We start from the raw sequence: 43,256 nt of genomic DNA on the forward strand, positions 1-43,256 counted from the left end.
CCCGGCCGACCGCATCCGGTCCGTGAGCGTCCTGGGCGAGGAGTCCCGGCGCCGGATGTTCGCCTTCATCCGGCGTGCGGGCAGGGCGCGTCCGCGTCCAGGACCAGCCTTCCCGCCTTCCGGTACTCGCGCCGCGCCCCGGCCCGTACGTCCTCGCCGGTCACGGCCGAGCCGCGGGCCGCCGCCAGATAGCCGGCCGTCACCGCCGCCGAGCGGATCGCGCCGCCGGCGAGCTCGAACTCCGCGGCGCACCGCGCGATCTCCTCGTCCACGTCCTCCGCCTTCGGCGTGCCCGCCAGGCAGGAGTGCCAGAGCGAGACGCGCTGCCCGGGGTCGGGGAACGGGAAGTCCACGACCAGGTCGAGCCGGCGGGTGAACGCCTCGTCGATGTTGGCCCTGAGGTTGGTCGTGAGCACCGCGATCCCGTCGAAGGCCTCCAGGCGCTGGAGCAGATAGGCGCTCTCCAGGTTGGCGTACCGGTCGTGCGAGCTCTTCACCTCCGACCGCTTGCCGAAGACCGCGTCGGCCTCGTCGAAGAGGAGGACGCAGTCCGTGCGGTCCACCTCGGCGAAGATCCGCTCCAGGTTCTTCTCGGTCTCCCCGACGTACTTGTCGACCACCGAGGAGAGGTCCACCACATAGAGGTCGAGGCCCAGTTCGCCCGCGACGACCTCGGCGCCGAGCGTCTTCCCGGTGCCCGACTCCCCGGCGAACAGCGCGACGACACCCCGCCCGCGCCCGCCCCCCGTGCGCAGCCGCCACTCGCCGAGTACCCGGTCCCGGTTCCGGGCCCGGCCGGTCAGCTCGCGCAGCAGCTCCAGCGGCTCCTCGGGAAGCACGAGATCGGCGAACCCGACGGCCGGCCGGATCCGCCGCGCATGGCTGTCGAGGAGCGGCGCCGACACCAGCCGGGCGCCGCGTCGCAACTGCGCGAGCGTCAGCGCCGTGCCCTCGAACGCGGCGAGCGCCCGGGCGGAACGCGCCGCCCGGCGGACCTGATCGCCGCGGAGGCGGTACGGGGCGGTGGCCGCGTCCAGGTCGAAGTCGACGGCCACGGCAGCGAGTTCGCGGTGCCACAGGCCGTCGGGGCCCGCTGTGTCCTCCGGCGCGTCGAGCGCGATCAGCTCCGCGTCCGGCGCCCACCGGAGATCGGGCGCCCCGGTGCCGGCGAGGACCACCGTCACGCCGGACGAGGCGAGGGCGCGCACCAGCGGCCCGGTCCGCGGGGGCAACGGGTCGACGACCACGGCGGCGCCGCGCAGCCGGGCCTCACGCAGCAGCAGCCGCGCCGCCCCCTCGTCCACGCCCTCCGGCCGGTACCGCAGCACGGGTCGTCCGGCGGCGCGCAGCGCGGCCACCACCCCGTCCGTGGCGGCCCCGGGGACGCGTTGACGCAGATGGACGGTGACGGGCCCGGCGGCGACGACCCGGGCCCCGAGCGGCGTGGTCGCGGCGGCCGCGTCCGCCGCCCCCGCCGGCAGCAACTCCACTTCGGAGGCCGGGAGTCCCGCGTCGAGCCGCCCGTCGTCGCCGAGGAGGTGCGCCACCACCCGCTCCGGTACGCGCAGGGCCCGCCCGGGCAGCGGCCGGTCCTCGTCCTCGACCTCCAGGAGGCCGCCGGACCGCAGCGGGGCGGCCGGATGGAAACGGTCCCGGGCGGCCGGGTCGAAGGGGCCGGTGCCCGCCAGGTCCAGGGCCAGGGCCACGGTGGCGCGCCGTCGGCCCACGTCGTCGTTGAGGTATCCGTACAGCGCCTCGAAACCCCGGTCCACGTCGGGCGCGAGCGCCGCGAGGAGGACGTGGGCGTCGAGCGCGGTGAGCCCGAAGCCCCGTGCCAGTCGGGCCAGTCGGCCCGTTCCGCCGATGTCCGGAAGGGAGAGGCCGCCGTCCGGAAGAGGGGCGCCGCCGCCCGGAAGGAGGGCGTCGTCGTCCTGCGCCGTCGGTCCGTGCACCGCCGTCGGTCCCTGCGCTGCCGTCGGTTCCTGCACCGTCGTCGCCCGCGCCGCCGTCGGTCCCGGCTTCGCTGCGATTCGGCGGGCCGTCTCCCCGGTGACGTACAGGCCGCGCAGCGGATCGCCCGCCGTGGGGTCCCCGGCGCTCCGGGCGTCCACGAGCGCGGCGACCCGGTTCCGCAGCGCGGAGAGCAGGTCGAGGACGCCGTCGGTGCCCCGGAGGTCGTCCTCGCTCATGCGCCGCCCTCCCGCCGCGGGTCCGCCCTGACGCCGATGCGCCGCCGCATCCGGGGGGCGGAGTCGTCCGGTACGCCGTCGATCCCGCGCACGAGGATCTCCGCGCCCTCGGTGACCGGCGGCGCCGCCGCGTACACCGGAGCGACCGGGAACGGTGTGGTGACCACGACGTCGAGCGAGGGCTTGAGCTCCCCGCCGAGCGCGGACCAGATGTCCGCCAGCGAGCGCGACTCGGCGGGCGGCACCGCGACGGAGAGCGGCAGGGAGGTGGCGATCGGCCGCACGGACTCCGGCACCGCGTCTCCGGAGAGCACCTCGTGCGGCAGGAGCAGCGCCAGCGCGCCCGACAGGAGCCGGTGCTCGTCCTCGGGACGTGAGGTCCAGGCGGTCACCAGGTACGAGAGCCGGAACCAGCGCGGCGGCAGGCGCCTTCGCGTCACGATCCCGTCGGCGTCCCGCTCGGCCCGCGCGCCGCGCTCGCGCCGGGCCACGTCCTCCCGGATGTCGTACAGGTAGGCGTTGAGCGTGGGAGCGTTGCGGCGCGCCGCCCAGTCGCGGGTGGGGGCGTCGAAGGCGATGTCGCCCGTGACGGCGGGGGAGAGCAGCCGGCGCAGGGCCTCGTCTATCTCGTGGATCATCAGATGTAGCCTTCGCGGAGCGCGTACGCGACGGCATGCGCCCGGTTGGTGAGCTGGAGACGGGTCATGAGCGAGTGCAGGACGTTCTTCACGGTGCGCTCGGAGTAGGCGAGCCTCTCGCTGATCTGCCGGGTGTCCAGACCCTCGGCGAGCAGCCGCAGCACGTCCACCTCGCGGGGCGCCATTCCGAAGAGCGGCACCGACCCGCCGGTGCCCGTTCCCGCCGCCGTCGCCCGCTGGAGCCGGCCCACCTGGTTCAGGAGGCGGCTGACCAGGTCGGGCGGTAGTTCGCCCTCACCCCGTGCCGCGCTGTGCACGGCGCTCAACAGCCTTTGCTCGGTGGCCTGGTGGCGCCAGATGATGGCTCGTACCCCGTGCTCGACCACCGTCAGGAGATCGGGTTCGCGCAGCTCGCGGGCGACCAGCACGACGCGCTGGTCGCGGCCGCGCAGCAGGCGCCGGAGTTCCGCGGTGGTGGGTTCGTCGATCCGGTCCGCGAGCATCACCGCCACCGCGGGGGCGTCCCGGTTCCCGTCGTCGTGCTCGGGCACGAAGTCGATGGTCGGTTGGTGCCGTAAGTGGCTGATGAGTCCGGCCCTGCTGAGTGGGTCGGATGCGTGGACGGTCACCGTCACCCGTGTGGTGAGCACTTCCGCTGCCTGCTCCTTCTCACGCGCCTCGACCGTCCGGGCGTGGTCGGGCGCCCGGGACCGGCCGGCGGGGCGACGGCGGCCTCACGGCCGTCGGTCGCCACGCACGGTGAGGCTCCCCGTGGTCTGCTGGTCCGTGACCGGCGCACCGGTCACGATGGTCACGTCCAGCTTCCCGTGCGGTACTCACGTCTCGCTAACGCTCCGCTGCCGCGCTCCGGAACCTCGCACCGGGGCCGTCCACAACGCTCTTCCCCTGTGGCGCCCGCCACTTGGGGCGTCCGCGCGGCGGCGGGAGGGCGGTTCTCAGACCATGTCGACGTCAGGTCATGTTGAAGTACGGGAGGGGGCCGGCGGGCTGGTCGGCGGTGACCCGGCGGACGACCGCGATCGCGAGGATCGCGCACAGGATGCTGAGACTCTGGTCGACCGGGTTGCGGTAGTCCGTCTGGCCGAGGATCAGGAGGTGGACGGCGACCGAGAGGGGACCGTCGCAGAGCCAGACGAACCACCAGGCGTTGATCAGCCAGGCGTCACGGGGCGGACCGCCGGCCCGGCGGATGTCGAGGGTGATGTGGCGCGGCAGCCACCACATGGCGAGCGGGACGATCCAGGCGCCGAGGGCGAAGGCCGGGCTGTACTTGTGGGTGCCCGGGGCGAGCACCTCGGCATTGCAGCGGACGCGATGGAACCAGACCAGGAACGCGATCCAGCACGACACCTGGAGCACTGCCGGGAACGGGACCATCTCCTCGGAGAGCCAGGGTGAGTCCTGGCCGCCGGTGGCGATGACGTAGATGTCGGCGAGTGCGGAGGTCGCGATCAGCGACTGGGCGACGAGGGCCGGTCCGTTCGGGTTGCGGAATCTGTAGCGGGGCCCCCGCACGGCCGCCGGCCCGACGGGCACGTTGTACTGGTCCATGCTTCATCCCCCCGAATGCGGCCGAGTGGTACGGCGGCCTTGATCACCGGCATCGTAGAGGCGCGCCGGCCGGCCGGCCAAGGGCCGGGAGCCGGGGAAGCACCGGGGTCAGCGGCGGTCGTCCGTCGTGTCGTACGGGGCGCCCGGCTCCGGCGGTTCCGGGACCGGTCCGATCGGCTGGTCGGGGTCGAGCTTGATGCCCAGGCGCGGGGTGGCGCCCGCGAGCAGGCCCCAGAGGGCGTCGCTCAGGAAGTGGGTCAGGTCGTCGAGGGAGCTCCGCGACTCGGGGTGGGCGGCCCACTGGTTCACCACGCCGTCCACCAGGCCGACCATGCCGAACGCCAGGTTGAGGTTGAACCCCGTGGGCGCCGCCTCGCCGTCGAGGAACCGCTCGGCGTACGAGTCCAGGAGCCGGGCGAGGTGGAGGGCGACGGCGGTGCGGGTGCCCGCGACCGCGCGTGAGCCGGCGGCGGGCTGCCCGGGCGAACCGGTGCCGAGGAAGCGGTGGAGGTGGGGGTGGAGCGCCACCCAGCCCACGTAGGTGGCCGCGGCGAGCTCGATCGCCTCCCGGATCGTGCCCTTGGGGTCGAGGGCGGGGGACAGGGCGGTCATCAGGTCGTCGGTGATGCGCGCGCGGATCTGCTCGTCGAGGTCCTCGCGGCTGCGGAAGATCCGGTAGACGACGGAGCGGGGCATGCCGGCCTCGGCGCCGATCGCCGCCACGCTGACCGTGGTTCCCTCGCGGCCGATGACGGTGAGGGCCGCGGTGAGGACCTGGTCCCGACGTTCGGCGCGGTGGCCGCTCCAGCGGGTGTCACGGCCGTCGGGGCGCCCGTCGTTGCGTGTGTGTCTGTCCTCGGCCACGGCGTGGATCGTACCCGGCGGCGGGGACGAGGCCGGGCGACAGGGGTGGCGCAGGTCACGTTACCGCCGGTATCCTGGACGCTGTGACACAGGTAAATTCCGGGGCCTGAGGAAGAATGCCCGCCGGTACGACCGGCAGTGGAGGGGACGGACATGGAGAACCAGCACGTCGACGTGCTGATCATCGGGGCGGGGCTGTCCGGCATCAGTGCCGCCTGCCACCTGCTCGCCGGGAACCCCGGAGCCACGTACGCGATCATCGAGCGGCGCGCCGGGATCGGCGGCACCTGGGACCTGTTCCGCTACCCCGGCATCCGCTCGGACTCGGACATGTACACCTTCGGCTACGGCTTCCGCGCCTGGCACGGCACCAAGGTCCTCGCCGCAGGACCGGACATCCGCCGCTACATCCGGGCCACCGCCGAGGAGCACGGCGTCGCCGACCGCATCCGCTTCGGCCACCGGGCCCTCCGGGCGGACTGGTCGAGCGCCGAAGGCCGCTGGACCGTCGAGGCCCTCGACGAGGCCACCGGCGAGACCCGCCTCCTCACCGCCCGCTTCCTCGTCGGCGCCACCGGCTACTACGACTACGACGCGGGCCACCGCCCCGAGTTCCCCGGCGAGGAGCGCTTCCGCGGCACCCTCGTGCACCCCCAGCACTGGCCCGAGGACCTCGACCACACGGGCAAGCGCGTCGTGGTCATCGGCAGCGGCGCCACCGCCATCACCCTCGTCCCCGCGATGGCCGCCGAAGCCGCCCACGTCACCATGGTCCAGCGCTCGCCCACGTACGTCCTGGCGCTCCCCGCGGACGATCCCCTCTCCGTCCTCCTGCGCCGGCTGCGCGTCCCCGCCCCGCTCGTCCACCGGGTCGGGCGCACCCGCAACATCGCGATGCAGCGCGCCCTGTACGCCCTGTGCCGCAAGGCCCCCCGCCTCATGCGCAAGGTGCTCCTCGGCGCCGTGCGGGCGCGGCTCGGCAAGAGCGTCGACATGCGCCACTTCACCCCGGCGTACAAGCCCTGGGACCAGCGGCTGTGCGTCGTGCCCGGCGGAGACCTCTTCACGACGCTCAGGAGCGGCCGGGCGTCCGTCGTCACCGACCACATCGAGACGTTCACCGAGACCGGGATCAAGGTCGGGTCCGGCGAGGAGATCCCCGCCGACATCGTCGTCACGGCCACCGGCCTGCGCATGCAGCTCGCCGGCGGCATGGAACTCGCGGTCGACGGAAAGCCCGTCGTCACCCGCGACCACCTCCTCTACAAGGGCGTGATGCTGGACGGCGTCCCCAACCTGGCGATGATCATCGGCTACACCAACGCCTCCTGGACGCTCAAGGCCGACCTCGCCTCCGCCTACATCAGCCGGCTCGTCGCCCACATGGACCGCCACGGCCTCACCGCCGTCACCCCCGTCGCCACCGAGGCCGACCGCTCCTCCGTCTCCGTCATGGGCGAGTCGCTGACCTCCGGCTACATCGCCCGCGGCGACGCGATCATGCCCCGCCAGGGCACCCGCGACCCGTGGCGGATCCGGAACGACTACTACCGGGACCGCCGCGCGCTGTGGCGGTCCCCGATCGAGGACCCCGCGCTCCGCTTCGACCGCGCGGTCCCCGACGGGCGCCCCGCCGAGCGGGAGGACCGGACCCCCGCGGTCTGACACCCCTCCGGAAAACCCTCGGAAAAGCCCTTCGAAAGCCCTCGAAAAGCCCCTCAGAAAAGCGCCTCCGGACAGCCGACCGCGAGAGAACGAGGACGACGATGACCAGCGTGCAGAGCTACCACGAGAGGCTCCGGATCCTGTCCGAGGCCTCGGTGCACATCCACTTCGACGCGTTCACCGACATCGACTGGGACCACCCCGACTTCGCCATCGACCCGACGGACCCCCGCTGGGTGCTCCCCGCGGCCGACCCCCTGGGCGGCCACCCCTGGTACCAGGAGCAGCCCCTCGAGGTCCGCACACGCATCGGACTGTGGCGGTACGCCAACATCGTCAAGGTCGGCATGCAGTTCGAGAACGTCCTCATCCGCGGGGTGATGGACTACCTCTTCGCCCTGCGCAACCAGAACCCGGAGTTCCGCTACCTCACCCACGAGGTCACGGAGGAGTGCCACCACACCCAGATGTTCCAGGAGTTCGTGAACCGCGCGGGCGCCGACGTGCCCGGCGGGCGCCGCTCCTTCCGCGTGCTCAGCCGCTTCCTGCCCCTGGCCGGCTCGCTGATCCCCGAGTCCTTCTTCACCGGCGTCCTCGCCGGGGAGGAACCCATCGACCACCTCCAGAAGGCGATCCTGCGCGGCGGCGAGGACATCCACCCGCTGATGCGCCGGCTCATGCAGATCCACGTCGCCGAGGAGGCCCGGCACATCTCCTTCGCCCACGAGTTCCTGCGCGTCAAGGTCCCCGGCTACGGCCGGGCGCGCCGGGGCGCGCTCTCGGTGGCCTTCCCCGTGATCATGCGGGTGCTCGGCGACGTCATCATGGTCCCCGACCGGAAGACCGCCGAGACGATAGGCGTGCCCCACTGGGTGATCAAGGACATCTTCTGGAAGTCGTCCGACGGCGAGAAGATGCTCCGCGACCTCTTCTCCGACGTGCGGATGCTCGCCGAGGACATCGGCCTGATGAACAGGGCCTCCCGGCGCGTCTGGAAGGCGCTGCGCATCGACGGCCGCCCGTCCCGCCACCGCGGCGAACCCGCCCCGCACGCCGCCTGACCCGCGAACGGAGAGCCACTCCCCATGCCGTACGTCGTCACCCGGTCGTGCTGCGCGGACGCCTCCTGCGTCCTGGCCTGCCCGGTCAACTGCATCCACCCCGCCCCCGGCGAACCGGGCTTCGGGCAGACCGAGATGCTGTACGTCGACCCCCGCACCTGCGTCGACTGCGGCGCCTGCACGACGGCCTGCCCGGTGGACGCGCTCAAGCCGCACACCGGGCTCACCGAGGCGGAGCTGCCGTTCCTCGAACTCAACCGGGCCTACTACGACGCTCATCCGCACGAGGACCGGGCGCCCATGGCCCTCGTGCCCGCCCAACGCCGCCTCTCCGCCGCCGAGTTGCGGGTCGCGGTCGTCGGCGCAGGGCCGGCCGGGCTGTTCGCCGCCGACGAGCTGCTCCGGTACCCGGGCGTCACCGTCACCGTCCACGACCGGCTGCCCACCCCGTACGGACTCGCCCGCGCGGGAGTGGCCCCCGACCACCAGGACACCAAGCAGGTCGCCCGGCTGTTCCGCACCGTCGAGAGCCAGCCCGGCTTCTCGTACCGGCTCAACACCGAGATCGGCCGCGACCTGCACCACGAGGACCTGGTCCGCGACCACCACGCCGTGATCTACGCCGTCGGCGCGGCCACCGACCGGCGGCTCGGCATCGACGGAGAGGAACTGCCCGGCAGCGCCTCCGCCACCGACTTCGTGGCCTGGTACAACGGCCACCCCGACCACAGCGCCACCCCCTACGCCCTGGACGGCGAGCGGGCCGTCGTCATCGGCAACGGAAACGTGGCCCTGGACGTGGCCCGCGTCCTCACCGCCGACCCCGACGCCCTGGCCCGCACCGACATCTCCGACCGGGCGCTCGCCGCGCTGCGGACGAGCCGCGTCCGCGAGGTCGTCGTGCTCGGGCGCCGCGGACCGGCCGAGGCCGCGTTCACCCTGCCGGAACTGCTCGCCCTCGCCGCGCTCGACGGCGTCGACGTCCTCGTCCAGGGTTGGCCGACCGACCTGCCCCCGGACGCCACGCCCAAGACCAGGGTGCTCGCCGAGCTGGCCGCCCGGACCCCCGTGCCGGGACGCCGCCGCATCGTCCTGCGCTTCCGGACCCGCCCGACCCGGATCCTCGGCGACGACCGGGTGACCGGTCTGACCGTCGAGACGGCCGGGGCCGTGGAGAGCATCGAGGCCTCGCTCGTCCTGCGCGCGATCGGCTACCGCGCCCGGCCCGTCCCCGGCCTCCCGTTCGACGAGCCGACCGGCACGGTGCCCCACCAGAGGGGCAGGGTCCGGCCCGGCGTGTACGTGGCCGGCTGGATCAAACGCGGCCCCAACGGGTTCATCGGCACCAACAAGTCCTGCGCCCAGGAGACCGTCTCCGCGCTCCTCGACGATCTCGAAGCCGGTCTGCTCCCCGCTCCCACCGGCGGGGGCCCGGCGTCCGGCGGGCCCCCGGAGGCCGTCGGCCTCGACGGCTGGCGGGCGATCGACGAGAGCGAGCGTGCGGCGGGCCGGCGCCAGGGACGCCCCCGTGTGAAGCTCGTCGACAGGGACCAGCTGCTCGCCACCGCCCGCTCCACGTCAGGCCGCCCGCCCGCCCGCTTCCTCCTGACCTAGGGCCTGTCTTTCGGATCAGGCCCGGACAGGCCCTGGCGTCTGGTCGACCCCCTCGGACGGAAACGGGCCCGGGTGAGGCGGGGGGCGTCGGCGGGGCGGCCGGCGATGAGGGACTGGAGGATGTCGAGGAGGGCCGCCGAGCTGTCGACCGGGTTCAGTTCGAGCGCGGAGATGGCGGGGCGGCTGTTGCGGGCGTGCTCGGAGTCGGAGCCGGTGACCACCATGGTCCGCTCCGGGACCCGTACGCCGCGTGCCATGAGGCCCCGCTGCACGCCGGCCGCGTGCCGCCCGGTGAGGCAGAAGACGGCGTCCGGCAGCCCGTCGTCGACGAGCCGGCCGGCGAGGGCCGCGCCGCCCTCGACGCCCGCGCGCTCGGGAAGCTCGTACAGGCGTGGCGTGCTGCCGCGCTCCTCGCACCAGCCGAGGTAGGTGTCCTGGTGTTCCAGGTTCCAGGCGTTCGGGTCGGTGCCCCGGACCAGGGCGACGGAGCGGGCGCCCGCGCCCTCCAGGTGGGTCAGGACCAGGCGGGCGGAGGCACGGTCGTCCTCCGAGGCCCAGTGCGTGAACTCCGGGCGCCCCGGCGGGCGTCCGTAGGTCACGTACGGGATGCCGCGCTCCTCCAAGCGTGCGATGACCGGGTCGTCCACGTGCGGGTTGGTGACGATGTAGCCGTCCAGGGAGAAGGCGAGCGGCGGGACCGGAGCCCGTGTCAGGTCCGGCACCAGCATGAGGCTGAGGCCACGGGCCAGGGCCTGTGAGGCGGCCGCGCCCACGAACCGCTCGAAGACGTCCACGCCCGCCGGCGCGTAGTCGCCGAGGGCGTCGAGGGAGCGCAGCACCAGACCGACGGCGCCCATCGGGGAGCGGCGCAGCCCGCGGGCCAGGGCATCGGCCTCGTACCCCATCTGCTCGGCGACGGCACGGATGTGCTCGCGGGTGGCCGTGCTGAGGGTGCCCTTGTCGTTGAGGGCGTGCGAGACGGCGGTGATGGAGACCCCCGCCTTGCGCGCCACGTCCTTGATCGTGATGCCCCGCGTCCGTGCCACCACGCGCCGCCTGTCCTGGAACGTCCCGGAAGGACGGGAGGGAAGAGTTCCCCCAAGCATTGCATAAAACGTTTTACGTTCCTAGCTTGATGCCCGCCGCCCCTCTCGGCCCGCGGCCCCGTCAGCCTCGAAGGAACCCCGTGGAACTGCACACCCTCACCACCGAGACGACCGACCCCCGCGAGCGCGGAACCCTCCTCGGCACCCGGTTCGGCGCCCAGGTCCGGCGCGTCGCGGAGCTCTACCGGGAGCACTTCGCCGTCCTCGGCCTGCCCGCCGACCAGGTCCGCGACCTCGCCACCCGCAGCCACGAGGCACTCCGGGCCTGGGCGCCGTCCCTCGCCGAGGAGTCGGACGCCTGCGCCGACGCGGCCGGCGTCGAGCGCTGGACGGTGGCCGCCGTCGGCGCCCGCACCGAGATCCTCGCCGGCTGCCCGACGCCCGGGAAGGGCGAGTGCTCCACCGCGGTGTTCGCACCCGCAGGGGCCGCGCCGCAGACCGTGCAGACCTGGGACTGGCACGACCTGCTCGTCCCGGAGGCGCTGCTGCACGAGCTGACGCCGAGCACGGGCCGCACGGTGAAGCTCTTCACCGAGTTCGGCGCCCCCGGCAAGATCGGCGTGAACAGCGCCGGCCTCGGCGTGCACTTCAACATCCTGTTCCACGCGTCCGACTCCGCGAGTGGCGGCGTGCCCGTCCATGCCGTCGCCCGCCGCATCCTCGACGAGGCCGACACCCTCGACCAGGCCGTCGAGATCGCCTCGACGGCACGCGTCAGCGCCTCCACCTCGCTGACCGTGGTCACCGCCGACTCCTCCGCAGCGAGTCTGGAGCTCTCACCCGCCGGCCTCGCGGTGGTCCCGGCCGCCGAGGACGGCTGGCTGCTGCACACCAACCACTTCCTCGACGCCGGCCTCGCGGCGGCGGACACCGGACCGGCCGACTCGATGACGACGGAGCGCCTCGCCCACCTGCGCGAGGTGCGGGCCGCGATGCCGGGACTCCCGCCCGCCGAACGGGCGCGGGCCTTCTGCGGCGACGACGGGGCCGACGCCGTCGTCTGCATGCGGCCCGACGCGCACAAGGCGCCGCACGAGCAGTGGGGCACCCTGCTCACCGTCGGACTCGACGTCACCCACTGCGCGATCGACTACCTGGCCGGCGCGCCGCACGAGGCCCCGACGGCCGGCCTCGCCCGCTTCTGACCCGCACTTCCCCCTGTTCGTTTCCGCTCCCTCCCCACCCCCGAAGGACCCGCCATGACGGAGACCGTCCGGCCCGGCCTCAAGGCCCGCGCGGCCAGAGGCACTCGCACCTTCCTCATCTCCGGATTCGGAACGGCGCTGGAGTTCTACGACTTCATCATCTACGGCCTCGCCGCCGCGATCGTCTTCCCCACGGTCTTCTTCCCCGGCTTCGACCGCACGGTGGGCACCCTGGTGGCCTTCGCGGCGTTCGGCAGCGGCTTCGTCGCCCGCCCGCTCGGCGGCATCGTGATCGGTCACTTCGGCGACCGGATCGGCCGCAGGTCGATGCTGATTCTTACGCTGCTGATCATGGGCGGCAGCACCTTCCTCATCGGCTGCCTGCCCTCGTACGGGACCCTGGGCATCGCCGCTCCGGTCATGCTCGTCGCCCTGCGCCTCGTCCAGGGCTTCGCGGCCGGCGGGGAGTGGGGCGGCGCCTCCCTCTTCGGCATCGAGAACGCCCCCGAGAACCGGCGCGGCCTGTGGGGCAGCTTCACCAGCGCCGGCATCGGCATCGGCAGCCTCTTCGGCACGGGCGCCTTCACCCTGATCACCCTGCTGCCGGAGGGTCAGCTCGAAGCCTGGGCCTGGCGCGTGCCGTTCTGGCTGGGCGGCGTCCTCGTCCTCGTCGGAGTCGTCGCCCGCGGCCGCATGCCCCAGGAGGAGCGCCGCACGGACGGCGCGCCCCGCGTCCCCATCCTGGACTCGATCAGGCGGCACCCGCGCCAGATGCTGCTGGCCATCGGCGTGGCCTTCGGCTACAACACCCTCGCGTACATCGGCACGATCTTCACGGTGACGTACGCCGAGGAACGCGGCTACAGCCCCACCGAGTCCCTGCTGCTCCAGGTGGCGGGCTCCGTCGCCTTCACGATCGCCGTGCCGCTCATGGCCCTCATCTCCGACCGGAAGGGCCGCAAGCCGGTCGTCATCCTCGGCACCCTCGCGTACGCGGCCTTCTTCTTCCTGTACTTCCCGCTGGTGGACGGCCACGTCCTCGTCCTGGCCACGCTCGCCTACGTCCTGGTGAACGTGCTGATGGCCGCCCCGCAGGGCTGCATCCCGGCCTTCCTCGGCGAGCAGTTCGCGGCGGCCACCCGCTACTCGTCCCTCTCCGCCACCTACCAGACCGGTGCCGCGCTGGGCGGCGGCACGGCGGCCACCGCCGCGACCGCGCTGTTCCTCGCGTACGACGGCGACCCGATCGGTGTCGGGCTCTACTCCGGCGCGGCGGCGCTGGTCCTGGTGCTGTGCGCCTGGGGCCTGCGGGAGACGTTCCGGGTCCCGACGGCCCGGCTCGGCGAGCGGGTCACGGAGCCCGCCGCCGAACGGGTCGCGGTCTGAAAGACGAAGGACACCCCCCTACGGCGGTCTGAAAGACACCCCCTACGAGCGGAGAAACGCGCGGACTCCCCGGGAGACCGCGTCGTCTCCCAGGAGCGCGTTGTGGTCGAGGCAGCCGGCGCCGTTGTTGGCGGCGCCGGCCAGCGGCACGCTGCTGTCGGGGTTGATGACCTCGTCGCAGTTCGACCACCAGGTGGCGTAGCGCACGGCCCCGGGCGTCTCGTCGCCCTCCGCGAGCTTCTTCTGGACGTAGGAGCCCGGGGTCATGTCGCGGCAGGCCTGGTCCCACAGTGCGCACGCCCAGGCAGTGGAGGTGCCGTGGTTGGGGCCGGCGAGGGAGACCCAGTGGGCGACGGATGACTGTCCGGCGGCGTCGAACTTCACGTACCAGCGGGTGACGAGGCTGCCGAAGGAGTGGGCGACGAGATCGACCCGGGCGGCCCCGGTCTGCCGCTTGACGTCCTCGACGTACGCGGCGAGTTCGCCGGACAGGACCTCGTTGACGGACCGGTGCGTGTCGTAGCCGAAGGAGAACAGCTCGGCGTCGGTGTACCCGTCGGCCTTGAAGTCCGCGCGCAGCCCGCCCCAGACGCCCGGGTCGGCGTTGTAGCCGTGGACGAAGACGACGGGGGTACGGGCGGAGGAGCCGAGCGCGGGCGTCTCGGCGCGGACGGACGCCGCCGGCAGGAGCAGCGACGCGACGACGGCGAGCAGCGGAATGGCGATCCGGCCACGGAGTCTCAACACGCTTTCCCCTAAAATGAGTTACGCACGAGTAGTCACGAGCATGGTGGGGGCCGAGGGGGCGGATGACCAGCCCCCTGCGCGGCTTCGCCGGCCCCGGGCTTCCGTCAGGTGATCGCGAAGGGGGACGCGCGTGCGGGGAATGCGGGGACGTCGGGGGAGTGGCGGGGACTCCGGTCGTGGCGAGGACGTGGCGCGTCTTCGCGTGGCCGCCGAGGCGGGGGACGTCACGGCGATGTTCCGGTACGGCGTGCGTCTCGGGACGGGCGACGACCGGGACGGCGGCGAGCTGTGGCTGCGCCGGGCGGCCGCGGCGGGCCATCCCGAGGCCGGCGTGACCCTCGGCGTACTGCTCCACCAGTGGCAACGGCCCGCGGAGGCCGAGCCGTTGCTGAGGGCGGCCGCCGGGTCCGGACACGTACGGGCGATGGAGATCGTCGGGTATCTGATGCGGCAGCGGGGCGACCACGCCGAAGGCGTCCTCTGGTACCGGCGATCGGCCGAGGGCGGCAACCCGTACGCGATGGCCGTCCTGGGGGGCCTGGACAAGGAGCGGGGAGACCTCGCCGGGGCCGAGGGCTGGTACCGGCGGGCCGCCGAGGCCGGCCTCGCCGACGCCGCGTACGTGGTCGGGACGCTGCTGCACGAGCGGGGCGAGAGCGCCGAGGCGGAGCGATGGGCCCGCCGGGCAGCGGCCGGGGGCAGCACCGCCGCGATGAAGACGCTCGGGGCCCTCGCCCTCAAGCAGGGGGACCGGGAGGCGGCGAAGGCCTGGTACCGCAAGTCGGTGGCGGCCGGGGACGACGAGGGCCGCCGCCTGCTCTTCGCGATGCTCAACCGCGCGGAGATGCTCGGCGAGCTGGAGAAGTGGCTGACCGAGCGCGCCCGGAAGGGTGACGTCGACGCGTACTTCGCGCTGGGGCGGGCCAGGGAGCTGGACGGGGATCTGTACGCGGCGCAGGGGTGGTACGAGAAGGCCGCGAAGGCGGGGCACGTCGGGGCGATGATCCAGCTGGCCCGGCTCTCCGAAGCGCAGGGCCACCTCCGTCAGGCACGGGCGTGGCGCCGGAAGGCCGCCGAATCCTGAGGCCCGTGTGACGGATTGACCCCATTTCGCGGTGGCCTGCCGGCCCCACCGGGGAACTGGTGCCGCCACAAGGGTTGTCAGTGCAATTTCACATTACTATGTTACAGCGCACACGGCCCGATGATTGACCGTCATCCGCCGTGCGAACCCGACCAGTTCGCGAACGCATCCCCGCAACCCCCCTCACCAGCAGGAGTTCCGTTGTCCCTCAACAGACGTGTGCGCTCGTCCCTGCTCGCCTCCGCCGTCACGGTCACCCTCCTCGCCTCCGCCGGCCAGGCCGGCGCCTCCGCCACGGGCACGGACGACCGGCCCGCCCCGGCCCCCGCGCTCGGCGCACCGGGCCCGCAGGAGCGGCCGGCGGCCAACCCCTTCGACGAGGTCGAGCACCGGGCCTCCGCCCCGCGCACCACCTTCGGGCCCGCCCCCGCCCCCGGCGGCCACGCCACGGGCCGCGTCCCCGGCCGGGCACCGGCCGCCGCCACCGCGCGGCCGCTCGCAGCCCCCGGCACCACCGCCGCCGGCGTCCCCTGCACCCTCGACGGGATCACCGGCCTCGCCCCGGAGCGGTTCGCCGACTTCCTCGCCGACCCGGCGGTCACCGCCGACGGCTGTCTCCGCGGCCTCATATGGACCTGGGACGCCCGGCTCGCACCCGTGATGTCCGACGCCCACGTCCAGGCCGTCGCCCGCCGCATATCGAGCCTCTCCGCCTCCCACGACGGACGGAACGCCTCCCACCTGGAGGAGATGTTCACGTACCTGCACGCCGTCGCCTACCACGACCACTCGCGCGACGAGATCGACACCACCGACGCGCCCACGGTCGACGCGATCCGCCGGGCCGTCGCCGACTTCGCCGCCGCCGCGCACACCTTCGACGTCACGAAGAGCAACGCGAACACCCTCCGCGAAGCGCTCTACGCGGCCAGCGCGCCCGGCCTCCGCCAGCACCAACTCGGCCTCGTCAAGCGGGTCCTGGCCACCATGGACCCCGCGCACCCCGCCACGAACCTCGACCCGGCCTGGGCGGGTGCCGCGCTCGCCGGCCTCTCCGTCAACTACCTCGGCGTCTACCCCGGCAACCAGGACAGCGCCTTCCACGCGGCCGCCGCCGCCGACCCGGCCTACCGCGCGACCTTCAAGGCCTTCGCGGGCTACGGCCACCTGAAGGGGACCGCCAACGCCTGGGTCGCCCGTGACGCCCTCGGCGAATACGGCCGCTTCGGCCAGATCGACGGCCTCAGGGACGGCGTCGTCGCCGACCTCGGCGCCACCCTCACCACCGTCGTCGGCACCTTCGGCCGCGGCAGCGAGCCGTGGGCGAAGGTCGTCTCCTGGCTCAACACCTACGAGGCCTGCAAGCCGTACGGCGTGTGCAAGGAGGACATCGAGAAGCAGCTCTTCCCGTACACGTACACCTACGACAACGGCGCCATCAAGGTCCGCACCGCCCTCGACCGGGCCACCGTCGACCAGCTCTACTACGCGAGCAAGCAGGTCAAGGCGCAGTACCACCGCGTCCTCGGCACCGAGCAGCCGCTCGCCGGCGACACCAACACCACCCTGAACATCGTCCTCTACGCCTCCCGCGCCGACTACGAGAACTACCACCCCATCCTCACCGGCATGGGCACCAACAACGGCGGCATCTACATCGAGCGCGGCGCCACCTTCTACACGTACCAGCGGCGCGTCCCCCAGGACTCCTCGCTCACGCTGGAGGAGCTCTTCCGCCACGAGTACACCCACTACCTCAACGGCCGCTGGGCCGTCCCCGGCTCCTTCGGCGAGGGCCCCTGGTACCAGGGCGACCGCACCACCGCCATGGACGAGGGCACGGCCGAGTTCTTCGACGGAGCCACCCGCGACAACGGCATCGCCGTCCGCAAGTCCCTCGTCCGCGGCGTCATCAACGACACCGCCGGCGGCGGCCCCCGGATGAACCTGCGCCAGATCCTCCACGCCACCTACGACGGCGACGGCTTCCGCTTCTACAACTACGCGGGCACGTTCTTCGAGTTCCTCTGGACCGAGAAGCCGTCCCTGCTCCGCGAGATGTACGGGCGGCTGCGCGCGAACGACGTCGCCGGCTACGACGCCTGGCGCGAGCGCCTCAGCGCCGACCCCGGCCTCCAGAGCGCCTACGACCGCTTCCTCGACGCGCAGATCGCCAAGGTCGACGACCTGTACGTCCCGAACACCACCTTCACGCCCAACGAGCGGCTCACCTACTCCACCGTCGTGGGAGTGAAGACCGCCTTCGCCAATGCCACGTACAACACCCCGGACTGCGTCGAGAACGGAGACCCGGGCAAGCGCCGCTTCCTGTGCACCGGCCGGATCACCGCGAACCTGTCGAACTGGGCGAGCGAGGACCAGAACTTCAAGGACATGTCCGAGACCGTCGACTACTTCCTCCTCGACCGTGCGGGTGAGTCCCTGAACAACCTGGCCGACATGAACTGCAGCTTCGGACCCGTCGAGATCTGGTCCACCAAGGTCGCGGGCACGTCGAGCTACAGCTGCGAGGGCCCCCTCCGCAGCTGACCGCACCCCACCGCCCGGGCCGGTCCTCCCACGGGGGAGGGCCGGCCCGGCACCACGACTCCCCTCTGGAGGCCGTACTCCGTGAGCACCACCCCCGCCCGGTCCGCACCGCCGAGAACCCCATGACCGACCTGCTCCTGATCGACGCCCCGGCCATGCCCCGCCTCCTGACCCCGGCGGCGGCCGCCGACGTCCTCGCCGAGGTCCTGCGCGCCGGGTTCGACCCCGAGACCGCCCCGCCCCGCACCGCCGTCCCCGTCCCGGCCGGTGAGCTCCTGCTCATGCCCGCCGCCTCCGGCGCGTACGCCGGCGTGAAGATCGCGGGTGTGGCCCCCGGCAACCCGGCCCTCGGCCTGCCCCGCATCACCGGCTCCTATCTGCTCCTCGACGGCGCGGACCTCCGGCCCCTCGCCCTCCTCGACGGGGCGGCCCTCACCGAGCTGCGCACCCCGGCCGTCTCCGCGCTCGCCGTACGCCGTCTGACGCCGGACGACCGGCCGCTGCGCCTCGTCCTCTTCGGCACCGGTCCCCAGGCGTACGGCCACCTGGAGGCCGTGCTCGCGGCGCGCGAGCTCGCCGAGGCGGTCGTCGTCGGGCGCGATCCGATCGGCGCGCGGGCCCTTGCCGGATACGCGCGGACGTTCGGCGTGCCCGCCCGCGCCGGCACGCCCGGCGACGTGGAGGGGGCCGACCTCGTCGTCTGCTGCACCACGGCCCGGGAGCCCCTCTTCGACGGCGCCCGGGTGGCCGCGGGCGCCACCGTCGTCGCCGTCGGTTCGCACGAGCCGACGGCCCGGGAGACGGACACCGCACTCGTGACCCGCGCCGAGGTGTACGTCGAGGCGCGCTCGGCGGCGCTCCGCGAGGCGGGGGACCTGCTCGTCCCGATGGCCCGGGGAGCGATCGGCGAGGACCACGTCGCGGGCACCCTCGCCGATCTGGTGAACGGCCACGACGTGGTGAACGACCGTGCTCTCTCCGGGCGTCCACGGCTCTTCAAGAGCGTGGGCATGGCCTGGGAGGACCTCGCCGTCGCCGGCGCCCTGTACCGCGCGGCCCGCGGGGGCTCATGACCCCGTGTGCGACAGGGGCGCGGTTCGACCGGCCGCGCCCCGGTGCCGGATGTTGACGGCCGCCGCCCTGGCCACGGCCACGGGGTTCAGGAAACGCGGCGGGCCGATCAGGCGGGACGCGAACAGATGCATGTGCCGTGCCAGGGAGGCGTCGCGCGCCGCCGCCGAGAACATCAGCCGCTCCACGGGGTTGAACGGGCGGCCCTTGGCGAAGTCGGCGGCCAGGTACTGGTGGCCGCCCAGGCGGCGCCGGTGCCTGGCCGCGTACACCGCGAGGGACCGGTCGAGGCCGCCCCGGCCGGTCAGGGCCGGGCCGACCGCCTCCGCCAGCCACTGCGCGGACTGCAGGGCCCATCCGCATCCCACCCCCCACAGGGGATCGCCGGTCAGGGCGGCGTCGCCGACGAGAGCGAGCCCCGGCGCCGTCGGCCTGCGGGTGTGCAGCGGGTAGTCGACCGTGCCGGTGATCTTCGTGACGCGCTCGGCGGCGTCGATGGGCGGCGCGTCGGGCAGGGCGCGGACGAACTCCAGGAAGCTGCCCTCCAGGTCCCTCCGGAAGTCCGGGAGCCGCTTCTTGTCCGGGAGCACCGCGACGACCGTCACCCCGTCGTCGTTCGGGAACGCGTAGGCCATGTCGGGCACCAGGAACCAGGCGTGGCTGATCCCGTCGCGCAGCGGAAGACCGCGGAAGTGCGCGAAATAGCCGAAGCGCGCGTTCTCGTGCCGCCGGGTGGGCACCCCGGCGAACCTGGCCACGGCCGAGTCCTTGCCGTCGGCGCCCACGACCAGGCGGGCCCGGATCTCGCGTTCTCCTTCGGGCGTCGAAGCGCGCACCCCGACGGCGCACCCGGCTTCCTGGAGCAGGCCGGTCACCTGGTGGCCGAGGAGCACGTCGACGCCGGGGGTCTCGGCCGCGCGGGACCTGATCATCGGGTCGAGGGTGCTGCGGCGGACGTTGTAGCCGTACGGCAGCTCGGGGCCCGGCGCGGCCCCCGGCTCGATCCAGCCCCAGCGGGTGTACCAGCGGGCCTCGTTGCGGACGGCGCCCGCCTTCTCCAGGGCGGGGAGAAGGCCGAGTTCCTTCAGGACCGGAGTGGCGTTGGCCGTGAGGGAGTGGGTGCACAGCGTCTTGTACGCCGTGGGGCGCGAGCGGCGTTCCAGGAGTGCGACGCGGGCGCCGCGCCGGGCGAGCAGGATCGCCGCGGCGCTGCCGGCGAGGCTCGCGCCGCTGATGACGACGTCGTAGTCGGGTCCCGCGCTCTCAGACTTGGTCATGCGCTGTTCGTCCCCCTCGTGGTGGTCCCACTTCTGTCAGGAACATGAGGACGAGGAACGCGAGCGGTTGTCAAGGGACCAGGCTCTCCGCGGGTCTTGGCAACCCGAGTGCCATGTGAAATATTACTGCCGTGCCCACGAGAAACACCTCGGATGTCATCGTCGTCGGCGCCGGCGTCGTCGGCGCGGCCTGCGCCCACTACGCCGCCCGGGCCGGCCTCTCCGTCACCGTCGTCGACCGCGGTCCCGTCGCCGGCGGCACGACGGGAGCCGGTGAGGGAAACCTCCTGGTCTCCGACAAGGAGCCGGGACCCGAGCTCGAACTCGCCCTGATCTCCACCGCGTTGTGGCGGGAGCTGGCCGAACTGCTCCCGCCCCAGGTCGAGTACGAGGCGAAGGGCGGCCTCGTCGTCGCCTCGGACGAGCCCGGGATGCGCGCCCTGCGCGCTTTCGCGGCCCGCCAGGAGAAGGCGGGCGTCACCAGCCGGGAGGTCCCCGAGGGCCGGCTCCACGACCTGGAGCCCCACCTCGCACCCACCCTGGCGGGCGGCTTCCACTACCCCCAGGACGCCCAGGTGATGCCCGCCCACGCGGCGGCCCGGCTGCTGCGCACGGGGGGCGGACGGATCCGGCCGCGCCTGGGGGAGGAGGTCACCGCTCTCCTCACCGGCCCCGCCGGGGAGATCCGCGGCGTACGGACCACCGCCGGCGAGATCCACGCCCCGCAGGTGGTCAACGCCGCCGGAACCTGGGGCGGCGCCCTCGCCGGACTCGCGGGCGTCCACCTGCCCGTGCTGCCCCGCAGGGGCTTCGTCCTCGTCACCGAACCGCTCCCGCGCGTGGTGCGCCACAAGGTGTACGCCGCCGACTACGTCGCCGACGTCGCCAGCGGCTCCGCCGCGCTCCAGACCTCTGCGGTCGTCGAGGGCACCCCGGCGGGCCCGGTCCTGATCGGCGCCAGCAGGGAACGCGTCGGCTTCGACCGGACGCTCTCCACCGAGGTCCTGCGCCGGCTCGCCGCCGGAGCCACCGCGCTGTTCCCCGTCCTCGGCACCGTACGGGCCGTCCGCACCTACCTCGGCTTCCGCCCCTACCTGCCGGACCACCTGCCCGCCATCGGACCCGACCCGCGCGTCCCCGGCCTGCTCCACGCCTGCGGCCACGAAGGAGCGGGCATCGGACTCGCCCCCGTGACGGGGCGGATCGTCACCGCCTGCCTGACCGGCGACGAACCACCCCTCGACATCCACCCGTTCCGGCCCGAACGCTTCGTCGACACCGCACCCGTCGCACGCCCCGCACCCCTCGCGCCCTGAGGCGCACGCACCCACCGTCACGAGAGGAGGGCCCGTGGCCCGCACCCCCGCCGACCTCGTCGGCGCACGCCCCGATCCGCCGTTCGAGATCACCTTCGACGGCCGTCGCGTCACCGCCCTGCCGGGCCAGACCGTCGCCGCCGCCCTCTGGGGCGCCGGCATCCTGGCCTGGCGCACCACCCGGGACGGCGGCCGGCCGCGCGGCGCCTTCTGCGGCATCGGCCAGTGCTACGACTGCCTCGCCACCGTCAACGGCGAACCCAACCGGCGCGCCTGCCTGGTCCCGGCCCGCCCCGGCGACGCGATCACCACCCAGGAGGGACACGGCCATGACCGCCTCGCCGTCTGAGCGGGAACCGTCCGAGCGGTCCCAGCCGGAACCGTCCGTGCCGGAGGCGCGTCACGAGCCGTACGACCTCGCGGTCGTGGGAGCGGGCTCCGCGGGCCTCGCCGGCGCCGTCACGGCCGCCGAACTCGGGCTGTCCGTAGCGCTCCTCGACGCCTCCGCCCAGACCGGCGGGCAGTTCCACCGACACCCGGCGCCCACCCTCGGAGCCCGGCGCCCCGAGGCCCTGCACCACGACTGGTCCGCCTTCACCGACCTCCGCCGACGCCTCGCCGGAAGCCGTGTCACCCACCTCGCCGGGCACCACGTGTGGTCCACGGTGCGGGAGGACGACGGGACCTGGACCGTGCACGCCGTCACCGGAGCCGACGCGGCCGCCGAGCGACCCGCACGGATCCGGGCCCGGACGCTGCTGCTCGCCACCGGGGCGTACGAACGTCAACTCCCCTTCCCCGGCTGGACCCTGCCCGGCGTCGTGGGCGCGGGCGGAGCGCAGGCCATGCTCAAGTCCGGCCTCGTGCTGCCGGGCCGCCGCGTCGTCGTGGCCGGCAGCGGCCCCCTGCTGCTCGCCGTCGCCTCCTCCCTCGCCGCCGCCGGCGCACGGGTGCCGGCGGTGGTCGAGGCCGCCGGCTACCTCCGGTACGCCCGCAGCCCCCTGCCCCTCCTCGCCAACCCGGCGAAGGCGGCCGAAGCGCTGTCGCACGGCGCCGCACTGCTCCGGCACCGCGTCCGCGTCCGGCTGCGCAGCGCCGTCACCGACGTGCACGGCACCGACCGGGTGGAGGCCGTCACCGTCACCCGCCTCGACGCCGACTGGCGCCCCGTGCCGGGGACGGGCCGCCGGATCACCTGCGACGCCCTGGCCGTCGGCCACGGCCTCGTCCCGCAGATCGAACTGGCCACGACCCTCGGCTGCGCCACCCGACGGCTCCCCGACGGAACCCTGGGCCTCGCCCTGGACGACCTCCAGGAGACCTCGGAGCCCGGCCTGTGGGCGGCGGGCGAGACCGGGGGAGTCGGCGGCGCCGAACTCGCCCGTACGGAAGGCGAGCTGGCCGCTCGCGCCGTCGCCGCGCGACTCCTCGGCCGCCGCACCGACGAGGACCGGATCGCCGGACTGCGGCGCCGCAGGAACCGGCTGCGCGCCTTCGCCGACGTGATGTCCGCCGCCCACGCCCCGGGCCCCGGCTGGCAGGGCTGGCTCACCGACGACACGGACGTGTGCCGCTGCGAGGAGGTCACCGCCGGACGGATCCGCGAAGCGGTGGCCGAGCTCGGCGCGCGGGACGCGAGAACCGTCAAGCTGCTCACCCGGGCCAGCATGGGCTGGTGCCAGGGGCGGATGTGCGGGACGGCCGTCTCCTGCCTCGCCGCGCGCGGCGGCGCCCCCGAACCGCCCGCCGAGCGCCGCCCGTTCGCCGTACCGGTCCGGCTCTCGACGCTCGCCGCGCTCGACGAGGAACCGGCCGATCCGCACCCCCGGGCTTCCTGAGGGGGAGAGGCCCGCGCGGGCCTCTCTTCTTCACGCATCTGTAAAATGTCACACGCTACAGAAAGGTCATCGACATGACCACCACCTGGAACACCGACCGCCCCTGGCGCGGGATCATGGTCGCCACCACCCTCCCCTTCCGCGCGGACCTCTCCGTCGACCACGACGCCTACGCCGAGCACGTCGCCCGGCTGATCGCCGAGGGCTGCGACGGCGTCGTCCCGAACGGCTCCCTCGGCGAGTACCAGACCCTCACCGACACGGAGCGCGCCCGGGTCGTCCGTACCGCCGTCGAAGCGGCCGGCGACGGGGCCAGGGTCATGCCCGGCGTCTCCGCGTACGGCAGCGCCGAGGCCCGCCGCTGGGCCGAACAGGCCGCCGAGGCCGGCTGCGGCTCGGTCCTCCTCCTGCCGCCCAACGCCTACCGCGCCGACGAACGGTCCGTACGCGCCCACTACGCCGAGGTGGCCGGCGCCGGACTGCCGGTCGTCGCCTACAACAACCCCTACGACACCAAGGTCGACCTCACCCCCGACCTGCTCGCGCGGCTGCACGCCGACGGCAGCATCGTCGCGGTCAAGGAGTTCAGCGGCGACGTCCGCCGCGCCTACGAGCTCGCCGAACTCGCCCCCGGCCTCGACCTGCTGATCGGTGCCGACGACGTCCTCCTGGAGCTGGCCGTGGCGGGCGCGGTCGGCTGGATCGCCGGCTACCCCAACGCCCTCCCGCGCGCCTGCGCCACCCTCTACCGCGCCGCCGTCGCGGGCGACCTCGCCGTCGCGCTGCCGCTCTACAGGTCCCTGCACTCTTTGCTGCGTTGGGACTCCAAGACCGAGTTCGTCCAGGCGATCAAGCTCTCCATGGACCTCGCCGGCCACACCGGCGGCCCCACCCGCCCGCCCCGCCACCCGCTCACCCCCGAACAGGAGGCCGTCGTGCGCGCCGCCACGGAGAAGGCCCTCGCCGAGGGCCACGCGTAGGACCTCCACTCCGCACGCCGTACGCCCGTGAGGCCAGTACGCCCCGAGCGCGTACGCCCCTGAGCCCGTACGCCCCTGAGCCCGTACGCCCCTCAATCAGCCCGGCCCTCAATCCGCCCGTCCGAAGGGGACCCCATGCGCACCCGCCACGTCTACCACGCGGTGGACTCCCACACCGAAGGCATGCCCACCCGCGTCATCACCGGCGGCTTCGGCCTCGTCCCCGGCGCCACCATGGCCGAGAAGCGGCTCCACTTCGCCGAGCACCTCGACCACGTCCGCACCCTCCTCATGTACGAACCGCGCGGCCACGCGGCGATGAGCGGCGCGATCCTCCAGCCGCCCACCCGCCCCGACGCCGACTACGGCGTCCTCTACATCGAGGTGTCCGGCCTGCTGCCGATGTGCGGTCACGGCACCATCGGCGTCGCCACCGTCCTCGTCGAGACGGGCATGGTGCCGGTCGTCGAACCGGTCACCACCGTCCGACTCGACACCCCCGCCGGGCTCGTGAGCGTCGACGTCCGCGTCGAGGACGGCCGGGCCCGCTCCGTGACCCTCACCAACGTGCCCGCCTTCTCCGTCGGCCTCGACCTCAAGGCGGACGTGCCCGGGTACGGCACGGTCACCTACGACCTCGCGTACGGAGGCAACTTCTACGCCTTCGTCGACCTCGACTCGCTGGGCCTGCCCTTCGACCGCGCCCACAAGGACGAGCTGCTCGCCGCCGGGCTCGCGATCATGGACGCCGTCAACGCCGGCCCCGACCGGCCCGTCCACCCCGAGAACCCGGCCTTCGCCGGAGTGAAGCACGTCTACCTGACCGCGCCCGGCTCCGACGCGACCCGTTCGCGCCACGCCATGGCCATCCACCCCGGCTGGTTCGACCGCTCCCCGTGCGGCACGGGCACCAGCGCCCGCATGGCCCAGCTGCACGCGCGCGGACTCCTCGCCCCGCACGCCGACTTCGTCAACGAGTCCTTCATCGGCACCGAGTTCACCGGACGGATCGTCGGCGAGACGGTCGTGGGCGGGCTGCCCGCCGTCGTCCCCACCGTCACCGGCCGCGCCTGGATCACCGGCACGGCCCAGTACTTCCTCGACCCCGACGACCCGTTCCCCGCCGGATTCCTGCTCTGAGTCGCCCGGGGGCACTCGGGGGGCGCTCGGGGTCACTCGGGCCGGTCAGGGAAACGTGACATTGTACGATGCTCCCCCGTGACTTCTCGGAGGACGCACGATGGGTGACCTGAAGCAGTACGGCCTCGTCAGAGCCCAGGAACGGCTCCGCGACCAGGTCGGCCACGCCCTTCGCGCCGCCCTGATCGCCGGGGAACTGCGCCCCGGCCAGGTCTACTCGGCCCCCGGCCTCGCGAGCGACCTCGGCGTCTCCGCGACCCCGGTCCGCGAGGCCATGCTCGACCTGGCCCGCGAGGGCCTGGTCGAGCCCGTCCGCAACAAGGGCTTCCGCATCACCGAGGTCAGCGAGCGGGACCTCGACCAGTACACGGAGCTGCGGACCCTCATCGAGGTCCCCACCATCGGCCGGGTCACCCGCAGCGCCGCCCGGGAGCGGCTGGAGGAGCTGCGCCCGGTCGCCGAGGAGATCGTCTCGCGCGCCCGCGAGCACGACCTCATCGGCTACCTGGAGGCGGACCGCCGCTTCCACCTCGCGCTGCTCGCCCTGTCCGGGAACGACCGGCTCGTCGAGACCGTCGGCGACCTGCGCAAGCGCTCCCGGCTCTACGGACTGACCGGCCTCGACGAGGCCGGCAAGCTCGTCTCCTCCGCAGAGGAGCACCTCGAACTCCTCGACCTGATGATCGCCGGGGACGCGCCCGGCGCCGAGGCGTGCATGCACCGCCACCTCGGCCACGTGCGCTCCCTGTGGGCGGACGCGGACGACTCCTCGGCCTGACCGGCGCGGCCCGCTACGCACCCTCCGGCGGGACGATCGCCCGCTTGAGGACCTTCCCCGTCGGCCCCTTCGGGAGGGCGTCCGTGAGCCAGATCCGGCGCGGGTACTTGTACGGGGCGAGCCGCTCCCGCACATGGGCGCGCAGCTCGGCGGGGGAGACCCGGCCGCCGGGCCGCAGGACGACCGCGGCGGCGACCTCCTGCCCGTGCACCGGGTGCGGGACGCCGAGGACGGCGGCCTCCGCCACGCCCGGGTGGAGGTGGAGTACCTCCTCCACCTCCCTCGGATACACGTTGAACCCGCCCCGGATCACGACGTCCTTGAGGCGGTCGACCACCCGGAAGTCGCCGGACGCGTCCCGGGTGCCCAGGTCGCCGGTGTGCAGCCAGCCGTCCCGTACCGTCTCGGCGGTGGCCTCCGGACGGCGCCAGTAGCCCTTCATGACGTTGTGCCCCCGGATGACGAGCTCGCCGACCTCGCCGTCCGGGACCTCCTTGCCGTCCCGGTCCACCACCCGCATCTCCACGCCCTCGATCGGGATGCCGATCGTGCCGGGGGAGCGCGGCCGGTCGATCCGGTTCACACAGGCCAGCGGGGAGGACTCGGACAGCCCGTACCCCTCGAGGACCGCGCAGCCGAAGCCGGACTCGAAACCGGTGAGCACCGCCACCGGGAGGGGCGAGCCGCCGCACAGGCAGACCCGCAGCGAGGAGACGTCGTGGACCGCGCGGTCCGGATGCCGCAGCAGCAGCCCGTACATGGTGGGGACGCCGAGGAAGACCGTGACCCGGTCCCGGGCGACGAGCGCGAGCGCGTCCGCCGGGTCGAAGCGGGCCATGAGGGTCAGACAGGCGGCCACCGACACCGCGCAGTTGAGCCCGATCACCTGCCCGAAGGAGTGGAAGAGGGGCAGCCCGCCGAAGACCACGTCCGAGGGACCGAGCCCCAGGACCCGCACGCCTTCGCCGACGTTGCGCCGGATGTTGCGGTGGGTGAGCTCGGCGCCCTTCGGCGCCCCGGTCGTGCCGGAGGTGTAGAGCACGACCGCCGTGTCCTCCGGGGCCCGGGAAACGGGCGCCACGCGCGCGTGGTCCGCCAACAGCGCCGTGAACGCGGCCGGTTCGACCGCGAGGTGCGGAGTGCCCGCCAGCCGGGCGCCCTCGGCCGCCTCCTCGCCGTCCCGGTGCCAGGACAGCAGCAGCGCGGCCTCGGCGTCCGCCAGACAGTGGCGGACCTCGCCCGCCCGCAGCAGCGGATTGAGCGGGACGACGATCGCGCCCGCCCGCAGGATGCCGTAGTAGAGCACGGCGAACAGCGTGCTGTTCGGCAGCATGAGGGCCACCCGGTCGCCGGGGCCGACCCCGCGCGCGTGCAGCAGCGCGGCGGCGCGGTGGGCGAGGTCGTCGAGCGCGCCGTACGTCAGCGTCTCGGCGCCGAGCCGCAGCGCGGTCCTGCCGGGGTGCACGGCCGCGCTCCGGGCGAGCAGCGCGGGAACGGTGCCGTCGTCGACGCTCATCAGCGGTACTCCTTCGGGGCCGTGCGGTGCGGAGGAAGCGGTACGGGGCGGGGGACGGCGACCGCGGTCAGCAGCAGGCCCTCCCGGACGAGCCAGCGACCGGCCAACACGCGCGGAAAGGGACCAGGCCCCACAGGCACCGGGACCAGAATCCGCGCCCGGAACCGACCGGAGGCCCGGGGGAGCTCCGTACGCGCGCATGCGGGCGGATGCGAGGGGTCGTCACGTGTGCGTGCGGGCTGGTGAGGGCCGTCGGGCGCGTCGAGCCGCCATGACACCTCGGCGTCCTCGAAGCCGAGCCAGGTGCCTCCGTACCCGCTCCAGGCCTTGTAGACGGACTCCTTGGCACTGAACAGCAGCCGGTCCCAGGCGATGTCCGGCCGCCGGGCGGCCAGCTCGCGCAGCCGCGCCTTCTCCGGGCCGAAGACCACCTCCTCACGGACCTCGGACGGCAGCGGCGCGTGCGGCTCGGCGTCGATGCCGAGGCCGAGGAAACGGGCGGCCGGCGCCACCGCCGCGCCCCGGTACCCCGCGCAGTGCGTGATGCTGCCGACGGTGCCCGCGGGCCACGCCGGCGCTCCGCGCCGCCCCCGCAGGAGCGGGGCCGCCGCGACCCCGAGGCCCGCGAGCGCCCGATGGGCGCAGAGCCGGGCCGTCGCGAACTCCCGCCGCCTGCCGGGCGTGGCGCGCGCCATCAGGGCCTCCTCCTCGGCGAAGAGCCACGAGGGACGGGGGTCGTCGTCCGCCCCGGGGCCGTCCACCGCCCCGGTCTCCTCGGCCCAGTGCACCCGCTCGGGCAGCAGCGCGCCGAGCAGGAGGCGCCCCTCGCTTCGCACCCTCACGCCCGGGCACCCGACGGCGTACTGCCACGGCCCGCGGCCGGGACCGAAGGCACGGCACCGGGTCCGGCCGTGCCCGCCGAGGTGGCACCGGGTCTGCCCGCGCCCGCCGAGGCGGTGCCGGGTCCGCCCGCGCCCGCCGGGGCGGTGCCCTGCCGCGCGCCCGTACCCGCCGGGGTGGCACCGGGTCCGCCCGTGCCCGTCACGGCGGTGCCCTGCCTCCCGCCCGCGCCCGCCGGGGTGGCACCGGGTCCGCCCGCGCCCGCCGGGGCGGTGCCCGGCCCGGCCGTCGTCGTCGGCGGGAACTCCGCCCACGTCGCGATCCGTTCGACGAGTCCCGCGTTGTGCCGGATCCAGCGGAAGTGGTCGAGCCGCCGGCCGCCGGCGTCCGAGGACCGGTAGCTCCAGCGCCGGACCCGGGCCGAGGTGAGCTTCGCGCACAGGTGGTCCACGGCCCGAGGCGGCGCCAGCGCGTCGCCCTCGACGTCGACGGCGAGCACGGGCAGGTCGACGCGCCCCAGCGCCGCCTCGTAGTCGGCGGCGGCGCCCCCGGCCCCGTACCGCCCGGTCCGCATCTGCCGCGCCCAGTCCCGCATCACGCCCACGGACTCGCGCCCGCCGAAGCCGAACCGGTGCCCCGGCCAGTACCCGAGCAGCTCCGCCCCGGCCACGCACAGCAGGCTCCGTACGAGCCACCGAGCCCCCGGCCGGGGATCCGTCCCCGTGCCGAGCGCGCGCCACCACGCCGAACCGCTGGCCACCAGGACGACCCCCGCGAGGCGCGGCCGGAAAAGCCCGCAGTGCACCAGACCGAGCTGGCCGCCGAGGCTGTGGCCGAGCAGCAGCCTCGGCGCCCGGGGGAAGGCGCGCTCGACCGCGTCGAGGACCGCGCCGATGTCGTGCTCGACGAGCTCGCGGTAGCCGAAGCGGACCCCGCGCGCCGGGACCGGGGTGCTCTCGCCGTGGCCCCGCAGGTCCGTCGTCACCACGGTCGCGCCCCGCCGGTGCAGCGCCCGTACCAGCGGGGTGTAGTGGCGGGCGGCGGTGCCCATCGCGGGGAGGACGACCACGACCGGGGCGGTCGGCTCGACGCGCGCGTGGACCCGGACCACGAGCGCGGCGCCGTCCGGGGCGGTGAGCTCGGCGAGTACGGGAAAGGGGGAGGTCCTCATCCCGCCTCCACGGGCTCGGCCCCCGGTTCCGTCAGGCGCCAGCCGATCACCCCCGCGCCCCAGGTGACGCCCGCGCCGAACGCCGCCACCCCGAGCAGACCCGTCGGGCCGAGGCGGCCCTCCCGCCAGGCCTGGTGGAGGGCGAGGGGGATGGAGGCGGAGGAGGTGTTGGCGACCCGGTCGACGTTCAGGTAGAGCCGCTCCGGCGCGACGCCGAGCTCCTTGCCCACCGCGCGCACGATGCGCGCGTTGGCCTGGTGGGCGACGAACAGGTCGACGTCGTCGGCGGTCAGTTCCCGCCGCGCGAGGACGTCCCGGGCCGCCTCGCTCATCCGCTCCACGGCCTGGACGAAGATCTCGGGGCCGTCCATCCGGAGCTTCCGGTCGTACCGGTCGGCGTAGAGCAGCGGAACCAGCTCCCCGTCCGAGCCGAGCCGGAACGCGGGCCCGACGGAGGGGCCCGGGTCCACGTCCGCCACGACCACCGCCCCGGCGCCGTCGCCGAGCAGCACCGCCGTCGAGCGGTCCTCGTGGTCGGTGATCCGGGTGAGCGCCTCGGCGCCGCAGACCAGCACGGTGCCCGCCCGGCCCGACTCGATCAGGGCGACGGCGTGGTCCAGGGCGTACACGAACCCGGCGCAGGCCGCGTGCAGATCGAACGCGGCGGCCCGGTCCGCGCCGAGTCGGGCGGCCACCTCCACGGCGAGCCCCGGGGTCGTCCGGTCGGGGGTCGTGGTCGCCACGACGACGTGCCCCACCTCGCGCGCGGTGCGGCCCGACTGGGCGAGGGCGGTCCGGGAGGCGGCCAGGGCGAGGTCGGCGAGGTGTCCGTCCTCCGGCAGGAAGTGGCGCTGCCGGATTCCGGTCCGCTTGACGATCCACTCGTCGGAGGAGCCGATGGCGGCGAAGTGACTGTTGGGCACGGCCCGTTCGGGCAGCGCCGAGCCGACGCCGACGATCGCCGCGGTCATGAGCGGTCCTCCTTGCCGGCGCGGGGCGGGGCGCCGATGCCCGGGGGTTCGCCGACGGCGCCGACCCCCATGCGGACGGCGTGCATCCCGCCGTCCGCGTGCACGATCTCCCCGGTGACGGTGGCCGCCAGGTCCGAGAGCAGGAACAGGACGGGGCCGACGAGCCGGGCCGGATCGGCGCGGCTCCAGCCGAGCGGCGCCTCCTGCTCCCAGCGGTCGGCGATCCGGTCGAAGGTGCTGACGGCCCGCCCGGCCACGGTCTCGACCGGACCGGCGGCGACGAGGTTGACGCGGATGCCGGAGTGCCCCAGGTAGAGCGCGAGGTAGCGGCAGACCGCGCCGAGCGTGGCCTTGCCGACCCCCATCCAGTCGTATCCCGGCCAGGCCCCGGACGAGTCGAAGTCGAGCCCGACGACGCTGCCCCTGGCCGCGCCGGCGCCGCCGCCCTCACGCAGCAGCGGGGCGAGCGCGGTGGTCAGCGAGTGCAGCGAGAACGCCGCCGTGCGCAGGGCGAGCGTCGCGTCCTCCACGGACGTGGTGAGGAAGTTGCCGCTGAGCGCGGACTGCGGGGCGGCGGCGATCGCGTGCAGGACGCCGTCGACCGCGCCCCAGCGGCGCTCCAGCTCCTTCGTGAGCGCGTCCAGGTCCTCGGGACGCGTCACGTCGAGCTCCAGGACGTCGGCCGGGTACGGCAGGCCCGAGGCCGCCGCCTCCGTGATCCGCCGGGTCCGCCCGAAGCCCGTCAGCAGGACCTCCGCGCCCGCCTCCTGGAGCGCCCGCGCGGTGTGCCAGGCGATCGAGTCGTCGTTGAGGACCCCGGTCACCAGATAGCGGCGCCCCGAGAAGCCGAGCAGGTCGGGGATGCCGTGGGGGTCGCGGGACGCGCGCATCAGGACCGCCCTTCCACGGCCAGGACGAGGGCCGCGTTGTGTCCGCCGAAGCCGAAGGAGGTGGAGAGGCCGTACAGCACGCCCGTACGCGCGCGCGTGGTGAGCTTCCGCGGCGCCCGGACGAGGTCGAGCGGGCCGAGCGCCGGGTCGGGGTGGCGCAGCCCCGCCGTCGGGGGCGCCACGCCGTGCCGCAGCGCCTGGAGGGTGGCGATGGCCTCGACCGCGCCCGCCGCCCCGAAGAGGTGCCCGAGGGCGCCCTTGCCGGAGGAGAGCGGCAGCTCCGCGAGGACGCCGGCGCCGAGGGCGCCCCGCAGCGCCTCGCACTCCAGACGGTCGTTGAGGGCGGTCCCGGTCCCGTGGGCGTTGACGTACGCCAGTTCCCCGGGCGCCACCGAGGCCTCCCGCAGCGCGAGCGTGACCGCCCGGGCCGCGGGCCCGCCGTCGGGGGCGGGCGCGGTGACGTGATGGGCGTCGGAGGTCGCCGCGTACCCCCGTACGACTCCGAGGACCTCGGCCCCGCGGCGGGCGGCGCCCGCCGCCGTCTCCAGGACGAGGATCCCGGCGCCCTCGCCGATCACGAAGCCGTCGCGGTCCCGGTCGAAGGGGCGGGAGGAACCGCTCGGCGAGAGGGCGCCGGCGTTCGCGAAGGCGGCCGCCACCAGGTCCGAGGAGGACGCCTCCGCGCCGCCCACCACGACGGCGTCGGCCGCCCCCGAGGCCAGGAGCCGCATCCCCGTACCGACGGCCTGCGCGCCGCTGCTGCACGCGGACGCGACGCACAGGCTCTCGCCGCGGAAGCCGTGCCGCATGGAGAGGTGGGCGGCGGCCGCGTTCGCCATCATCTGCGGGATCATCAGCGGCGAGACGAACCCGGCGCCCTCCTTCTCGTACACCTCCCGCTGCGCCTCGAAGGAGGCCGTGCCGCCGAGCCCGCAGCCGATGACACAGGCGACGCGCTCGGGGAGCCAGGGGGACGGGGTGCCCGTCCGGTGCCCGGCCCGGGTCAGGGCCTCCTCGGCCGCCACCAGGGCCAGCTGGGTGAACCGGTCGGTGCGGCGCACCAGGTTCCGCGGCAGACGGTCGCCGGCGGTGAAGTCCGCGTGCCGGACGGCCGGATGGGAGCCCGCCACCGCCGTGTCCCCGGCGACGGCGCGCTCGTGGAGCACGTCGGCGCCGACGCCGAGCGGGGTGACCGCGCCGAAACCGGTGACGACGACCTCCCGGTCCCGCCGCGGATCACTCAACTCCGGCCTTCTGATAGCACAGTTCGAGGATCTGGCCGACGGTCTCGATGCCGTCGAAGTCCTTCGTGCGGACCGGTACGCCGAGGTCCCGCTTGACGGACTGGGCGAGCTCGACCATGTCCAGCGAGTCGATCTCCAGGTCGTCGAGCGCGGCCCCCGGCAGGACGTCGCCCTCGTCGACGCCCAGTTCGACGAGGGCCTCGGTGATGAACTGCTCGATGGTGGCGCGGTCCAGCGTCGTGGACGTCGCGGATGTCTCGGACATGACTCTCCCGTGCGGTGTGGTGTGGGGATCGGGGCTGCGGTCAGGGAGTGGCGAGCTTCGAGGCGTGGTACGGGGACCAGTGCCACTGGCGCCAGTAGCTCTCCGCGATGTCCACCCACTCCTCCAGGCGCGCGGCGCTGTCCAGGAAGCGGGAGGCGCTGACCACCAGCCAGCTGTAGACGGCCTGGCTGTCGCGGCAGCCGCCGCAGTCCCCGGACGTGCAGCAGAACTGCAGCGACTCGTAGTCGGCGCCCCAGGCGGCGAAGCCCGGGATCACCGGGTTGCCGTTGGCGACCCGCTCCTCGTGGTCGGGATGGTCGACGCTGAGGCTCGGGCAGACGTCGTACCCGAAGCGCGCCCCCCAGTGCGAGGTGCCGGTGATGAGGCTGCGGATGAAGTACGGGTGGCTGACCACGGCCTCGGGGTACGCCTCCTTGACCCGCAGGGCCTCGTCGAGGACGCGGCGCTCGTTCTCGATCTGGATCGGGTTGTCCGAGCCGTGCTCGCTGTAGAAGTTGAAGGTGACGATGTTGCCGTTCTCGGCGATCTTGCGCACGGTCGGTTCGAGGTACGGCAGCCCGGCCTCGGAGAGCGCGAAGATGAACAGGACGCGCGGGTCGTCCTTGTAGTGCGAGAGCGCCGTGTCGAACAGGCCGGTGAACTTCGAGCCGTTGACCCGGATGGCCCGCAGGTCGTCGTCGAGCGGCCCGCCGCCGAAGATGCTGACGGCCACGGCGATGTGCTCGAAGCCCTGCACGGGCATCGGACGCAGACCGTTGGTCGAGATCGTGATGTACGGCAGCTCCTCGACGAAGGCCTCCACCCGGCGCAGCACCAGGGTCGGCTCACCGCCGATCAGCGTGGCCTGGTTGACCCCCTCGTCCCGCAGCCGGCGGGCGAAGGAACGGATCTTGTCGACGTCCGAGAGCTCGCGCACCGCGGTGTCGAAGCCGCCCTCGAAGTACCAGCAGCCCTTGCAGCGGATGTTGCAGGTGTTGGTGAGGTGGACCTCGCACGAGCGCACCTCCCGGCCGAGACGGCGCAGCCTGTGCAGGCGCTCGGCGAGGTCGGGACGCTCGGCCAGGAGGGCGGCGGTGCGCTCCTTCGCCTCACGGCGGCCGAGCGGGCGCGGGGTGATGGTCAGGGGGGTGGCCATGGGCTGCGGACTCCTCGGTCGGACTGCTGCTCGGTGTCTCTCTCGCGCTCGCGCTCTCTGGCCGTACGGGGGGTGGGCGGTGTACGGGCTCTTGGCCGTACGGGGGGCGTACGGGTTCCTGGTCGTACCGGGGGCCGGGCGGCGTACGGGCTCTTGGTCGCACCGGGGGCCGGGCGGCGTACGGGCTCTTGGTCGCACCGGGGGCCGGGCGGCGTTCGGGCGCCTCGCCGTACGGGGGGCTGGGCGGCACGGGCTCTTGGACGTGCCGGAGGCCGGGCGCCGTACCGGCTACTCGGGGACCTTCAGGCCGAGGTTCTCGATCCTCGGCGTGACCTTCGCCCGCCAGATGTCGCGCGCCTCCCCGTTGGTGGTCTGCCGGAGACCGAAGCGGACCGCGAGCTTCGACCTCTCCGAACGCGCGCTGCCGAAGATCCGGTTGAATCCCGGCCACAATCGGTCGAGACCCCGCTGGAGTTCCTCACGGCCCTCCTCGGTGCGGGCGAGATTCCGGCAGACCCGCGCGCCGTGCGCGATGTGCACCTTCTCGTCGAGAATGATCGTGCGCACCGCCTCGGCCCACGGCTTGTAACTGCTCTGCGCGAATTCGGAGATCATCACCATGGCGGTCTCCTCGCCGATGTACGAGAAGATTCCGCGCTCCGCCCAGGTGGTGCAGGTGTGGAACTCGTGGCCGGCGAAGAGATCACGGTCGGCGAGCCGCTGCTGCTCCATGTATCCGGTGTCCACGCCGATGTCGGCCAGGACCCTCTTGCCGATCTTGTAGTGGTCGTACTCCTCGACGGCGCGTTCGGCGCACACCTGCCGTTCCTCGGCGTTCGGCGCGAGCGGCAGGAACACCTGGATGTAGTCGTCGGCGCCGGACAGTTCGCCCTCGGTGTTGACGATCATTCCCCGTACGGCGATCTCGCGGTAGTCCTCGGGCATGGCGAGGAATTCCTCGGGGGTGCGGACGACGACTGCCTCGTCGACGGGAACGGAAGATGCCATGGTGATCCACTCGCCTCGCTCGTTCGACTTGACCCGAAAGACCGCTGACATCGCGGTGGTGGAGCGGTCGAACGCTATCCACGGCACAGCCGTCCATCAATGAGACCGGGGACCGGAATGGCTGATTTCCCCGAGTCGTCCACGGCCTGCGGAGAACCCGATCAAGAACCGTCTGCGGCGCGTCGGACAAGACGGAGGAAGATCGCCCCACCCGCCCTTCCAGTGCCGACCAGCGAGAAAGGAAGAAGGAACCCCACCCTCCGAATTCACCGCCCACGGCCGGATATCCACGGCCCGCAGAGTGGCCGAATCAGGCCCGGTGCAAGTCCGGAGCAAGCCACTGACAGGGCGGGAATTCGCCCCGCGCGAGGCTCCGAAGAGTGTCAACTCGGCCACGCCCGGCGGCAATCGAACGACCTGGACACCGCCTTGAATCTCTATATGCTGGCGCCATGCTTTCTGCCGCCTCCGCGCCCGCGAACGCCACCCCCTCCACCTCCTCCGCGCCCGCGCCGGCCACCGCCTCCCGGCTGGCCAACGTCGCCTCGTCGCCGGTACGGGAGATCCTGGCGCTCACGGCACGGCCCGAGGTGATCTCGTTCGCCGGAGGCCTGCCCGCCCCCGAGCTGTTCGACATCGCGGGGATCCGCGCGGCGTACGACCGGGTCCTCGCGGAGAACCCGCAGCACGCCCTCCAGTACTCGACGACCGAGGGCGACCCGGACCTCCGCACCGCCATCGCCGCCCGGCTCACCGCGCGAGAACTGCCCACGGACGCCGACGACCTGCTCGTCACCACCGGCTCGCAGCAGGCCCTCACGCTCCTCACCACCGCGCTCGTCGAACCGGGCAGCGTCGTCCTCGTCGAGGACCCCTGCTACCTGGCCGCCCTGCAGACCTTCGGCTTCGCGGGCGCCCGCGTCGTCCCCGTCCCCACCGACGACCAGGGGATCATCCCCGAGGCCCTGGAGGAGATCGCGGCCCGCGAGAAGGCCACCCTCCTCTACATCGTCCCCACCTTCCAGAACCCCACCGGCCGCACGCTCCCCGCCGAGCGCCGCCACGCCGTCGCCGAGGCCGCCGCGCGGCACGGATTCTGGATCATCGAGGACGACCCGTACGGCGAACTGCGCTACGACGGCGAGCGCGTGCCCTGCATCGCCGCCGACCCCGCCGCGGCCGACCGCACGGTCCTGCTCGGCTCCTTCTCCAAGGTGATGGCCCCCGGCCTCCGGCTCGGCTACCTGCGCGCCCCCGCCGGGCTGCGGCGCGCCTGCGTGATCGCCAAGCAGGCCGCCGACCTGCACACCTCGACCATCGACCAGGCCGCGGCCGCGCGCTATCTGCGCGACAGCGACCTCGACGCCCACGTCGCCGTGATGCGCGCCGCCTACCAGGAGCGCAGGGACGCGATGCTCGAAGGCCTGCCGGGCGCCCTGCCCGAGGGCAGCCGGTGGAACAGGCCGGAGGGCGGCATGTTCATCTGGGTGACCCTCCCCGCGGGCCGCGACGCGACGGCCCTCCTGAAGACCGCAGTCAGCCACGAGGTGGCGTACGTGCCGGGCGCGCCGTTCTTCTGCGGCGAGCCGGACCCGGGCGCGATGCGGCTGTCGTTCACGACGCACTCGGCCGACGAGATCAGGGAAGGGCTCCGCCGGCTGGCGAAGAGCTTCGTCTGATGAGGGACACCGGGAGCCCCACGGCACGCGCGCAGGCGCCCCTTCCGGACGCGGGGAGCCCTGCGGCCCGCCAGCAGGCCCCCCTTCCGGACGCCGGGAACCCTACGGGCCGCCCGCAGACGCCCTCTCCGGACGCCGGGGGTTCCACACCCCGCCCGCAGGCGCCCTCTCCGGACGCCGGGGGTTCCACACCCCGCCCGCAGGCGTCCTCTCCGGACGTCGGCACGCTGTCGCCGGACGAGCTGAACGCGCTCGTCCAGCGGCAGTTCCCGGACTACGCGGCCTGCCGCGTCACCGACGCGAGCGGGACGCACCTGCTCATGGAGGCGGACGGGGCCCGGCTCCGCACCCGGCCCGGCGGCACGATCTCCGGCCCCGAACAGGCCGGACTCGTCGACCTCGCCGCCTTCCTCCTCATCAACGCCCGGCTCGGACGCCCCACGCCGATGGCGCTCACCACCTCGCTCCAGATCAGCTACCTCAACCGCCCCCGGCCCGGGCTGCTCCAGACGCACGCGCGCATGGCCAAGTTCGGCCGGCGTCTCTGCGTGGTCCTCGCCGAACTCAGGGACGAGGCGGGCGATCTGGCGGCCTCCGCCACCGTCACGTACTCCGTCCCGCCGGCGGCCGCAGGTCAGGGGACCGGCTGACCCGGAGCCGGGCGCCGACCGGCCCCGGGTCATCACCTCGTGTCGTTGTTGGGCCGAACGGGTGAGGGGCGGGAGGATGGACCCATGAGTAGGTACGAGAGGTACGACGTCACCGACGAGCAGTGGGAAGGCCTCGCCCAGGTCGTGCCCCTGCGCGGCCGTGACGAATGGCCGTCCAGGGTCGACCACCGCACGATCCCCGAGCAGTACGAATCCGCCGAGCAGCGCCGCATGGTCGTGCTCCGCGTGCAGGTCTTCGCCGACGCCCGTGAGGTCGCCGAGTACCTCATCGCCCAGATCCCGGTGCTCCTCGACCTGACGAGCGCCGACACCGAGGTCGCCAAGCGGATCCTCGACTTCAGCAGCGGCGTCGTCTTCGGCCTCGGCAGCGGGATGCACCGCGTCGACCGGAACGTCTTCCTGCTGGCCCCGGCCGGCACGGAGGTCGAGGGCGCGGAGGGCGAGGACGAGGAAGACGTCGTGGGCGGCAGGACCGCCGGCGTCCCCCGATCGTAGGAAGGTCATCTCGCCGTAACGGTTCGTCAGGGAATGATCTGCGTACGGTCCGGGCATGGACCTCACCGGCGGCTCCACGCTCGCCCGCACGTCAGACGCCCACTCCTCCGACGTCGTTCCTTCCCCGGTTCGCCCGTCCGCGGTCGACTCCACCTCAGCCGGCCCGTCCGTGGTCGGCTCTGCCCCGGACAGTCCGTCCGCGGTCGGCCCTGCCCCGGCCGACCTTCCATCGGTCGGCCTTCCGCCGGTGGGCCTTCCGCCGGTGGGCCTTCCATCGGTCGGTGCCCCTGTGGCCGGTGCCCCCGCGGTAGGCATCCCCGTGGTCGGCTCTTCGGGCGCCTCGTCTTCCGCCGCGCCCGCTTCCGCTGCCCGCGCTTCGGGGCCCTCGGGCCCCCGCGTGTCGGGCCCCCGCGTGTCGGGTCCCCGTGCTCCGGGACACCGCGCCCCGGGGCCCCGCGTCTCCGTCCCCGAGGCGCGGGGCCCGGTCGCGGCGGAGGGCCGGGTCGCGGTGGAGGGCCCGGTCGCGGCGGAGGGCCGGGGCGGGCCACTCGTCGCCCGGCCCGCCGTCACCGAGCTACGGCTGTCCGCGTTCGCCGGTCACCGTTCCGCCGTGCACGCGCTCGGACCGGTCACCCTCTTCACCGGGCCCAGCGGCAGCGGCAAGTCCACCGCCCTGCGGGCGTACGAGGCCCTGGCCAGGCTCGGCGCGGGCGACCCGCTCGACGAGGTGTTCCCCGACGCCGCCGACTGCGTCCCCGAGCGCGCCCGGCCCGACGCCCAGGGCCGGCGCGGCTTCCGGATCGGCTGCACGGTGGACGGACCCGAAGGCCCCGTCCACCTGGACCTCGCCGTGCAGGCCGAACCCCGGCTCCGGATCGTCGGCGAACGGCTCACCGGCCGGGGCCGCACCCTGCTCGCCACCGCGCTCCGCGACCCCGGCCGCAGCACCGTGCAGGCCGAGTGGCTCACGGCCGGCAACACCCCCGTCACCCGCGCCCCGTTCCCGGACGACCTGCTCGGCACGGCCCTCCTGCCCCTGCGGGTCGCGGGCAAGACCCAGGGACAACTGGAGGTCCTGGCCGCCGCCGAGCAGGTGGTCATCGGCCTGAGGTCCGCCTTCGCCTGCGACCCCCGGCCCGAGCGGATGCGGGCCCCCGTGCCGCCGGGCGAGGGGCGGCTGCGGCGTGGCTGCGGCAATCTCGCCGAGGTCCTGCACCGCACCCACACGGACTGCCCGCGCCGGCACCACCGCCTGGCCGCCGTCGCCGGAGCGGGCTGCGCGGGACCGGTCACCGGAGTCGGCGTGCAGGAGCTCCCGGAGGGCACCGTCCGCGCCGTCCTCGAGCGCGGCGGCCGGCCCGCGACCCCGCTCGGCCGCCTCGGCGACGGCGAACTGCGCTACCTGGCCCTCGCCCTCACGCTCCTCACCGGCCCCGGGGTCCTGGAGATGGACCGGATCGCCGAGGTGCCGGACGCCATGCAGAGCCTGACGCTGCTCGCCGACGGCCTGGACCGGGGGCTCGACGGGCGCCAGACGGGCGAACTCCTCCGGCTCGCGACGGGCATCGCCGCCGACGGACACATCCGGGTGGCGGGTGCCGTCGGGGAGCGGACGGCGGGGGAGGCGCGGCGGACGCCCGGGGTGACGGTGGTAGACCTGAGCGGGTGACGGACAACAACGACGTGGCGGGGTTGCAGCGCAGGCTGGCCGAGTTCGCGGCGGCCCGCGACTGGCAGCCCTACCACACGCCCAAGAACCTGGCCGCGGCCCTCAGCGTGGAGGCGGCCGAACTCCTGGAGATCTTCCAGTGGTTGACGCCGGAGCAGGCGGAGCACGTGATGGACGACCCGGACACGGCGCACCGGGTCGCCGACGAGGTGGCGGACGTGCTCGCCTATCTCCTGCAGTTCTGTCAGGTGCTCGGGGTCGATCCGCTGGCGGCGCTCGCGGCCAAGATCGACCGGAACGAGGTCCGATTTCCCGCCCGGAGGCGGGCCGGAGGGGGTGGGAACGGAGCCGCGGACGTCGACCCGGAGAAAGATCGTCACTCTTCGGAGTGATCAACTTGTCCCCGTCCGGCCTCCTGTCCCCAGATTTCCGATTTCCTCTGGCGTCGAGGCTCAGGCGGCCTCACTCTGGGTAGTGGACTGAGTGGGCAGTAAGTCGTACGAACGGGGGCGGCGTTGATGGAAGCGGAGCGACTCATCGCGCTCGGCCGGCAGGCGTTGGCGGAGAGCGGCACGGCACAGGACATCGTGGCGGAGGCCTGGCAGGCCCAGGCGCTCGCCCAGGCGATAGGGAGTCACCTCGCGCTCTGCGGACCGCTGGAGCTGCGCGGCGAGGCGCGGGGACTGAGCGAGGCCGGGGAATACCCCACCTGGGGCTCCGGCGGGCCGCGCGCGGGCCGTCTGACCGAAGTCACGGACCCCTGGGGAGCGTTGAACGCACTGGGGGAGCTTCTCGGGGAGGTGGGGATCGCGCTCGTGGGAGTGGCCTGCGCCACCGACGAGGAGGGGCTCTACTGGCAGTGCATCGAGGCGATCGACGCCGCCGACGAGTCGAGCGACCGGGTGCGCGGAATGCTGAGGCGCCTCGCCGTGCGCGACGGGGAGCGCGCCCGCCCGCCCGACCCCGCCCGAGGCCGAGCGGGCCCGGGGCGGGGCCCGTCGTGGTAGGGGTGCGCGGGGAGCCGCCGCTCCTCGCGGTGCTGCTCGGGCCGGTACTGCTCGCGCCAGTACTGGCCGGTGTCAGGGCCCTTGCGCTGCGGCTGCGGCTACGGCTGGGTCTCGGGGGCGGACTCGGAGGCGAGGCGGTCGGACGTGGACTGGAGATCGGCGTCCAGCTGGGAGAGGTCGGCGGAGAGCGCCGCCATCAGCTCCTCCATCTGCTGGAGCAGGCCCTTGGGGGCGCCGGCACCCTTCTGCTCGGGCACGGACTGCGACACCGGCTGTTCGGGCACGGCCCGCTCCGGCGCGGCTTCCTGGGACATGGCGGCCTCCTCGGCCCGGGCCCCGCCGCCGAGGACGGGACCACGAGAGAGACGCACCGGCAGCGGCCGCCGGCACGCGGGCCGGGCGGTCCGGCTCCGCCCGAGCCAACGACGGGTGCCGCGCCCCGGTCACTGGCCAGGGCGGACGCGGCCCGCCAGGGGGCCGGATATTCATCCGACCGAGTTGGAGCGGCCGAGGAGCTGACGGCGAGGTTGACACGCACCCGGCGGTGCAGGATGGAGGCATGGATCTTCGCATCTTCACCGAACCCCAGCAGGGGGCCGACTACGACACCCTCCTCACGGTGGCACGGGCCACCGAGGAGCTCGGATTCGACGCCTTCTTCCGCTCCGACCACTATCTCGGCATGGGGTCCGGTGACGGGCTGCCCGGCCCGACGGACGCCTGGATCACCCTGGCGGGCCTGGCCAGGGAGACGAAGCGGATCCGGCTCGGCACGCTGATGACGGCCGGCACCTTCCGGCTCCCCGGGGTCCTCGCCATCCAGGTCGCCCAGGTGGACCGGATGTCCGGCGGACGGGTCGAGCTCGGCCTGGGCGCGGGCTGGTTCGAGGAGGAGCACCGGGCCTACGGCATCCCCTTCCCGAAGGAGAGGTTCGGCCGCCTGGAGGAACAGTTGGCGATCGTCACGGGCCTGTGGGAGACCGAGGTCGGGAAGACCTTCAGCTACCACGGGGAGTACTACCAGCTCACCGACTCGCCCGCGCTCCCCAAGCCGGCCCAGGCCAGGGTCCCGGTGCTGATCGGCGGGCACGGCGCGAGCCGGACGCCGAGGCTGGCCGCGCGGTACGCGGACGAGTTCAACATCCCGTTCGCATCCGTGGAGGACAGCGAGCGGCAGTTCGGCCGGGTCCGGGCCGCCGCCGAGGCGGCCGGGAGGCAGGCAGGCGACCTGGTGTACTCGAACGCGCTGGTCGTCTGCGTCGGCAAGGACGATGCCGAGGTGGCCCGCCGGGCCGCCGCCATCGGGCGGGACGTGGACGAGCTCAGGGCGAACGGGCTGGCGGGTTCGCCCGCCGAGGTCGTCGACAAGCTCGGGCGTTACGCGGCGATCGGCTCCTCCCGGGTCTACCTCCAGGTCCTGGACCTGGACGACCTGGACCACCTGGAGCTGATCTCCGCCCGGGTCCAGTCGCAGCTGGGATGAGCGGGGTGATCCGATGAGACCGGTCCGTACGCTCGCCGAAGCCCTCGGGGCGGGGGTGCTCGTCCTCGACGGCGGGCTGTCCAACCAGTTGGAGGCGCAGGGCTGCGACCTCTCGGACGCGCTCTGGTCCGCTCGGCTCCTCGCCGACGGGCCCGAGCAGATCGAGGCGGCCCACACGGCGTACGTGCGGGCCGGTGCGCGGGTGCTGATCACCTCCAGCTATCAGGCCACGTTCGAGGGCTTCGCCCGGCGGGGCACGGGCCGGGAGGAGGCGGCGCGGCTGCTCGGCCGGAGCGTGGAACTGGCCCGAAGAGCGGGGGAAGGGGCGACGGGGGAGGGGGCGGGGGCGGGGCCCCCGGAGGAGGTGTGGGTCGCCGCGTCCGTCGGGCCGTACGGGGCGATGCTGGCGGACGGCAGCGAGTACCGGGGACGGTACGGGTTGTCCGTGGGGGCGCTGGAGAGGTTCCACCGGCCGCGGATCGAGGTGCTCGCCGGGGCGGCGCCGGACGTCCTGGCCCTGGAGACGGTTCCGGACGCGGAGGAGGCCGAGGCGCTGCTGCGGGCGGCCGAGGGGTGCGGGGTGCCGGTCTGGCTGTCGTACACGGTCGTCGGTGGGCGGACCCGGGCCGGGCAGGACCTGGCGGAGGCCTTCGCGGTCGCCGCGGGGAACGACCAGGTCGTGGCGGTCGGGGTGAACTGCTGCGACCCGGCCGAGGCGGGGGCCGCCGTGGAGCTCGCCGTGGCCGTGACCGGGAAGCCGGCCGTCGTCTACCCGAACAGCGGGGAGCGGTGGGACGCCCGGGCGCGGGGCTGGCGCGGGGACACGGCCTTCGACCCGGCCCGGGCCGCCGCCTGGACCGGAGCGGGAGCCCGCCTCGTCGGCGGCTGCTGCCGCGTCGGCCCGAAGACGATCGCCGCACTCGCCGACGTCCTGTCGACAGGGGACGAGACCTACACCGACACCGACTGAGCCGCGGCCCGAAGCGCGACCTCGCACGCCGGTGCCCGGGCCGCCCGGACCGCCTGTACCAGGCCGCCTGGATCAGGGTGCCCGAACCCGGTGGTCCGGACCGGTTGGTGGACGGCCCACCGGCTGGGCAACCCCCGTGGCAGATGGTGGGCGGGACTCGCCGCCACCCTCACCGCCATGATCGGCGTCACCTTCATGGG

The 43,256-nt window shown here is 74.0% G+C and carries 40 protein-coding genes; 22 read left to right on the forward strand and 18 right to left on the reverse strand.

Annotated elements, in window-relative coordinates; genetic code table 11:
• Positions 1 to 65 precede the first annotated feature (65 nt).
• The 5 genes from ABZ318_RS20735 to ABZ318_RS20755 all read right to left on the reverse strand — a co-directional run bounded on the left by ABZ318_RS20735 (position 66) and on the right by ABZ318_RS20755 (position 5,263).
• On the reverse strand, positions 66 to 2,189 hold the full coding sequence (locus ABZ318_RS20735) for an ATP-binding protein (protein WP_356903931.1): 2,124 nt from the start codon (positions 2,187 to 2,189) through the stop codon (positions 66 to 68).
• Positions 2,186 to 2,827, reverse strand: a complete 642-nt coding sequence (locus ABZ318_RS20740; RefSeq protein ID WP_356903932.1) for a DUF4255 domain-containing protein — start codon at positions 2,825 to 2,827, stop codon at positions 2,186 to 2,188. The genes ABZ318_RS20735 and ABZ318_RS20740 overlap by 4 nt, the downstream gene beginning before the upstream one ends.
• On the reverse strand, positions 2,827 to 3,378 hold the full coding sequence (locus tag ABZ318_RS20745; RefSeq protein ID WP_356903933.1) for a response regulator transcription factor: 552 nt from the start codon (positions 3,376 to 3,378) through the stop codon (positions 2,827 to 2,829). The genes ABZ318_RS20740 and ABZ318_RS20745 overlap by 1 nt, the downstream gene beginning before the upstream one ends.
• A 421-nt stretch (positions 3,379 to 3,799) precedes the next feature.
• Entirely contained in the window at positions 3,800 to 4,399 is a 600-nt protein-coding gene (locus ABZ318_RS20750) for a DUF4328 domain-containing protein (protein WP_356903934.1), read from the reverse strand.
• A gap of 108 nt (positions 4,400 to 4,507) precedes the next feature.
• Positions 4,508 to 5,263, reverse strand: a complete 756-nt coding sequence (locus ABZ318_RS20755) for a TetR/AcrR family transcriptional regulator (RefSeq protein WP_356903935.1) — start codon at positions 5,261 to 5,263, stop codon at positions 4,508 to 4,510.
• 153 nt (positions 5,264 to 5,416) lie between these two features.
• Here ABZ318_RS20755 and ABZ318_RS20760 point away from each other — a divergent pair, with 153 nt between their 5' ends.
• The 3 genes from ABZ318_RS20760 to ABZ318_RS20770 all read left to right on the forward strand — a co-directional run bounded on the left by ABZ318_RS20760 (position 5,417) and on the right by ABZ318_RS20770 (position 9,603).
• Positions 5,417 to 6,928 carry an NAD(P)/FAD-dependent oxidoreductase gene (locus ABZ318_RS20760; RefSeq protein ID WP_356903936.1) on the forward strand — a complete coding sequence of 504 codons (1,512 nt, stop codon included), beginning with the start codon at positions 5,417 to 5,419 and terminating at the stop codon, positions 6,926 to 6,928.
• A gap of 101 nt (positions 6,929 to 7,029) precedes the next feature.
• Complete coding sequence (locus tag ABZ318_RS20765; protein ID WP_356903937.1) at positions 7,030 to 7,989, forward strand: diiron oxygenase; 960 nt, start codon at positions 7,030 to 7,032, stop codon at positions 7,987 to 7,989.
• A gap of 24 nt (positions 7,990 to 8,013) precedes the next feature.
• Positions 8,014 to 9,603, forward strand: a complete 1,590-nt coding sequence (locus tag ABZ318_RS20770) for an FAD-dependent oxidoreductase (RefSeq protein WP_356903938.1) — start codon at positions 8,014 to 8,016, stop codon at positions 9,601 to 9,603.
• Here the strand turns inward: ABZ318_RS20770 and ABZ318_RS20775 are convergent.
• Positions 9,600 to 10,652: a LacI family DNA-binding transcriptional regulator gene (locus ABZ318_RS20775; RefSeq protein ID WP_356903939.1), complete on the reverse strand. Its 1,053-nt coding sequence runs from the start codon at positions 10,650 to 10,652 to the stop codon at positions 9,600 to 9,602. The genes ABZ318_RS20770 and ABZ318_RS20775 overlap by 4 nt on opposite strands.
• 137 nt (positions 10,653 to 10,789) lie before the next feature.
• Here ABZ318_RS20775 and ABZ318_RS20780 point away from each other — a divergent pair, with 137 nt between their 5' ends.
• Both ABZ318_RS20780 and ABZ318_RS20785 read left to right on the forward strand, forming a co-directional pair.
• Entirely contained in the window at positions 10,790 to 11,854 is a 1,065-nt protein-coding gene (locus ABZ318_RS20780; RefSeq protein WP_356903940.1) for a C45 family peptidase, read from the forward strand.
• Between the two features lie 54 nt (positions 11,855 to 11,908).
• Positions 11,909 to 13,240 carry an MFS transporter gene (locus ABZ318_RS20785; protein ID WP_356903941.1) on the forward strand — a complete coding sequence of 444 codons (1,332 nt, stop codon included), beginning with the start codon at positions 11,909 to 11,911 and terminating at the stop codon, positions 13,238 to 13,240.
• Between the two features lie 42 nt (positions 13,241 to 13,282).
• Here ABZ318_RS20785 and ABZ318_RS20790 read toward each other — a convergent pair whose 3' ends face one another.
• On the reverse strand, positions 13,283 to 13,987 hold the full coding sequence (locus ABZ318_RS20790) for an alpha/beta fold hydrolase (RefSeq protein WP_356903942.1): 705 nt from the start codon (positions 13,985 to 13,987) through the stop codon (positions 13,283 to 13,285).
• Between the two features lie 187 nt (positions 13,988 to 14,174).
• Here ABZ318_RS20790 and ABZ318_RS20795 point away from each other — a divergent pair, with 187 nt between their 5' ends.
• The 3 genes from ABZ318_RS20795 (at position 14,175) to ABZ318_RS20805 (ending at position 18,694) form a co-directional block, all read left to right on the forward strand.
• Complete coding sequence (locus ABZ318_RS20795; protein WP_356903943.1) at positions 14,175 to 15,071, forward strand: hypothetical protein; 897 nt, start codon at positions 14,175 to 14,177, stop codon at positions 15,069 to 15,071.
• 201 nt (positions 15,072 to 15,272) lie between these two features.
• Positions 15,273 to 17,621: a collagenase gene (locus tag ABZ318_RS20800; RefSeq protein WP_356903944.1), complete on the forward strand. Its 2,349-nt coding sequence runs from the start codon at positions 15,273 to 15,275 to the stop codon at positions 17,619 to 17,621.
• Positions 17,622 to 17,743: 122 nt separating this feature from the next.
• The gene (locus tag ABZ318_RS20805) at positions 17,744 to 18,694 is read left to right on the forward strand and encodes an ornithine cyclodeaminase family protein (protein ID WP_356903945.1); all 951 of its coding nucleotides are present in this window, start codon (positions 17,744 to 17,746) and stop codon (positions 18,692 to 18,694) included.
• On the opposite strand, the gene ABZ318_RS20810 is transcribed toward ABZ318_RS20805, so the two are convergent.
• Positions 18,689 to 19,969 carry an NAD(P)/FAD-dependent oxidoreductase gene (locus ABZ318_RS20810; protein ID WP_356903946.1) on the reverse strand — a complete coding sequence of 427 codons (1,281 nt, stop codon included), beginning with the start codon at positions 19,967 to 19,969 and terminating at the stop codon, positions 18,689 to 18,691. The two genes, ABZ318_RS20805 and ABZ318_RS20810, sit on opposite strands and share 6 nt — an antisense overlap.
• A gap of 131 nt (positions 19,970 to 20,100) precedes the next feature.
• Here ABZ318_RS20810 and ABZ318_RS20815 point away from each other — a divergent pair, with 131 nt between their 5' ends.
• From ABZ318_RS20815 to ABZ318_RS20840, 6 genes are all read left to right on the forward strand, one after another.
• Positions 20,101 to 21,285: an FAD-dependent oxidoreductase gene (locus ABZ318_RS20815; RefSeq protein WP_356903947.1), complete on the forward strand. Its 1,185-nt coding sequence runs from the start codon at positions 20,101 to 20,103 to the stop codon at positions 21,283 to 21,285.
• Between the two features lie 34 nt (positions 21,286 to 21,319).
• On the forward strand, positions 21,320 to 21,634 hold the full coding sequence (locus tag ABZ318_RS20820; protein ID WP_356903948.1) for a (2Fe-2S)-binding protein: 315 nt from the start codon (positions 21,320 to 21,322) through the stop codon (positions 21,632 to 21,634).
• The gene (locus ABZ318_RS20825) at positions 21,615 to 23,123 is read left to right on the forward strand and encodes an NAD(P)/FAD-dependent oxidoreductase (RefSeq protein WP_356903949.1); all 1,509 of its coding nucleotides are present in this window, start codon (positions 21,615 to 21,617) and stop codon (positions 23,121 to 23,123) included. Before ABZ318_RS20820 ends, ABZ318_RS20825 begins: the two co-directional genes overlap by 20 nt.
• A 74-nt stretch (positions 23,124 to 23,197) precedes the next feature.
• A complete protein-coding gene (locus ABZ318_RS20830) occupies positions 23,198 to 24,103 on the forward strand; it encodes a dihydrodipicolinate synthase family protein (protein ID WP_356903950.1) in 906 nt (301 codons plus the stop codon).
• Positions 24,104 to 24,238: 135 nt separating this feature from the next.
• The gene (locus ABZ318_RS20835; protein WP_356903951.1) at positions 24,239 to 25,243 is read left to right on the forward strand and encodes a proline racemase family protein; all 1,005 of its coding nucleotides are present in this window, start codon (positions 24,239 to 24,241) and stop codon (positions 25,241 to 25,243) included.
• 100 nt (positions 25,244 to 25,343) lie between these two features.
• Positions 25,344 to 26,021 carry a GntR family transcriptional regulator gene (locus ABZ318_RS20840; RefSeq protein ID WP_356903952.1) on the forward strand — a complete coding sequence of 226 codons (678 nt, stop codon included), beginning with the start codon at positions 25,344 to 25,346 and terminating at the stop codon, positions 26,019 to 26,021.
• 13 nt (positions 26,022 to 26,034) lie between these two features.
• Here the strand turns inward: ABZ318_RS20840 and ABZ318_RS20845 are convergent, their stop codons facing one another.
• The 9 genes from ABZ318_RS20845 to ABZ318_RS20885 form a co-directional block, all read right to left on the reverse strand.
• Complete coding sequence (locus ABZ318_RS20845; protein ID WP_356903953.1) at positions 26,035 to 27,537, reverse strand: long-chain fatty acid--CoA ligase; 1,503 nt, start codon at positions 27,535 to 27,537, stop codon at positions 26,035 to 26,037.
• Positions 27,537 to 28,379, reverse strand: coding sequence for a 4'-phosphopantetheinyl transferase superfamily protein (locus ABZ318_RS20850; RefSeq protein ID WP_356903954.1), 843 nt, complete (start codon positions 28,377 to 28,379; stop codon positions 27,537 to 27,539). The genes ABZ318_RS20845 and ABZ318_RS20850 overlap by 1 nt, the downstream gene beginning before the upstream one ends.
• Positions 28,376 to 29,548: an alpha/beta fold hydrolase gene (locus ABZ318_RS20855; RefSeq protein WP_356903955.1), complete on the reverse strand. Its 1,173-nt coding sequence runs from the start codon at positions 29,546 to 29,548 to the stop codon at positions 28,376 to 28,378. Before ABZ318_RS20855 ends, ABZ318_RS20850 begins: the two co-directional genes overlap by 4 nt.
• A complete protein-coding gene (locus ABZ318_RS20860; protein ID WP_356903956.1) occupies positions 29,545 to 30,519 on the reverse strand; it encodes a beta-ketoacyl-ACP synthase III in 975 nt (324 codons plus the stop codon). The genes ABZ318_RS20855 and ABZ318_RS20860 overlap by 4 nt, the downstream gene beginning before the upstream one ends.
• Positions 30,516 to 31,409 carry an enoyl-ACP reductase FabI gene (fabI, locus tag ABZ318_RS20865; RefSeq protein WP_356903957.1) on the reverse strand — a complete coding sequence of 298 codons (894 nt, stop codon included), beginning with the start codon at positions 31,407 to 31,409 and terminating at the stop codon, positions 30,516 to 30,518. The genes ABZ318_RS20860 and fabI overlap by 4 nt, the downstream gene beginning before the upstream one ends.
• Complete coding sequence (locus ABZ318_RS20870) at positions 31,409 to 32,653, reverse strand: beta-ketoacyl-[acyl-carrier-protein] synthase family protein (RefSeq protein WP_356903958.1); 1,245 nt, start codon at positions 32,651 to 32,653, stop codon at positions 31,409 to 31,411. Before ABZ318_RS20870 ends, fabI begins: the two co-directional genes overlap by 1 nt.
• Complete coding sequence (locus ABZ318_RS20875) at positions 32,646 to 32,918, reverse strand: phosphopantetheine-binding protein (protein WP_356903959.1); 273 nt, start codon at positions 32,916 to 32,918, stop codon at positions 32,646 to 32,648. Before ABZ318_RS20875 ends, ABZ318_RS20870 begins: the two co-directional genes overlap by 8 nt.
• Positions 32,919 to 32,958: 40 nt before the next feature.
• Complete coding sequence (locus ABZ318_RS20880) at positions 32,959 to 34,074, reverse strand: radical SAM protein (protein ID WP_356903960.1); 1,116 nt, start codon at positions 34,072 to 34,074, stop codon at positions 32,959 to 32,961.
• 288 nt (positions 34,075 to 34,362) lie between these two features.
• Positions 34,363 to 35,082, reverse strand: a complete 720-nt coding sequence (locus ABZ318_RS20885; protein WP_356903961.1) for a Phenylacetic acid catabolic protein — start codon at positions 35,080 to 35,082, stop codon at positions 34,363 to 34,365.
• Between the two features lie 452 nt (positions 35,083 to 35,534).
• On the opposite strand from ABZ318_RS20885, the gene ABZ318_RS20890 reads away from it, so the two are divergent.
• The 6 genes from ABZ318_RS20890 to ABZ318_RS20915 all read left to right on the forward strand — a co-directional run bounded on the left by ABZ318_RS20890 (position 35,535) and on the right by ABZ318_RS20915 (position 40,603).
• Complete coding sequence (locus ABZ318_RS20890; RefSeq protein WP_356903962.1) at positions 35,535 to 36,761, forward strand: PLP-dependent aminotransferase family protein; 1,227 nt, start codon at positions 35,535 to 35,537, stop codon at positions 36,759 to 36,761.
• Positions 36,761 to 37,411: a hotdog domain-containing protein gene (locus ABZ318_RS20895; RefSeq protein WP_356903963.1), complete on the forward strand. Its 651-nt coding sequence runs from the start codon at positions 36,761 to 36,763 to the stop codon at positions 37,409 to 37,411. Before ABZ318_RS20890 ends, ABZ318_RS20895 begins: the two co-directional genes overlap by 1 nt.
• Before the next feature lie 84 nt (positions 37,412 to 37,495).
• Complete coding sequence (locus tag ABZ318_RS20900) at positions 37,496 to 37,927, forward strand: cell division protein SepF (RefSeq protein ID WP_123455883.1); 432 nt, start codon at positions 37,496 to 37,498, stop codon at positions 37,925 to 37,927.
• 508 nt (positions 37,928 to 38,435) lie between these two features.
• Complete coding sequence (locus ABZ318_RS20905) at positions 38,436 to 39,596, forward strand: ATP-binding protein (RefSeq protein ID WP_356903969.1); 1,161 nt, start codon at positions 38,436 to 38,438, stop codon at positions 39,594 to 39,596.
• A complete protein-coding gene (locus ABZ318_RS20910) occupies positions 39,593 to 39,988 on the forward strand; it encodes a nucleotide pyrophosphohydrolase (RefSeq protein ID WP_356903964.1) in 396 nt (131 codons plus the stop codon). Before ABZ318_RS20905 ends, ABZ318_RS20910 begins: the two co-directional genes overlap by 4 nt.
• A 126-nt stretch (positions 39,989 to 40,114) precedes the next feature.
• The gene (locus tag ABZ318_RS20915) at positions 40,115 to 40,603 is read left to right on the forward strand and encodes a DUF6099 family protein (RefSeq protein WP_356903965.1); all 489 of its coding nucleotides are present in this window, start codon (positions 40,115 to 40,117) and stop codon (positions 40,601 to 40,603) included.
• Positions 40,604 to 40,701: 98 nt separating this feature from the next.
• Here ABZ318_RS20915 and ABZ318_RS20920 read toward each other — a convergent pair whose 3' ends face one another.
• Complete coding sequence (locus tag ABZ318_RS20920) at positions 40,702 to 40,917, reverse strand: hypothetical protein (RefSeq protein ID WP_356903966.1); 216 nt, start codon at positions 40,915 to 40,917, stop codon at positions 40,702 to 40,704.
• Positions 40,918 to 41,162: 245 nt separating this feature from the next.
• Between ABZ318_RS20920 and ABZ318_RS20925 the strand changes: the two genes are divergently transcribed.
• Both ABZ318_RS20925 and mmuM read left to right on the forward strand, forming a co-directional pair.
• Positions 41,163 to 42,086 (forward strand): LLM class F420-dependent oxidoreductase, encoded by a 924-nt coding sequence (locus tag ABZ318_RS20925; RefSeq protein WP_356903967.1) that lies wholly within the window; start codon positions 41,163 to 41,165, stop codon positions 42,084 to 42,086.
• A gap of 13 nt (positions 42,087 to 42,099) precedes the next feature.
• A complete protein-coding gene (gene mmuM, locus ABZ318_RS20930) occupies positions 42,100 to 43,056 on the forward strand; it encodes a homocysteine S-methyltransferase (RefSeq protein ID WP_356903968.1) in 957 nt (318 codons plus the stop codon).
• The last annotated feature ends 200 nt before the right edge of the window (positions 43,057 to 43,256 follow it).

This window comes from Streptomyces sp. NPDC006197 (assembly GCF_040613865.1).
Lineage (GTDB): Bacteria > Actinomycetota > Actinomycetes > Streptomycetales > Streptomycetaceae > Streptomyces.

Excerpts from the sequence above, each read along its gene's own strand:
- ABZ318_RS20735 (WP_356903931.1), bottom strand. The coding sequence starts at position 2,189 with ATGAGCGAGGACGACCTCCGGGGCACCGACGGCGTCCTCGACCTGCTC.
- ABZ318_RS20740 (WP_356903932.1), bottom strand. The coding sequence starts at position 2,827 with ATGATCCACGAGATAGACGAGGCCCTGCGCCGGCTGCTCTCCCCCGCC.
- ABZ318_RS20750 (WP_356903934.1), bottom strand. The coding sequence starts at position 4,399 with ATGGACCAGTACAACGTGCCCGTCGGGCCGGCGGCCGTGCGGGGGCCC.
- ABZ318_RS20760 (WP_356903936.1), top strand. The coding sequence starts at position 5,417 with ATGGAGAACCAGCACGTCGACGTGCTGATCATCGGGGCGGGGCTGTCC.
- ABZ318_RS20765 (WP_356903937.1), top strand. The coding sequence starts at position 7,030 with ATGACCAGCGTGCAGAGCTACCACGAGAGGCTCCGGATCCTGTCCGAG.
- ABZ318_RS20770 (WP_356903938.1), top strand. The coding sequence starts at position 8,014 with ATGCCGTACGTCGTCACCCGGTCGTGCTGCGCGGACGCCTCCTGCGTC.
- ABZ318_RS20785 (WP_356903941.1), top strand. The coding sequence starts at position 11,909 with ATGACGGAGACCGTCCGGCCCGGCCTCAAGGCCCGCGCGGCCAGAGGC.
- ABZ318_RS20805 (WP_356903945.1), top strand. The coding sequence starts at position 17,744 with ATGACCGACCTGCTCCTGATCGACGCCCCGGCCATGCCCCGCCTCCTG.
- ABZ318_RS20810 (WP_356903946.1), bottom strand. The coding sequence starts at position 19,969 with ATGACCAAGTCTGAGAGCGCGGGACCCGACTACGACGTCGTCATCAGC.
- ABZ318_RS20825 (WP_356903949.1), top strand. The coding sequence starts at position 21,615 with ATGACCGCCTCGCCGTCTGAGCGGGAACCGTCCGAGCGGTCCCAGCCG.
- ABZ318_RS20830 (WP_356903950.1), top strand. The coding sequence starts at position 23,198 with ATGACCACCACCTGGAACACCGACCGCCCCTGGCGCGGGATCATGGTC.
- ABZ318_RS20835 (WP_356903951.1), top strand. The coding sequence starts at position 24,239 with ATGCGCACCCGCCACGTCTACCACGCGGTGGACTCCCACACCGAAGGC.
- ABZ318_RS20840 (WP_356903952.1), top strand. The coding sequence starts at position 25,344 with ATGGGTGACCTGAAGCAGTACGGCCTCGTCAGAGCCCAGGAACGGCTC.
- ABZ318_RS20845 (WP_356903953.1), bottom strand. The coding sequence starts at position 27,537 with ATGAGCGTCGACGACGGCACCGTTCCCGCGCTGCTCGCCCGGAGCGCG.
- ABZ318_RS20855 (WP_356903955.1), bottom strand. The coding sequence starts at position 29,548 with ATGAGGACCTCCCCCTTTCCCGTACTCGCCGAGCTCACCGCCCCGGAC.
- ABZ318_RS20860 (WP_356903956.1), bottom strand. The coding sequence starts at position 30,519 with ATGACCGCGGCGATCGTCGGCGTCGGCTCGGCGCTGCCCGAACGGGCC.
- fabI (WP_356903957.1), bottom strand. The coding sequence starts at position 31,409 with ATGCGCGCGTCCCGCGACCCCCACGGCATCCCCGACCTGCTCGGCTTC.
- ABZ318_RS20875 (WP_356903959.1), bottom strand. The coding sequence starts at position 32,918 with ATGTCCGAGACATCCGCGACGTCCACGACGCTGGACCGCGCCACCATC.
- ABZ318_RS20880 (WP_356903960.1), bottom strand. The coding sequence starts at position 34,074 with ATGGCCACCCCCCTGACCATCACCCCGCGCCCGCTCGGCCGCCGTGAG.
- ABZ318_RS20885 (WP_356903961.1), bottom strand. The coding sequence starts at position 35,082 with ATGGCATCTTCCGTTCCCGTCGACGAGGCAGTCGTCGTCCGCACCCCC.
- ABZ318_RS20890 (WP_356903962.1), top strand. The coding sequence starts at position 35,535 with ATGCTTTCTGCCGCCTCCGCGCCCGCGAACGCCACCCCCTCCACCTCC.
- ABZ318_RS20895 (WP_356903963.1), top strand. The coding sequence starts at position 36,761 with ATGAGGGACACCGGGAGCCCCACGGCACGCGCGCAGGCGCCCCTTCCG.
- ABZ318_RS20900 (WP_123455883.1), top strand. The coding sequence starts at position 37,496 with ATGAGTAGGTACGAGAGGTACGACGTCACCGACGAGCAGTGGGAAGGC.
- ABZ318_RS20915 (WP_356903965.1), top strand. The coding sequence starts at position 40,115 with ATGGAAGCGGAGCGACTCATCGCGCTCGGCCGGCAGGCGTTGGCGGAG.
- ABZ318_RS20920 (WP_356903966.1), bottom strand. The coding sequence starts at position 40,917 with ATGTCCCAGGAAGCCGCGCCGGAGCGGGCCGTGCCCGAACAGCCGGTG.
- ABZ318_RS20925 (WP_356903967.1), top strand. The coding sequence starts at position 41,163 with ATGGATCTTCGCATCTTCACCGAACCCCAGCAGGGGGCCGACTACGAC.
- mmuM (WP_356903968.1), top strand. The coding sequence starts at position 42,100 with ATGAGACCGGTCCGTACGCTCGCCGAAGCCCTCGGGGCGGGGGTGCTC.